42 protein-coding genes and 2 pseudogenes are annotated in these 56,558 nt (G+C 27.6%); 30 read left to right on the forward strand and 14 right to left on the reverse strand.

Annotated features, from left to right (window positions below):
• Window positions 1–45: 45 nt before the first annotated feature.
• From ACY1IQ_RS17665 to ACY1IQ_RS17685, 5 genes and pseudogenes are all read left to right on the forward strand, one after another.
• Window positions 46–600: pseudogene (locus ACY1IQ_RS17665) on the forward strand (valine--tRNA ligase); the annotation flags it as partial.
• 409 nt (window positions 601–1,009) lie between these two features.
• A complete protein-coding gene (locus tag ACY1IQ_RS17670; RefSeq protein ID WP_461615219.1) occupies window positions 1,010–1,285 on the forward strand; it encodes a CD3324 family protein in 276 nt (91 codons plus the stop codon).
• Between the two features lie 629 nt (window positions 1,286–1,914).
• A complete protein-coding gene (gene rpmB / locus ACY1IQ_RS17675; RefSeq protein ID WP_454054899.1) occupies window positions 1,915–2,121 on the forward strand; it encodes a 50S ribosomal protein L28 in 207 nt (68 codons plus the stop codon).
• Between the two features lie 771 nt (window positions 2,122–2,892).
• Window positions 2,893–3,633: a zinc ribbon domain-containing protein gene (locus ACY1IQ_RS17680; RefSeq protein ID WP_461615220.1), complete on the forward strand. Its 741-nt coding sequence runs from the start codon at window positions 2,893–2,895 to the stop codon at window positions 3,631–3,633.
• Complete coding sequence (locus ACY1IQ_RS17685; RefSeq protein ID WP_461615221.1) at window positions 3,608–3,790, forward strand: hypothetical protein; 183 nt, start codon at window positions 3,608–3,610, stop codon at window positions 3,788–3,790. Before ACY1IQ_RS17680 ends, ACY1IQ_RS17685 begins: the two co-directional genes overlap by 26 nt.
• A gap of 681 nt (window positions 3,791–4,471) precedes the next feature.
• On the opposite strand, the gene ACY1IQ_RS17690 is transcribed toward ACY1IQ_RS17685, so the two are convergent.
• Both ACY1IQ_RS17690 and ACY1IQ_RS17695 read right to left on the reverse strand, forming a co-directional pair.
• Window positions 4,472–5,161 carry a DUF4956 domain-containing protein gene (locus ACY1IQ_RS17690; RefSeq protein ID WP_461615222.1) on the reverse strand — a complete coding sequence of 230 codons (690 nt, stop codon included), beginning with the start codon at window positions 5,159–5,161 and terminating at the stop codon, window positions 4,472–4,474.
• Entirely contained in the window at window positions 5,155–5,907 is a 753-nt protein-coding gene (locus ACY1IQ_RS17695; protein WP_461615223.1) for a VTC domain-containing protein, read from the reverse strand. Before ACY1IQ_RS17695 ends, ACY1IQ_RS17690 begins: the two co-directional genes overlap by 7 nt.
• 716 nt (window positions 5,908–6,623) lie before the next feature.
• On the opposite strand from ACY1IQ_RS17695, the gene ACY1IQ_RS17700 reads away from it, so the two are divergent.
• The 8 genes from ACY1IQ_RS17700 to ACY1IQ_RS17735 all read left to right on the forward strand — a co-directional run bounded on the left by ACY1IQ_RS17700 (window position 6,624) and on the right by ACY1IQ_RS17735 (window position 15,661).
• Window positions 6,624–9,560 (forward strand): insulinase family protein, encoded by a 2,937-nt coding sequence (locus ACY1IQ_RS17700; RefSeq protein WP_461615224.1) that lies wholly within the window; start codon window positions 6,624–6,626, stop codon window positions 9,558–9,560.
• Between the two features lie 416 nt (window positions 9,561–9,976).
• Window positions 9,977–10,336 (forward strand): ArsR/SmtB family transcription factor, encoded by a 360-nt coding sequence (locus ACY1IQ_RS17705; RefSeq protein WP_039633072.1) that lies wholly within the window; start codon window positions 9,977–9,979, stop codon window positions 10,334–10,336.
• Window positions 10,337–10,568: 232 nt separating this feature from the next.
• Window positions 10,569–10,877, forward strand: coding sequence for an ArsR/SmtB family transcription factor (locus ACY1IQ_RS17710; RefSeq protein ID WP_052268093.1), 309 nt, complete (start codon window positions 10,569–10,571; stop codon window positions 10,875–10,877).
• Between the two features lie 2 nt (window positions 10,878–10,879).
• Window positions 10,880–11,101, forward strand: coding sequence for a cation transporter (locus ACY1IQ_RS17715; protein WP_291565540.1), 222 nt, complete (start codon window positions 10,880–10,882; stop codon window positions 11,099–11,101).
• A gap of 188 nt (window positions 11,102–11,289) precedes the next feature.
• Window positions 11,290–11,511, forward strand: a complete 222-nt coding sequence (locus ACY1IQ_RS17720) for a cation transporter (RefSeq protein WP_461615225.1) — start codon at window positions 11,290–11,292, stop codon at window positions 11,509–11,511.
• Window positions 11,512–11,527: 16 nt separating this feature from the next.
• Window positions 11,528–13,372, forward strand: a complete 1,845-nt coding sequence (locus tag ACY1IQ_RS17725; RefSeq protein ID WP_461615226.1) for a heavy metal translocating P-type ATPase — start codon at window positions 11,528–11,530, stop codon at window positions 13,370–13,372.
• Window positions 13,373–13,486: 114 nt separating this feature from the next.
• Window positions 13,487–13,927 (forward strand): Fur family transcriptional regulator, encoded by a 441-nt coding sequence (locus ACY1IQ_RS17730; RefSeq protein WP_461615227.1) that lies wholly within the window; start codon window positions 13,487–13,489, stop codon window positions 13,925–13,927.
• 336 nt (window positions 13,928–14,263) lie between these two features.
• Window positions 14,264–15,661 carry an MATE family efflux transporter gene (locus tag ACY1IQ_RS17735; RefSeq protein ID WP_461615228.1) on the forward strand — a complete coding sequence of 466 codons (1,398 nt, stop codon included), beginning with the start codon at window positions 14,264–14,266 and terminating at the stop codon, window positions 15,659–15,661.
• 681 nt (window positions 15,662–16,342) lie between these two features.
• Here the strand turns inward: ACY1IQ_RS17735 and ACY1IQ_RS17740 are convergent.
• Window positions 16,343–17,716: an MATE family efflux transporter gene (locus tag ACY1IQ_RS17740; protein ID WP_461615229.1), complete on the reverse strand. Its 1,374-nt coding sequence runs from the start codon at window positions 17,714–17,716 to the stop codon at window positions 16,343–16,345.
• 437 nt (window positions 17,717–18,153) lie between these two features.
• Between ACY1IQ_RS17740 and ACY1IQ_RS17745 the strand changes: the two genes are divergently transcribed.
• Window positions 18,154–19,185 carry an ArsR/SmtB family transcription factor gene (locus ACY1IQ_RS17745; RefSeq protein ID WP_461615230.1) on the forward strand — a complete coding sequence of 344 codons (1,032 nt, stop codon included), beginning with the start codon at window positions 18,154–18,156 and terminating at the stop codon, window positions 19,183–19,185.
• A gap of 150 nt (window positions 19,186–19,335) precedes the next feature.
• On the opposite strand, the gene ACY1IQ_RS17750 is transcribed toward ACY1IQ_RS17745, so the two are convergent.
• On the reverse strand, window positions 19,336–20,115 hold the full coding sequence (locus ACY1IQ_RS17750; RefSeq protein WP_461615231.1) for an alpha/beta fold hydrolase: 780 nt from the start codon (window positions 20,113–20,115) through the stop codon (window positions 19,336–19,338).
• 494 nt (window positions 20,116–20,609) lie between these two features.
• Here ACY1IQ_RS17750 and ACY1IQ_RS17755 point away from each other — a divergent pair, with 494 nt between their 5' ends.
• The 5 genes from ACY1IQ_RS17755 to ACY1IQ_RS17775 all read left to right on the forward strand — a co-directional run bounded on the left by ACY1IQ_RS17755 (window position 20,610) and on the right by ACY1IQ_RS17775 (window position 33,559).
• Entirely contained in the window at window positions 20,610–22,289 is a 1,680-nt protein-coding gene (locus tag ACY1IQ_RS17755) for an ABC transporter ATP-binding protein (RefSeq protein ID WP_461615232.1), read from the forward strand.
• A 308-nt stretch (window positions 22,290–22,597) separates the two neighbouring features.
• Window positions 22,598–24,964 (forward strand): DNA phosphorothioation-dependent restriction protein DptF, encoded by a 2,367-nt coding sequence (gene dptF, locus ACY1IQ_RS17760; protein WP_461615233.1) that lies wholly within the window; start codon window positions 22,598–22,600, stop codon window positions 24,962–24,964.
• A gap of 3 nt (window positions 24,965–24,967) precedes the next feature.
• Window positions 24,968–26,353: a DNA phosphorothioation-dependent restriction protein DptG gene (gene dptG, locus ACY1IQ_RS17765; RefSeq protein ID WP_461615234.1), complete on the forward strand. Its 1,386-nt coding sequence runs from the start codon at window positions 24,968–24,970 to the stop codon at window positions 26,351–26,353.
• Window positions 26,334–31,625 (forward strand): DNA phosphorothioation-dependent restriction protein DptH, encoded by a 5,292-nt coding sequence (gene dptH / locus ACY1IQ_RS17770; RefSeq protein ID WP_461615235.1) that lies wholly within the window; start codon window positions 26,334–26,336, stop codon window positions 31,623–31,625. Before dptG ends, dptH begins: the two co-directional genes overlap by 20 nt.
• 134 nt (window positions 31,626–31,759) lie before the next feature.
• On the forward strand, window positions 31,760–33,559 hold the full coding sequence (locus ACY1IQ_RS17775; protein WP_461615236.1) for an AIPR family protein: 1,800 nt from the start codon (window positions 31,760–31,762) through the stop codon (window positions 33,557–33,559).
• Between the two features lie 69 nt (window positions 33,560–33,628).
• On the opposite strand, the gene ACY1IQ_RS17780 is transcribed toward ACY1IQ_RS17775, so the two are convergent.
• Genes ACY1IQ_RS17780 through dndB form a run of 5 tightly spaced genes read right to left on the reverse strand, consistent with a single transcriptional unit; the run spans window position 33,629 to window position 40,049 of the window.
• Window positions 33,629–34,810 carry a cysteine desulfurase family protein gene (locus ACY1IQ_RS17780; protein WP_461615237.1) on the reverse strand — a complete coding sequence of 394 codons (1,182 nt, stop codon included), beginning with the start codon at window positions 34,808–34,810 and terminating at the stop codon, window positions 33,629–33,631.
• Window positions 34,807–35,196, reverse strand: coding sequence for a DndE family protein (locus ACY1IQ_RS17785; RefSeq protein ID WP_461615238.1), 390 nt, complete (start codon window positions 35,194–35,196; stop codon window positions 34,807–34,809). Before ACY1IQ_RS17785 ends, ACY1IQ_RS17780 begins: the two co-directional genes overlap by 4 nt.
• Before the next feature lie 2 nt (window positions 35,197–35,198).
• The gene (gene dndD, locus ACY1IQ_RS17790; RefSeq protein ID WP_461615239.1) at window positions 35,199–37,358 is read right to left on the reverse strand and encodes a DNA sulfur modification protein DndD; all 2,160 of its coding nucleotides are present in this window, start codon (window positions 37,356–37,358) and stop codon (window positions 35,199–35,201) included.
• Window position 37,359: 1 nt separating this feature from the next.
• On the reverse strand, window positions 37,360–38,961 hold the full coding sequence (gene dndC, locus ACY1IQ_RS17795; RefSeq protein ID WP_461615240.1) for a DNA phosphorothioation system sulfurtransferase DndC: 1,602 nt from the start codon (window positions 38,959–38,961) through the stop codon (window positions 37,360–37,362).
• A gap of 2 nt (window positions 38,962–38,963) precedes the next feature.
• Window positions 38,964–40,049, reverse strand: coding sequence for a DNA sulfur modification protein DndB (gene dndB, locus ACY1IQ_RS17800; protein ID WP_461615241.1), 1,086 nt, complete (start codon window positions 40,047–40,049; stop codon window positions 38,964–38,966).
• A gap of 221 nt (window positions 40,050–40,270) precedes the next feature.
• Here dndB and ACY1IQ_RS17805 point away from each other — a divergent pair.
• Window positions 40,271–40,375 (forward strand): annotated as a pseudogene (locus ACY1IQ_RS17805) (hypothetical protein); the annotation flags it as partial.
• 190 nt (window positions 40,376–40,565) lie between these two features.
• On the opposite strand, the gene ACY1IQ_RS17810 reads toward ACY1IQ_RS17805, so the two are convergent.
• On the reverse strand, window positions 40,566–40,880 hold the full coding sequence (locus ACY1IQ_RS17810) for a phosphoribosyl-ATP pyrophosphohydrolase (RefSeq protein WP_461615242.1): 315 nt from the start codon (window positions 40,878–40,880) through the stop codon (window positions 40,566–40,568).
• 396 nt (window positions 40,881–41,276) lie between these two features.
• Between ACY1IQ_RS17810 and rbr the strand changes: the two genes are divergently transcribed.
• Both rbr and tnpA read left to right on the forward strand, forming a co-directional pair.
• Window positions 41,277–41,816: a rubrerythrin gene (gene rbr, locus ACY1IQ_RS17815; protein WP_039633107.1), complete on the forward strand. Its 540-nt coding sequence runs from the start codon at window positions 41,277–41,279 to the stop codon at window positions 41,814–41,816.
• A 205-nt stretch (window positions 41,817–42,021) separates the two neighbouring features.
• Window positions 42,022–42,492 (forward strand): IS200/IS605 family transposase, encoded by a 471-nt coding sequence (gene tnpA, locus ACY1IQ_RS17820; RefSeq protein WP_461612632.1) that lies wholly within the window; start codon window positions 42,022–42,024, stop codon window positions 42,490–42,492.
• Between the two features lie 134 nt (window positions 42,493–42,626).
• Here the strand turns inward: tnpA and ACY1IQ_RS17825 are convergent, their stop codons facing one another.
• Window positions 42,627–44,039, reverse strand: coding sequence for a glutamate synthase-related protein (locus tag ACY1IQ_RS17825; RefSeq protein WP_461615243.1), 1,413 nt, complete (start codon window positions 44,037–44,039; stop codon window positions 42,627–42,629).
• A 348-nt stretch (window positions 44,040–44,387) separates the two neighbouring features.
• On the opposite strand from ACY1IQ_RS17825, the gene ACY1IQ_RS17830 reads away from it, so the two are divergent.
• The 5 genes from ACY1IQ_RS17830 to ACY1IQ_RS17850 all read left to right on the forward strand — a co-directional run bounded on the left by ACY1IQ_RS17830 (window position 44,388) and on the right by ACY1IQ_RS17850 (window position 49,635).
• Window positions 44,388–45,089, forward strand: coding sequence for a flavodoxin family protein (locus tag ACY1IQ_RS17830; protein ID WP_461615244.1), 702 nt, complete (start codon window positions 44,388–44,390; stop codon window positions 45,087–45,089).
• A gap of 266 nt (window positions 45,090–45,355) precedes the next feature.
• Window positions 45,356–45,844: an HXXEE domain-containing protein gene (locus tag ACY1IQ_RS17835; RefSeq protein WP_461615245.1), complete on the forward strand. Its 489-nt coding sequence runs from the start codon at window positions 45,356–45,358 to the stop codon at window positions 45,842–45,844.
• Between the two features lie 152 nt (window positions 45,845–45,996).
• A complete protein-coding gene (locus tag ACY1IQ_RS17840) occupies window positions 45,997–46,677 on the forward strand; it encodes a pseudouridine synthase (RefSeq protein WP_461615246.1) in 681 nt (226 codons plus the stop codon).
• 261 nt (window positions 46,678–46,938) lie between these two features.
• A complete protein-coding gene (locus ACY1IQ_RS17845; protein WP_461615247.1) occupies window positions 46,939–47,616 on the forward strand; it encodes a DUF1361 domain-containing protein in 678 nt (225 codons plus the stop codon).
• Between the two features lie 54 nt (window positions 47,617–47,670).
• Window positions 47,671–49,635, forward strand: coding sequence for a GTP-binding protein (locus tag ACY1IQ_RS17850; protein ID WP_461615248.1), 1,965 nt, complete (start codon window positions 47,671–47,673; stop codon window positions 49,633–49,635).
• A 306-nt stretch (window positions 49,636–49,941) separates the two neighbouring features.
• Here the strand turns inward: ACY1IQ_RS17850 and ACY1IQ_RS17855 are convergent, their stop codons facing one another.
• Together ACY1IQ_RS17855 and ACY1IQ_RS17860 are read right to left on the reverse strand one after the other, a co-directional pair.
• Window positions 49,942–50,889 carry a TDT family transporter gene (locus tag ACY1IQ_RS17855; protein WP_461615249.1) on the reverse strand — a complete coding sequence of 316 codons (948 nt, stop codon included), beginning with the start codon at window positions 50,887–50,889 and terminating at the stop codon, window positions 49,942–49,944.
• 14 nt (window positions 50,890–50,903) lie between these two features.
• Window positions 50,904–51,377 (reverse strand): C-GCAxxG-C-C family (seleno)protein, encoded by a 474-nt coding sequence (locus tag ACY1IQ_RS17860; protein WP_039633126.1) that lies wholly within the window; start codon window positions 51,375–51,377, stop codon window positions 50,904–50,906.
• 566 nt (window positions 51,378–51,943) lie between these two features.
• Between ACY1IQ_RS17860 and ACY1IQ_RS17865 the strand changes: the two genes are divergently transcribed.
• From ACY1IQ_RS17865 to ACY1IQ_RS17875, 3 genes are all read left to right on the forward strand, one after another.
• Window positions 51,944–52,153 carry a helix-turn-helix transcriptional regulator gene (locus tag ACY1IQ_RS17865; protein ID WP_461615250.1) on the forward strand — a complete coding sequence of 70 codons (210 nt, stop codon included), beginning with the start codon at window positions 51,944–51,946 and terminating at the stop codon, window positions 52,151–52,153.
• A gap of 26 nt (window positions 52,154–52,179) precedes the next feature.
• Window positions 52,180–52,632 (forward strand): peptide deformylase, encoded by a 453-nt coding sequence (def, locus tag ACY1IQ_RS17870; protein WP_461615251.1) that lies wholly within the window; start codon window positions 52,180–52,182, stop codon window positions 52,630–52,632.
• Window positions 52,633–53,638: 1,006 nt separating this feature from the next.
• Window positions 53,639–54,640: an Ig-like domain-containing protein gene (locus ACY1IQ_RS17875; RefSeq protein WP_461615252.1), complete on the forward strand. Its 1,002-nt coding sequence runs from the start codon at window positions 53,639–53,641 to the stop codon at window positions 54,638–54,640.
• 391 nt (window positions 54,641–55,031) lie between these two features.
• Here ACY1IQ_RS17875 and ACY1IQ_RS17880 read toward each other — a convergent pair whose 3' ends face one another.
• Complete coding sequence (locus ACY1IQ_RS17880; protein ID WP_461615253.1) at window positions 55,032–56,468, reverse strand: carbon starvation CstA family protein; 1,437 nt, start codon at window positions 56,466–56,468, stop codon at window positions 55,032–55,034.
• Between the last annotated feature and the right edge of the window lie 90 nt (window positions 56,469–56,558).

Raw genomic sequence — 56,558 nt, forward strand, 5'->3', positions numbered from 1 at the left:
ATTATAAAAAAGGAGAATTTTTCTCCAGTAGTGTTTTAGAAAAAATTCTTTTATTTAGATGGAGAATATGAGTCAAGTACAATATCTAAGTGACCAGAATATAGTGAAGAAAACTTATTTAAAGATGCAGAAGAAAAAATGACCTATGTTATAGAAGCCATTAAGACTGTTAGAAATATAAAGGCTGAAATGAAGGTTCCATCTTCAAGAAAAGCTAAATTAATGATACTTGCTGCAAGCGAAGCTAAAGAAGCCTCTGAAAAAGGAATAATGCATTTTAAAAAATTAATTTCTGCTAGTGAGGTTGAATTCTTAGTTTCTAAAGAACAAATCTCAGAAAATGTTGTATCCGCAGTTACTAAAGGAGCTGAAATATTTCTTCCTCTATTGGATTTAATAGATATAGAAAAGGAATTAGAAAGATTAAATAAGGAAAGAGAAAAGCTAGAAAGTGAAATTGATAGAGTAGAAAAGAAGCTTTCTAATAAAAAATTCGTTGCAAAAGCACCACAGGCTATAGTTGATGATGAAAAAGCTAAAGGTGAAAAATATAAAGAAATGCTTAAAGCTATAGTTGAGAGAATTGAAGGTTTAAAATAAATAGTAGTAATTTATATTTAAGTGAAGTAGTAAACGCAGCAACTTTAGTAATAGATATAAAAACTATAAAAGTGAAACTAATAGATATGTTCCAGCATAAGGCACATGCGGAATGTTATGTGTTGCTAAAAAAGCTAAAAAATAAATGGATGATTTTTGAATCTTTAAAAGATCTTTGGGGCTCAGCTAATTCTAAATATTCATATAATTGGAACTATATTATAATTTGTGGTAAACTATTTGAAAGGTATTTATAAGAAATTAAGGAGAGGGGGGAAATAACTTTATGACTACACCTGCATTTAATGCGTAGCAGAGGCTATTGCATTAATATTAATAAATAATAGTAAAATATAAAATAGCCTTTGCTCAATCCTAAAATGAATTTATATTTAGGAGGAGCATATTAATGAGCTATGTTAAAGCAACAGAAGTGTTGCCAAAGGAAGTATTAGATTTAATTCAAGAATACGTTGAAGGTAAATATATTTATATTCCCAAAAAGGAATGTAATAGAAAGCCTTGGGGAGAGACTACTAAGAGCAAAAAGGAAACCTATAATAGAAATTTGCAGATTTATAAGAAATATAAAGAGGGGGTACCTGTAAAAGCTCTTTCTGAAATGTATTATTTATCTCCCAAAAGTATACAAAGAATTATTTTAAAAATAAAAAGAGAAATCTAATAATAAAATGCACCATAAGCAAAATGCTTAATGGCGCATTTTTATTTCAGAAAAATGTTGTAGGTTGATAGGGGGATTTACCTAGTGATATCATTTAAATAGAATTTTCAAGGAAGGATAGTATCAATGGTAAGACAAGTGAAGTATAAATAATTAGTAAAAACAATTTAGTATATAGTTAGGGGATTATAATCCCAATAAATATAATTAAAAAGATTTTATTATTAGTATAGCAATTGAATCTGGAGTAAATTTATATAGTTAATTTAAATATTAGAATATATAGATATAATTTTTGAGATAAGAAACATTAAGAAATAATTTTTATGTTTAGAACTTTTATAAATTTAGCTATTAAAAGAAATGTATATGTTTTGTCATGTTCTTTTAATTTGCATATTTTTGTATTTGATATGTTATTAGATAGCATACTTGACGTATGTTTTTTTCATGTAATAGATAGGTTTTTGTATATATATTTTGCATATATAGTATATCAATAATCCTATTGAGGTTGTAAATAAAATCTAATTTCATTATAGCCTTTTTATTTTTTATAAGGGGTGAGTTTATGCCAATGTATTTTTAATAAGCAAAAGAATAAAAAATAATAAAAGGGAGTTTTTATAATGGCAAAATGTTATGTATGTGAAAAATCGACAGTTTACGGGAAGCAAATTGGTAAGTCCCGTTCTCATGTAAGTGGAAGATCAAATAGATCTTTTAAGCCAAACTTAAAAAAAGTTAAAATATTAGAGGATGGTACACCAAAAACAATATATATTTGTACAAGATGCTTACGTTCTAATATTGTAACAAGAAATATAAAACAATAGAAATTACTTTGCTTTCTAAAGTATATATGAAGTTATATGCCAGTGTGATTTATGATATTCATTACACTGGTTTTTGAAATAATTCTAGTTAGAGAAATTTAAAATAATAGGTATATTAGTAGTTGAAATTATTTTAAATGAGGAAGATTTAATGGTTCATTTGCTAAAACACAAAATTTCAGGAATAAGAAGCATTAAAGAATCATCAATTATAAGTTTTACTGAAAACGATGGACTTTGGAGTGAATGAGAGAAAATATATAATAATTTATAAGATGAGGATAGAATAAATACTACCTTGTCTTTTTTTATGTTTATAAAGATGAAATGCTTAAGTGTAAAAAATACTATAGGATGAATATTTGAATTATTATTTAATGTGTAAGAAGAAGACTATGGGTGAAAAATCTTTTTATAAAGAAATGTAGAATGATTAAAAAAGTACAGATGATTATGCTTTCCAAGATATTAAATATTGGAGTAACTTACTGAATATGAAGATATGAAAGTTATTATATATATTGATCTGGCAATTAAAGCTGGCGCTAAATGATTATTCGTTAATAACTGTTTTAAGAAAATATAAAAAAACAGGTCAGATATATTATAGATTAAACTTATATAATGCGCTTCAAAATAATTTATTCAAGACGCTAAGAGTTTAAGATTTTATGATAGAGAATTATTGTTTTAAACAACTTAAGAAAATTATTGAATTTATAGATATATATACTATAATTTAATTATGGCTGATGAAAGGGGAGATTGGGAATGACATGTCCAAAATGTGGGACAAAAATTCAAGAGGAAAGTTTGTTTTGTAACAAATGTGGTTCAAGATTACATGAAAAGATTAATGAGGTGACGAAAGACAATGATATGAGGCAGGATATTTATGAGGAAAGTGAAGGTAATAAAAAACAAGATAATATAAATATAAAAAATAATAAAATTGCTAAAAATAAAATCATTTTAATTGCTCTTATATTAATTTTAATAGTAGGAGGCTTTGTTGGATATAAATACTATGATAAGAATAAAAAAGCAGAAGAAGCAAAAAAATATCATGAAAAATATGAATTAACTTTTGCAAAAACAACCCTTGATATTTTAACTGAAACATATACTTCACAACTTATGTGTAGCCAAATTTCAGACACATGGAGAAATGCTATTGATTCGTCATATAAAGATTTTAATACAGAAATAGCAAAGCAACAAAAACAGTGGGAAGATAAAGGTGTGTTTAAAGAAAGAGAAACTGCAAAGAATAACATTGAAAAAAATATGAAGGAATTACGTAATCCACCTGAAGATTATGAAGAAGCTTATAAATTATTTGTAGATTTATATAGTATATATGGACAAATTTATAGCCAAGCTACATCACCACAAGGCTCACTAATGACATATAACCAAGATGTAAATCAAAAATCAAGTGAATTTAATCAAATTTATGATAAGATAAAGATTTTAGAGCCTGACATTGAAGCAAAAGCAAAGAAAAAATAACATTACAATAAAGGAAAAAGATATACCACATGGTTTACATGGATTGCCGTTATATAGCTGTTTCTCTGTTCCAAGTTTTGAAAAGAAAAATACTGGGCATTTTATCCTTGAGGGTATTAATACAGAGAGATGTGACAGCAAGGAGTATAACTTTTAATAGAAACTAGTATAAATAAGTATGGTTTTGTACGAAAAAGTGTTAATGAAAATGAAGAAAGAATTTTTATAAAGGCAAAAGCACTTATAGATGAAATTAATATTACGGAAGTTCAAAATTTAGAATTGTGGATATTTCTCAGCATTAATCTTCCACCCCTGGGGTGCAGTATGATATGGTGCTGTATCTGCAACATTAACTAATATTTAAATTATATTGCTTATCTCCATAATCTTAGTGTAAAATCACTAAGATTATTCCGAACTATACTGCACCTCAGGGGAACCCTTACGGGCTTCGCTACTGTTCCCCTGAGGTGGTAAGTCTGGTGAACACTGTTCGCCTCTACAATAAAACACTAGCAATTGTATTGCTAGTTAAAAAATCCATTAAAGAAATTATTTTGATCAAAAATAATTTCCACCTTAATTGTGCATTGTGCATTTTGCATTGTGAATTGAAATACTCAAGGATATAGCTATATTTAGCTATATATTAATTTTTAAGGTAGTTTATCTATAATTATATTTGCCGTGCTTGATTTGTTATAGTTCAACATCTAAATTTTGTGCAAACTAAATATAATCCTTATTTTATCCCATAAAAATTGAAATGAAATTAAATTAAGAGAATAAAAAATTCCTCAGATATATTCAGGAAGAATATATCTAAGGGAATTTTTTATCCATATATTTTTTCTTCAAAGCCACTAAAAGTAAGAGTTATATTTAAATTTCCATTTCTACATCTTAGCTCATCTAAAAATTTCTTTTGATTTACATTTGGTTTCAAATAAATCATATAATTTAACTCAAACAATGCTCCAAAATCTCTAGTCTTTACTTTTTGAATATCATAAGAAGTAGTATATTTATCTAATACTTCTTCAAAAACACGCTCATAATTTAAATCTTCTGGAACTGTAATTTTAAGTTGCATAGCACTACCTTTAGGTGCTGCAAAGTTTGTTACAGAAAGTATAATCATTAAAAGACATAAGATAGTTGTAAATATTACACCATAACCTATATAGCCCATACCACAAGTGAGTCCAACTGCTAAAGTAAAGAATACATATGAAATATCTTTTGGGTCTCCAGGAGCACTTCTGAAACGAATTATTGAGAATGCACCAGCTAAACTAAAGGCTCTAGCTACGTTATTACCAACAAGAAGTATTATAATTGATATTATAACCGGCAGCATAATTAATGTAGTTGTAAAGGCAGAATTATATCCACTTTTTTTATTAGTTTTCATATAAGTAATACTAATTGCTAATCCAAGTATGATTGAAGATGCAATAATAATTAATGTATTGATGAGAGTAAAAGATTCTCCAGTAGTTGATGAAATTAAGGTATCTAGCATATTTTTGCTCTCCTTTCGACACCATTATTTTTATTTTCTAGGCAATAATTCATATATTCATTGCCATATTTTGAAAAGTGTGTGTTATATATTTTTAGCTCTGAAAGAATCTTAGTAAACCATAATGGTATGGAACCTAAAAATTTAACCTCCATTAAATAACGATTTTTACCTAAAATATCTGTTCCAAAACATCCATATTCTAGAGATAGAAAATCACGTCTTGTAGTAATTTTAGAGTCAAAGGTTATTCTAAAATCCCTATCTTCTTTTCCAAATAAAGCATTTCTTGTATATCCAATATAAACTGATGGATAAACTGTATTTTTGTTTAGATAATACTCTATTTCATCTAGAACTTGTTTATTTACATAATCATTTGAAATAGGCCTTTCACCAAATTCTAAAAAATTATAAGCTTCTTTTAATGTAAGAACAATTCTTCTTTTGTTTATTATTCCATTTATTTTCTTCTTTAGTTCAAGAAAGACTTTGCTGTCTGGGTTAGTAGGATTACTGTAAGTTCTTAATCTTAACTTTTCTTTGTAATAAGGATTAGATATAGAGTGTCTAATTACATCATTGTTTTTTGTATCGTAATATATATTATAAATATCATAGACTTTTCCAGATTTACAATACTCATCTTGAATCATATACTTATCTAGTTTTAAAAGTAATTCATCATATTGTTTTTGATTTAATATGAACTTTTTTTCAAAACGCTTAAATGCTTTAATAGCCATATGTTTCCCTCCTGTTTTTATAATTTTATTTCTTTGTATGATCAAATTATAAAAAAATAAGCTTAAAAAAATCTTAAACTTTATATATAATTAAAAAACTTTAAATGAATTCGAAAGTTCATGAGAACTATTAATTATAAATAAATTAACAGACAATGGATAAAAGATATTAATATTTTAGAGAAGAATTTATTCTTCTATTTTAAAATTAAAAAATTAGGTAAAAAGTACATAAATTCCAAATTGTATTTACATATATATAAAATAATGGTAAAATAAGCTTGTTAAAAATAATTTAAAAGGAGGTCGTTTGTAAATGAAAAACTTAAGAAGTATAAGTAATTTTGAATTTAATAATGTTTGGAACGACCTTGATGATAATTTTTAAAAATGTTATTTTGATGTTTTAAGTCATGGAGTTCTCTATACTCTATGACTTTTTATATTCTATATTATAGAAGTAGAAGGTCGTGGATAACTTGGTTTTTAGCCAAGAAATATCTATGACTTTTTTATTTTAGGCAAATAGAAGAAAATAATGGATTGAAAATGAGTATATATTTTGTCTCGGACAGGTCGACAAGTACTGCTGAGTGGTTATATCAATAGGTTTTAGTGACAGAGATAAGACAAAATAGACGATTCATACTGATTTATTGTTTCCTTGAATATGTCTTAATATATAAATTTTTATTAACTATGGGGGGACGATTGATATGCAATTTAAAATTAATGAAATGCATCATGGTTTTAAGTTATTAGAAGAAGATAAGATTGATGAAATTCAATCAGTAGCTAGAGTATTTGAACATGTTAAAACTGGGGCAAGACTTTTACATTTAGAAAATGAAGATGATAATAAATTATTTTCTATTGGATTTAGGACAACTCCTACAGATAGTACAGGAGTAGCGCATATTTTAGAGCATTCTGTACTTTGTGGTTCAAGAAAATTCAAAACTAAGGATCCTTTTGGTGACATGGCTAAGAGCTCTTTAAATACTTTCTTAAATGCTATGACTTATACAGATAAAACTATTTATCCTGTTTCAAGCAGAAATCATAAGGATTTTATGAATTTAATGGATGTATATTTAGATGCAGTTTTACATCCTAGAATATATGAAAATCATGAGATATTACGTCAAGAAGGATGGAGATATGAAGTTGATACAAAAACAAATAAGTTATCTTACAAAGGTGTAGTATATAGTGAGATGCAAGGGGCACTGTCTTCTCCGGAACAAGTGATTTGTAGCGATATATACAGTTCACTATTTCCAAATACTACTTATGCTTTTGTTTCAGGTGGAGACCCAGAAGAAATACCTAATCTTACTCAAGAGGACTTTGAAAAGTTCCACAGTAAGTTTTATCATCCATCTAATAGTTATATTTTCTTATATGGAGATCAAAATTTAGAAGAATGTTTAAAATTTATAAATGATGAGTATCTTAATGATTTTGATAGGATAGAAATACCTTCTCATATAGAAAATGTAGAAGCTTTTAAAGCTATGGTAGAAAAGACATCACAGTATTCTATCAGTGAAGATGAAGAGGAAAAAAATAAAGCTTTCTTAGCTCTAAGTTTTGCATTTGAGGAAACAAGCAATGCTATGACATATTTAACTAATGAAATACTTTATAATATGCTCATAGAATCTTCTGCATCTCCTATAAAAGAAGCACTACTTAAAGCAGGAATAGGAGAATGTATAATTACCATTGATGAAATGAATATGGACCCAACAAAACAGATGTTATTTCCGATAGTTGTGAAAAATGCTGATAGCAGCATGAAAGATAAATTTAAAGAGATTGTTTTAAGCACTCTTAAAGATCTTGTGGAAAATGGTATTGATGAAAATCAGTTACAAGCAGCTATAAATACAGTTGAATTTAATCTTCGTGAAGCTGATCCATGGAGAATTGCTAATAAGGGAATTCAATATAATGAAAAGGTACTAAATAGCTGGATATATGACGGAAATCCGCTTGCTCATTTAAAATATGAAAAGAGCCTTAATGATATAAAAGAAGCTATAAAAGATAGATATTTTGAGAATTTCATCGAAAAGAATATGGTGAAAAATTCTCATTGTTCACTAGTAGTTTTAAATCCTAAAAAAGGATTAGAAAATGAAAAAAATAAAGCTTTAGAAGAAAAGCTAGAAAAGTATGGAGTTTCTTTATCGGAAGAAGATTTACAAAAGCTTATAGATAGAAATAAAAAATTACAAGAAGCTCAAGTTAAAGTTGATACCGAAGAAGAAAAGAAAACTATTCCTAAACTGCCTATGGAAGAGATAGATAAAAAAGCAGAACAAATTCCTCAGGAAGTTATAAAAGAGCGAGGAATAACTATACTAAAACACCATATTAACACAAATAAAATAGCATATATAAATTTATTATTTGATGGAAAAATTATTGAAGAAGAATATATTCCTTATTTAGGGCTTTTAGGAGATATTTTAGGGGAACTTGATACGGAAAGAAAAACCTATTCTGAGCTTATTACAGAAATTTATAAAAATACAGGTGGAATAACTTTTAAAAATGAGATTTATACTGAGAAAAATAACGATAGAGTATATCATCCTAAATTTACTATTAAGTCAAAGGTAATTTCAGATAATATCCCTAAGTTATTAGAGTTAATCAATGAAATAATAACTACTACTAAATTTGATGATATGAATAGAATTAAACAAGTTATTCAAGAGATAAAATCAAAACTTCAAATGAGGATTATAAATGCAGGTCACGAAATTGCAATGAATAAAGCATTTTCTAAATTCTCCTATGCTCAAGAATATAAAAATAGGATTAATGGTGCTTCATATTATGAGTTTATATGCAATTTAGAAAAGAATTTTGAAGATAATAGTGATGAAATTAAAAGTAACCTTATAAAGGTATATGAAACTATATTTAATAAAAATAATTTAATTGTTTCAATAGTTGGAGAAGAAACTGAAAGCCAAAAATTACTTTCAAGTATAAATATAATTTTAGACAACATTAAAGACTCTATATGTGAAGTTCCTAAATTTGAATACAAACAAGCAAAAGATGTGGAAGGATTAATAACTGCTAGCAATGTACAATATGTGGTTAAGGGATTCAACTTTGCAAAGCTTGATTATAGGTATTCAGGAAAGATGAAAGTTCTTCAAAACATATTGGAGAGTGAGTACTTATATCCTAGAGTTCGTCTTCAAGGTGGAGCTTATGGCTGTTACATTGATATGAGCAATGATGGCAATTTAGCCTTTTTCTCCTATCGTGATCCAAACCTTGCAAGAACAATAGATGTATATAATGAAACTTACAAGTTCTTGGAAGACGTAGACTTTTCAAAGGAAGATATGGAGAATTTCATAATTGGAACAGTAGGTAGAGTATATAAACCATTGACTCCTGATAAAAAAGGTGAAAAAGCAGTTGGAGACTATATTTGCAATATAACCTATGAAGATATTCAAAGAGAAAGAGATGAAATTTTAAATACAACTATTGAAGATATAAAATCCTATGCAAAAATGATTAAATCTGGAATGGATGAGCATTACTGCTGTGTAGTAGGTAATGAAGGAAAAATTAAAGAAAACGAAGCTATTTTCAATAAGATAAGTAAGTTGTTATAGGATTTGAGTTAATTAGAACTGATACCTAAATCTAATATCAAATTCTAAAAAATACTATAAAATCATTAATAATAAATATAAAAGGGTTGTTGCACAATTAATCAATTAAGCTAGTTGTGTAACAATCCATTTTTTATTTTATACTTATCCATTAAAGTATCCCAATAGTCGTAGAACTTATACTGACATAAGGATGTATATATTGGTTAACATAAAATTGCATAATAAAAGGAATACTTGATATAATAAAAGATATCTTTGGGATAAATATTATCAATTGTAAATTATAGTTAAGAATTATGGTTAGTAACTTATCTAAAGTTTAATTCCGTCTACAAATAAGCTATTTAATTGACAATATGGAATCACTTCACCATAATATTAATTATAATTAACTTTAGCAGGAGGATTTATTAATGAGTGATATGATAAAGGCACATGATTGCAATGTAATTCATGTTGATATACTTAATAAAGTTAAGAAGAATATGCCAAATGAATATGCAATGCGTAATTTAACTGAGTTTTTTAAGATAATGGGTGATGGCACTAGAATTCAGATATTATGTGCTTTAATACAGAATGAAATGTGTGTATGTGATTTAGCAGTATTAATAAATGTTACAAAGTCAGCAATATCACATCAACTAAGATCTCTGAAGGAAGCTCATTTAGTAAAATCAAGAAGAAGTGGCAAAAATGTATTTTATTCTCTTGATGATGAACATGTAAAAGATATTTTAGAAAAAGCATTAGATCACATTATAGAAAAATAGAAAACAATTAAGAAAAATATAAAGATATAGAAGGCTGTTACAGAACAAATATCTTGTATAAGTGTTGATATTAAAGGAAAGTTTAAATCACCACTTATACAAGATATAACTGTAACAGTTTTTTTATTTAATAAATTATAAAATTATGCTTGACAGTTGAGTGATTGCTCAACTATAATAAAGACATAAGTTGAGCGCTCATTCAACTGTTGATGAAAGGATTATTATACTAATGGTAAACAAAAGAGATGATAAGCACTTAAATCAGCATCTTTTAAACAACTTATCAGAATTATTTTGGGTTTTAAGTGATGCAACAAGAATCAGAATTTTATATGCACTAAGTGAAAAAGAAATGTGTGTTTGTGAGCTAGCAAGGCTACTTAATAATAAACAATCTTCAATATCTCATAAATTACGCATACTTAGAAATTCAAAATTAGTAGGTTTTAAGAGAAATGGGAAAAGAAATATATACTTTTTAAATAATCCATACGCAATAGAAATTATTAATAAAGCAATAGAATTTAGGAGGAATTAATTATGAAAAAGAAATTTAGATTACAAGGATTAGATTGTGCAAATTGCGGAGCAAAGATAGAAAATGCAATTAAAAAGTTATCAGTAGTAAATGATGCAACAGTAGATTTTATGACAACAAAATTAATTTTAGAAGCAGATGATGACAAAATGGAAGAAGCTATTAATGCATCTAAGGAAGTAATTAAAAAAATGGAACCAGATATTATTGTAAAGAAAATTTAAAGAGAAGTGATATACTATAAAGAATAAAAAGCATACTTCTTGCAGAGTTTTAAGTGGCATTATTCTTTATAGCACATTTTAAAAATTCATAGCTCATAAATTTTAAAGAAAAAAGAAATATATATTTTTAATAATAAATACACAATAGAAATTATTAATAAAGTAATAAAATTTAGGGGGAATTAATTATGCAAAAGAAATTTAGATTACAAGGATTAGATTGTGCAAATTGTGGAGCAAAGATAGAAAATGCAATTAAAAAATTACCAGTAGTAAAGGATGCAACAGTAGATTTCATGACAACAAAGTTAATCTTAGAAGCAGATGATGACAAAATGGAAGAAGCTATTGAGGCATCTAAGGAAGTAATTAAAAAAATGGAACCAGATATTATCGTAAAGAAAATCTAAAGAGGGGGAAAATGCTATGAATAATAAAAATCGTATTACTCGTATAATCTTAGGTGGGGCATTATTCGTTATAGCATTACTTGCAAAATCAGAGTTTCAATTAGCATTATATTTAATCAGTTACATTATTGTTGGTGGAGATGTTGTATTAAAAGCAGTTAAGAATATTTTTAGAGGACAAGTATTTGATGAAAATTTCTTAATGTGCATTGCAACTGTAGGAGCCTTTATTATTGGAGAATATCCAGAAGGTGTAGCAGTAATGTTATTCTATCAAGTTGGTGAAGTATTCCAAAATTATGCTGTTGATCAATCAAGAAAATCAATTGTTAGTTTAATGGATATTAGACCTGATTATGCAAATGTAAAGCGTGGCAGTGAATTAGTAAAGAGGGATCCAGATGAAGTAAAGATAGATGATATAATTGTAATTAAAGCAGGAGAAAGAATCCCTTTAGATGGGGTTGTTATAGATGGAAACTCTATGATTGATACATCAGCATTAACTGGTGAATCAGTTCCAAGAGAGTTATCTGTAGGCTCAGAAGTACTAAGTGGATGTATTAATATTAATGGAGTTTTAACTGTTCGTGTTACAAAAGGATATGAAGAATCCACTGTAAGTAAGATATTAGATTTAGTAGAGAATGCAAGTAGTAAAAAGTCAAATTCAGAAAACTTTATAACAAAGTTTGCAAGATACTATACACCAGCAGTTGTTATTGTAGCAGCTATATTAGCAGTATTACCACCTCTTTTAATAGAAGGAGCTACATTTAGCGATTGGGTTTCAAGAGCATTAACATTCCTTGTTATATCATGTCCTTGTGCATTAGTTATATCTGTACCATTAAGTTTCTTTGGAGGAATAGGAGCTGCTTCTAAAAGTGGTGTTTTAGTAAAGGGAAGTAACTATTTAGAAGCATTAGCTGAAACAGAAATGGTTGTGTTTGATAAAACTGGAACATTAACAAAAGGTGTATTTAAAGTGCAAGAGATAAATGCAAAAGGCATTTCCAAAGAAAAATTACTTGAGTTAACTGCCTATGCAGAAAATTATTCAAACCATCCAATTTCAATATCTTTAAAACAAGCTTACAATAAGAAAATTGATGAATCAGAAATAGCAGATGTTGAAGAAATCTCTGGACATGGAGTTCGAGCAGTTGTAAAAGGCAAGACAGTATATGCTGGTAATACAAAATTAATGAAAAAGATAAAGATTCCTTACTATAAAGGAGAGATAGTAGGAACAGTAGTACACGTAGCAGTAGATGATAAGTATGCAGGATATATTGTAATTGCAGATGAAGTGAAACCAGATGCGGCAAAAGCAATTCGAGAATTAAAAGAAGCTGATATAAGGCAAACTGTTATGTTAACAGGTGATGCTAATAGTGTTGGTATGAAAGTAGCTAAAGAACTAGCACTTGATAAAGCATATACAGAATTACTTCCAGCAGGAAAAGTTGAAAAAGTAGAAGAATTATTAAGACAAAAATCAGAAAAAGGAAAACTAGCTTTCGTTGGAGATGGAATTAACGATGCACCAGTTTTAGCTAGAGCGGATATTGGTATTGCTATGGGTGGTCTTGGATCAGATGCAGCAATAGAAGTAGCAGATATAGTTATTATGACTGATGAACCATCAAAAATAGCAACAGCAATGAAAATATCAAAGCGTACATTAAGAATTGTAAAACAAAATATTGTATTTGCGCTATCAGTAAAAGCTATAGTTCTTCTTATGGGAGCAGCAGGTATTGCAACAATGTGGGAAGCAGTATTTGCAGATGTAGGAGTATCTGTAATTGCAATCTTAAATGCAACTAGAGTGCTAAATATAAAGAAACTTAAATAGTATTATATGCTATAAAGAAATGAGAGGGGAATTTGAATAACCTCTCATTTTCTTTATAGTTATTGTAAAAAGTTCTGTATTTTCATTCACTTTAAATGGAAAGAAGGGATATAAGTGATTGATACAATAGATTATTACCTTGATATTCTAAAGAAAAATAGTGAGAATTTAACTGTACAGAGAATGAAGTTACTAGAAATTTTTTTAGAACATCCCAAAGGTCATTTTAGTCCAAAAGAATTAGAAGACATCTTAAAATCTAAAAATGAACTAACAAGTTTTTCAACAATATATCGTAATTTAAAAATCTTTAAAAGATTTGATTTTATTAAAAGTATTGCACTAGATAATGGTATTAAAAAATATGAATTAAATAAAATTCCAGTACATAATATTAAGTTATATGTACATTTAATATGTAAAGACTGTAGAGAAATTATAGATTATATTCCAGAGATAGATATAGAAGAGATATTAAAAAGAGAAGATTATAAAGCTTTTAAGGTGAGAAGTATTGATATTAACATATATGGTATATGTGAGAAATGTAGGTAGTTAGATATAATGTGATTGTAAAAAAAAGTTTGTGTAAAGTGAATTAAATGTACTCATCCTTGTAAGTAATTAATATAATAAATTATTGCAGGAATGAGTATTTTTATGACGAATATTATAAAAATAGCTTTTAAAAAGCAATTCTAGGCGATTGGAGAGGATTAATGAACAAGTTTATAAAATATATTAAGATTTAGAAGTATTTTTCAAATTGATAAAGAATTACATCTAATATACACTAATTTTAATTTATATTAGAAATAATTATGTAAATGTCAGAATATTAAGTAAAATATAATTACTATTATATTTTAGACTTATTTAGGGGGTAGAGATATGGGGAGAATTTCAGAGCTATTTGCTCCAAAAGATATGACTGAGGGTACACCTTGGAAACGAATTGTTGAATTTGCAATACCTATGTTAATAGGTAATATAGCTCAGCAATTTTATAATACTGCAGATTCTATTATTGTAGGTAGATATGTAGGTGACAATGCACTTGCTGCTGTTGGTAGTGCAGCTCCAATATTAAATCTTCTACTTGTACTTTTTGTTGGAATTGCAACAGGTGCAGGTATTATGGTTGCTCAATATTTTGGTGCAAAAGAGCGTGAGCATTTATCACACACTATTGGTGTTTGTATAACACTTACTGCTATTGCATCAGTAATAATAATGATTATTGGTCCTATTGTAACGCGTCCATTACTTTCTTTTCTTAATACACCAGATTCTATAATAGATTGGTGTGCAGAATATCTTATTATTTATTATGTTGGTATTGCAGGATTTGCTTATTATAATATATTAGCAGGAGTTCTTCGTGGACTTGGTGATTCTTTATCAGCGCTTGTTTTTTTACTTATTGCTACAGTTTTAAATGTAGGACTTGATCTTTGGTTCGTTGCAGGACTGGGACTAGGCGTTCCAGGTGTTGCTCTTGCTACTGTTATTGCCCAAGGAATATCAGCAGTTCTTTGTGTTATTAAATTAGCAAGAATGAAAAACACTTTTGATTTTAGCCTTAAAATGTTAAAACCAAAAAAGGAGTATTCTAGTAAGCTTATAAAACTCGGACTACCATCTGGCCTCACACAGGGAATATTTTCTATTGCAATGATAGCTGTCCAATCTCTAACTAATAGCTTTGGAGAAATGGTTATTGCATGTAATGTAATTGTTATGCGTGTAGATGCTTTTGCTATGATGCCTAACTTTACCTTTGGTAATGCCATGACAACTTATTCTGGACAAAATATTGGTGCGAGAAAAATGGATAGAGTTGAAAAAGGAACTAAAGATGGTACCATAATTGCTGTTAGTGTTTCTACTGTGATAACAATATTAATATTAATTTTTGGTAAATACCTTATGGGGATATTTACAGATACTAAAGAACTAGTTGATTTGAGTATGCATATGATGAAAATCCTTGCAGTAGGTTACATTGCAATGGCAGTAACACAGAGTTTATTAGGAGTAATGAGAGGTGCTGGAGATACAATGACGCCTATGTGGATTTCAATAATTACTACAGTAGTTCTACGTGTACCAGTTGCATATGGCATTGCTTATTTAACCCGTAGTGCAGCTTATCCTACAGGTAGACCAGAATCTACTTTTATTTCATTGCTTGTTTCCTGGACAATGGGAGCTATTATAACCGTAATTTTCTTTAAGAGAGGTAAATGGAAGAATAAAGGATTTGCTGGACATGATTTAACAATTTAATTCAATTCACAGGTACATTGATTCTAAAGAGAAAGTTAAGGTTTAAAATTAGTTTTGATCAAAACTAATTTCTTTAATAGATTTTTTACTAGCAATGCAATTGCTAGCTTTTTCACCTCTGGGGAACAGTTTAATCAATGGAGAATTAAAAATGGACAATGCACAATTACGGATATTTCTCAGCAACTGCTGAGAAATTTAAAATTGATTAACTGTAGTGGCGAACAGTGTTCGCCATAAGATCTAAGTCGATTCCCATTATCAGATATTGGATAGATAGCTAATATTTTAAAAATATGGGGACGGTTCATTACAAATTATAAAATGAAAATTATTAAAAAGAATGAATCGTTTCTTAATTCAATTCACAATTCATAATTTTGGATATTTCTCAGCAACTGCTTATAAATTTAGAATTGATAAATTGTAGGGGAGAACAGTGTTCTCCAGAAAACCCAAATTGGACTCTATTACCATATGTTGGTCAGGAAATTGATATTTCAATAAATACTATTTTAAAATATTATCTTAATACTAAAATTGATAGATATATTATTATGGTAAAGCATATTCGGAGAATCAAGTAGAAAAATTTAATAATATTAAATATATAAAAAATGGCGAACAATGTTCGCCGCTACAAAAATTAATCTCAAATTGTCTACTTAAATGAAAGATTTCTCATAAATTCATACAATCACTTTTCTCTTCTTTTAGAGATGGCCAAACTGTAAATAGCATTGTTACGTAACAAGCTGTTCCGCCTAAGAAGTTTGAAATTGGTTCTGCTAAAAATACTCCTGTAGTCCCCAAGTTGAACATTCTTGGTAAAATTAAAGTAAGAGGAACTACAATAATTATTTTACGAAGCAGTGAAAAGAATACTGCTTGTTTAGATTTACCTAAGGCAACATAGGTAGATTGTCCTGCAAATTGTAATGACATAGCAAAGAAACCAAAGAAATAAATATTCATTGAAGGAATACCCTTTTGAATTAGTTCAGGTTCGCTATTGAATATTCGTATAAAAAACTCTGGAAACATTCTTAAAGTGAGCCAAATTAAAGTTGTATATACAATACAAACTATAGACATAAATTTAATTCCACTTCGTACTCTTTTATATTCTTTTGCACCATAATTGAATCCTAAGACAGGTTGAGATCCATTAGTAATACCACTTACTGGCATCATAATAATTTCACGAATTGAATTAATCACTGTCATAATACCTACATATAAGTCTCCACCGTAAGATTGTAAAGTAATATTACAAATAATTTGAACGGTACTATTAGTAAGTGCCATAATAAAGGTAGATAATCCAAGAGAAACAATTCTTTTCAATATGGATAAATCTATTTTAAAGTTTTTAAATTTAAGCTTTAATATTGTATTTTTTCCTGTTAAAAATTTTAATACCCAAAGTGATGATAAAAATTGTGATATTATGGTAGCAAAGGCTGCACCCTTAACTCCCATGTTAAATACAAAGATAAAAATAGGATCTAAGACAATATTTACAATAGCACCTAAAAGAATAGTCATCATACCCATTCTGCCAAAGCCTTGAGAGTTAATAAAGCTATTCATTCCAAGACTAATCATAACAAAAATAGTTCCTAGTAGATAAATACTAATATAGTCATTAGCATAGGAAAATGTAGCATCACTAGCACCAAAAAGAAAAAGCAGCGGTTTTTTAAAAATTAATCCTAATAGTGTAAGCGATATACCAGAGATAATCAAAAGAGCAAAGGAATTACCCATAATTTTTTCAGCTTCTTCATTGTCTCCTCTACCTCGCGCAATAGAACAAAGTGGTGCTCCACCCATACCAAAGAGATTCGCAAATGCCATTATAATTGTAATAATGGGAAATGTAACTCCAATACCAGTAAGAGCCAAAGTTGATGCATTTGGAAGTCTACCAATATACATACGATCAACTATGTTATAAAGTATATTGATCAATTGAGCTAAAGTCATTGGTAATGCTAAGCTTAGTATGCTTTTTGGCACACTTCCTTTAGTAAAATCATTTTTTCGTTTCATTACCTACCTCCTAAAGATATATTGTAGAGGTATAAACTACATTTTTAACTTAGGCATACTTAAATAAATAATGAAACACTATAAGGACTAGTGTTTTTTATATGACTTATACCTTTATAACTATACAAGTTTTGAACTCTAAGTATTAAGTATTGGAAGCAACTTCGCAAACTATATAATTAGTTAGAAACTAAAAATCCATTTCTAATTTTCAATACCCAATTCTTAATTTTCAATTAACAGGTTAATAAGTTAAGATTTAAGCATGCATACATATGTAGTAAAAAATAACCCCAAAGTTTATTATACACCATAAATAATGGAAAAAGGGCTTATTACACAGGTCAATGTTATAAATATTACAGATAGATATATTAAATTAACTTTTGTGATATAATATGGATATTCTAGTAAACTAATTTATGGGAGTGATTAATATGGGAATTAAAATACTTGATAAATTAAATCCCATTTGTGAAATATTTGGATTGATTTATATGAGCCAGAACTACGATGAAGTTACTAATCTATTAATAAAAGATCTTAATAATAATGGAATTAATGGAGAACTATTTATAAAGAAAAATCTTAAGATTATTGATAAATATATAGAGACGTTTAATAAACATAAGGTTGTTAATGAAAGTGAAGTATTCTTTTTTGATGAAGATGATACAGATATTTTCTTGTTAATTGCATTTACTCTAATTAATAATGAAGATTTAATAAATTCCATAGATAATATGAAAAATGAAGAGTTTAAAGCTATAATTTTAGATGTTTATAATGAGCAATTTGAACAAGATAGAACTATAGATTCTATTAGTACATTAAATAATATAATAGAATTTATAAAAGAATTAGACCTTAAAGAAAATACTAAATGGAAGTTAATGATTATTTTAAATGATCCTAAGAAGTATTATAAATCACTAATTAAAACAATAGAAGATAATAGAAATGCTTATAATGAAGCTTATAAAGCTGTTGAGAAGCCATTATCTAAATTAATAAGTAATTATATTAAATATGTTAATTCAGATAAATGTGAGGTATTAAATAATATTATAAAAAATGATAATAGTAAAATTAATATAATTCCTACATTAGCATTTGGAACTTCATTATTTGAATTTAAAAATACATATTTTGTAGGAGTATTATTTGAGCTTACATACAATGAGTGCATTAATTCTATGGGAAACAAAGGAGAGCTTGTTTTAAAATTAAAAGCCTTAAGTGACAAAAGTAAATTAGAAATAATAGCTCTTTTAAAAGCTGGACCTAAATATAGCTTAGAGATAGCTGAAGCTTTAAATCTTACTCCAGCTACAGTTTCATACCATATGGGATCATTATTAGAGCGTAGTATGGTTGTTGTTGAAAAAAAGCAAGGTAAGGTATACTACAATTTAAATAAAATTGGATTAAAAAATTTTATAGATGAACTTAATAGTACATTATTATAGGAAAGTCTCTCAGTATAACTGGGAGATTTTTTTATTTTGGCTATGTTAAATAGTATTGTTGATTTTCACTTAAAACAAAAGGATTCACAATTATGAAGTCCTTTTGTTTTTTGGTTTGATTAAAACTCACATCAATAATAACGACAAATATCAATTTATCACTTTACACTCTTTTGGTAAATTATTTTCATGTATCCATGCTTCTATCATATGATTAAAGAAGTCGGGCATTGCTAAAGAAACCCCATGTCCAATTTTAGATATAATCACGCCTATACAATTTGAATTAGCTTCTACAATATCTTTTGCAGAATTTTTCATAATAGCTTTTTCTTTTTTACCCACAGTAACTAATATCTTTCCGTTTGCTTTTTTAAAATCTTTAGGTATTTCAAAGGACATATTTTCTTCTAGTACTCTAACAAGAGTGTCCAGTTTTATTTGGCAACTTTCTTCATAATATTTCTCAAAATAGTCTTCACTTACATACAATGTTTTTGCCTGTAGTTTGGAAAACCACCTATTTTTAATTAATGGAAAGGATAATTTAATAGTAGGTTTTATTAATTTTTGGGTGAATAGAGTTGGTCTGACCAAAGCACTATTTATTATTGCAAAATCAATTAAATCTGGTTTCATACTTAGTATTTGAATAATTACTTGAGAACCTAATGAAAAACCAATTAGAATTACTTTCTTTCCTCTTCCTTTTTCTTCGATTAATTTAATTAATTCTTCTGCACTACCTTTTATAGAAAAATTAATTTCATAATTGTTTAACCCATGTTCAGGTAAGATTGGAACAATGCAATGATAATGAGTGAAGTATTGAATTTGCTTATCCCACATCCAATCACTTACTCCGCCACCATGTAAAAATAGCATCAAGGAAGCATTCTTATCACCGTATTCTTGATAATGTAAAGCCAAATGTTTCACCTCACTTTTTTATAAATTTTATCTTTTTAGTGTTAGTAATATATTCTTCGGTAAGATTTTCAATGTCAGTTAATAATAGATTTGATAAAATTCATATATTTTGATGAGTAAAAATTTCATTAATTGAAAGTAAACAACTTTCAATAATCATTTTTCCTAACTGACAATAACGAAAGTAAATTGATAAAATTTTTAAAAACAATGTAGGTCTACTAAATTTAATTTATTAATTTCTGTAGTGATTCTCTTAATGACATATAAATATCTCTAAACAAATATTCTTTATTTTATTATAGAATATTTATTTGTTTTATCAAATATTAACAGAGTTCATTAATATAGCTTTTATTTTAAGTAATTTAGATGATTATAAAATTTATTTGACAAGTATCTAATTTAATAATATGATAATAACATGAATTATATAATCATCTAATTAATTAGATGATTATATAATTGAATTTATTTAAATTAGGAGAAGTGCTATGAGAGAATGTATTAAGAAAAATAAGCTATTATTAGTATTAACGGTTATATTCAGCGTAATATCATCAGTAGCTTTGGTAGGATTATCATTATTTATCCAAACTACTATAGATTATGTTACTGCTGGAAATATGGAAGGTTTTAAAAGGATATTAATATATTCAGTAGGATATGGTATTCTTATAGGATTACTATATTTTATATATGATATTTTAAGTAAAATGTTTATTAGAAATTTATTAAAAATGCTAAGAAACAAGGCGTTCTTTGGGATACTTAGAAGAAACTATAAGGATTTCAACTCTAAAAATACAGCGGATTATATTTCAGTATTAACAAATGATATGAAGTTAATAGAAGAGAATTACATTGTTCCGTTGCTTTTAATTTTTCAATATGGTGTTATGTTTATTGTAACAGTTATTCTCTTACTATATTTAAGTCCATTGGTTACATTAGGAATATTCATAAGTATGCTATTAATTTTTATAGTACCAAGTCTTTTTGGAAAAGCTTTAGAAAAGAAACAATTGGAACTTTCAAATAGACTATCATTCTTTACTTCTAAACTTAAGGATATATTTTCTGGATATGATGTTATTAGGTCATATAATTTAAAAGATAGTATAGGTAAAGAATTTGAAGAAGAAAATAATAATTTAGCTAATGCAAAATTTGCAGCTGATAAAATATTTGTAATAAATGAATCTCTATCTCAAACATTAGGCATGGGAACACAATTTGTAGCTATATTTTTATCATCATATTTAGTTATAAAGGGTAACTTAACCATGGGAATGCTTATTGCTATTGTTCAGCTTTCAGGTACTTTTGTACAACCTGTAATAATGATAATGAGCAATCTTCCTAAGCTTAATAGTGTTAAACCTATAATTAAAAGAATCGATGAATTTTCTGCCTATAAAGATAATGATTTTATAGGTAAAGATAAACCACATTTTAATAATAATTTAGAGGTATCAAACCTGTCTTTTAGCTATGGTAATGGAAGATCTATTATTAATGATATAAGTCTAAAGATAGATAAAAACAAGAAATATGCAATAGTAGGGGGAAGTGGATGCGGTAAGTCTACTTTAATAAAACTAATGCTTGGATATTATTCTGATTTTAGCGGAAATATAAAATTTGATGGAAATAGTATCAAGAATTTAAATATAGAACAATTAAACAAAATGATTTCTATTATACATCAAAATGTTTATATGTTCGATAAAACTATAAAAGATAATATCTGCTTATATAAAGAATTCTCAGAAGAACAGATAAATAAAGTTTTAAATTTAAGTGGTGCAAATAAATTTATAGAAGAAACATCCAATGGATTAAATTATCTAGTTGGTGAAAATGGCAGTAATCTTTCAGGCGGACAAAGACAAAGAATTGCAATCGCCAGAGCTCTAATTCAACAAACACCAATACTTGTATTAGATGAAGGTACATCAGCTATAGATATGCAAACAGCTTATGATATAGAAAGTAAGCTTTTAAATATAAAAGATCTAACATTAATCACAATTACTCATAAAATGAGTGAAGAATTATTAAGCTTATATGACGAGATAATATATATGGAAAATGGACAAATAGTTGAAAGTGGAAACCTTCAAGAATTATTACAAAAGAAAGAGAAGTTTTTTAATTTCTATACAGTATAAGATAAATGTGAACAGTAAAATAAAAATTCATCATAGAAATATGGTGAATTTTTTATTTTATACATATGATGCTTGAGTCATCTGATACAGGGCATAGCTACAGTTTCAGTAAATTTATTTTTGCTTTTCCTAGAAGAAGCTTTTAAAAGTATGTTAAACAAGGATGTTCATTCTAAAACATGCTAATATATGAAGTATTATCTATTTATGGTAGAATAATAGTAATAATCTGAATTAAAAGAATAAAAAGATTGACTAGTTAAGTAGATATTAAAAACAGTTTATGTGGTAGGAAGGGAGAGTTATAATTGGAAAAAGATGTTTTCAATTATTTAGATAAAGATTATAGATATTTAAATAATTATATAAGAGATATTAATAAAACATTATTTACGTCTCCACATAGTTCGATTATTAAAGGGAGAACTTTTATTGAAAATTTAACTCAAGAAATATCCAAGCTAGAGGGATATGGGTTATTAAATATGATGACGCAAGCTGAGAGATTAAGAAAGCTAGAAGAAGAGGAAGTATTAGGAGGAGAAATAGATAAACTATTTCATACAGTTAGAATATTAGGCAATAAAGCTGCACATACAAATTTAGAAGATGATTTGGAGATAGCTTTAAATATACATAAAAACATTTACAAAATAACTTGTTGGTTTGTTGGAACTTATATTGATTATGAATTTGAAGCTATTCCATATAAAAGTCCAATGCCGTTAGAAAATAAAGCTTCAGATATTAATACAGAAAAGATGTCAAAGCTAATGACACAAATGGAAGATTTAATAGCAAAGACTCAAGTAGTAGATAAAAAATACGAAGCAGTGACAGCCGATTCTGACATGGACGGAAAATTAGAATCAGAAGATATTTTTGAAGATCTTATAATTGAAAGTATTATTGATAATAAAGAACTAGATAAGAAATGTTTAGTACAAGAGTTATCTAGGTTAAAAGAATCTTCAAAAGAAGCAGTTGAAGGATTAGGTGAATTTACACCATTTAAAAGATATATGCATATTGAAAGAGAAGCACAAAAAGAATTACAAAACTTAATATTTAAAGCAAATGAATCTAACAAAGCTCAGCTAATTTTAGTTTGTGGTAGTGTTGGAGATGGTAAATCGCATATTATATCTTATTTTAACAATAACTATCCAGATATTATGAAGAACTTTACTCTTCATAATGATGCTACAGAAAGCTTAGAGCCAAATAAGACGTCTATGGATACATTAAATGAAGTTTTAGATAACTTTAGTGATGAAAACATAGAAAAAAGTAATGAAAAATTCATACTTGCTATTAACCTTGGAACGTTAAATAATTTTATAGATTCAAAGTATGGTGAAAGATTTTCTATTCTAAAAAAATATGTTCAGGATAAAAAAATTCTAGAGACTACTATTGAAGATAGTAGCTTTGATGAAAATAACTCATTTCAATTTGTAAATTTTAGTGATTATCACATATTTACCTTAAAAGACGGAGAGGTTTGTTCTAGTTACATAGAATCTTTAATAACTAAAATTATAGATTCATCAGAGTACAATATTTTTCATAAATCATATAAAAAATATTGCACTGATTGCAGCAATTGCGCATGTTGTCCTATTAAGGCTAATTATGAATTGCTAAGTAATGAAAGGGTACAAAAATCAATAGTAGATTTATTAGTTCAATGTATAATCAAGAAAAAAATAATAATTTCTACAAGAGCATTATTGAATTTTATGTATGAGTTAATAGTTCCTAGATCATATATTGATGTTAATTCTCCTATATTTAAAAAGGACATTTATAAAATTAACAATTTAGAGTATGTAAGATCTCTTATGCCAAATATAATTTTTAATAGCAAAGAATTGTCATTTATCTTTGATGCATTAAACAGCGTAGATCCTTTAAATGTTAGGAATCAAGATATAGATGATTTTATAATACAATTTAATAATTCTAAAGATATATTGTCTTATTTTAAAAATTACATTGATTATCCCAATGGATATATTGATAAAATTAATAAAATAGACTTTGAAGAAACAGAGGACAAAAATATACGATTTGAATTATTAAAATTATTTATAAGAAGTTATTATATTTGTGGTAAAGGAGAAATATTTTCACTAAAAGATTGTGTTTATGAGAATTATATGAAAGGTTTGTATTTCTGGAATAAAGGAGATAAACAAAGACTTAAAAGTTTATATGATAATGTTAAAAATGGAATTATTAAATGGAACGGAGAAGCAGAAAAAGATCAAATCAATATTTTTATGGGAAAAAATCAAATCAAATATAAGATAAGTGAGGATTTACAATTAAAGGTGGACACGAGTAATTTACCTAAGAATGATGAAATAGATATTAAAAAGTTTATTACAACTTTAAAATTAAAATATAAAAGTGAAAAATTCGAAAAAGCTTATGAAATAGATATAGATTTTTCATTATACAAGTTATTAATGCAAGTAGTTAATGGATATAGACCTAATAAAAAGGATAAGAATCAATTTATTAAATTTGTGGAATTTATTAATAAACTTGAGGAGATAGGTTCTCAAAATGAAAAACTTATATTTACTGAAAAAAATAGAGATTTTAATAAAAGATATAAATTAGAATATGATACTGAATTTGAATTTTATAGATTTGTGGAGATATAAAATATGAATGAAGAAAAACAATACAAAATAGATTTTGAAAAAGTTAGAAATACATTTAAATTTAAAGATAATGGATTAACTCATAGTCAAGGAAATCAATTTAAGTTACTACCATATGCAGCTAATGAAAAAACATTAGTCTCAAATTTTAATGGTGTTGTAGGTGCATTTTCAAGGTGCATATGTGATAAAGATTTAAAGAATGAATTTAATTTTAATGAATTTATTGAAAATATTGTAGAAGAAATAGGCGAATTTGAAGGAGTAACTAGTAAAGAAGTATTTAGGGATATAGTTAAGACAATGTTTATAAATAGTGAAAATTTAGTAGATTTTGATATAAAAACTATTAATTATATAGCATCAACAAATTCAGATGAAAAAATTGCTAAGTTCTTATATTCAATATTTTTTGATGATGAGTTAAAGAATTTGGTAATAGAACATTATAGTAGAGATGTAGAAAATATATTGTATAAATTAGTCTTAAATGCTTTACCAGAATTGAAGAATAAAACAGTTATAAATGAGAACTATAAATGTTATTTACCTTTTGTAAAGGATTTATTTATTAAAGATTTTAAATTTCTTATAAAAAATGAAGAATTATATAAGAATTTTTTAAAGAGATTTCTTGAGTATTACTATATGTTTTATGTATCTCAATTAGCAGTGAAGTTATCTAATTTTGAAAAAGCAGATTTAAGTTCTCCTGAAGCTATATATTATACTTTGAGTTGGGAAAGCACATCTAAAAATAGAACAGCCTATAGATTTGGATGGGATCTACTTAAAAATAGTGTAAATTCATTATTTTCTCATGCCATTACTTTAGAATTTTTAAATCATCATGGGTTAAATGAACAGCTAGGTTATGTAGAGTTGTGTAATCTATTTAACTTAATGGATGAAGAAGAAATATCGGAGCAAATTGAGCTGCTTTATCAAGAGTATACAAGTCGTATAACTGATAAGGACTGGAATGAATTTAAAGAAAAGAATAGAGATAGTGGAAATAAAGCATTCAATAAAGTATATAAATTATTTGAAGCAATAGAATATCAGTTTAATAAATCAAGTAGAAGTAGAGCCAATGAAGCTTACAAGAACTGGTATATAAAATTTGTATATGAAAACTTTTCTAAGAAAAGGGGATCACTTGGATATAATTTAAATTTAACTGAAGAAGATATAATTTTAATTACTAAGATATGTATTAATGATAATAAAAAACTAAAGTTAAGTATATTATTTAATGAATTTGAAAAAAGAGGAATATTTTTTGATAGAGATTCGAAAATTAAAATAGTACAATTATATGAAAAATTAAATTTATTAGAAAAGAAATCAGATAGTGGGGATGCGCAATATGTTAGATCAGTTTTATAGCTATTTGTCAGATAAAATAGTAGAATTTTTTAGTGCTAATGCTCTAACTCCAGGAGCAAAGTATAATATTCAATTTGAAAAACAAGAACAAGTACAAGCATTGTATGACGAATTGAGAAATAATATATCTTGTGATAATTATATTTATAAAGATAGTAAAGGAGAAGTTAAATATAACTCATATCTTTTAAATTTTCATGGAGTAAAGCTTATAGTATCAGCAACTATCAATAATGTTCAACCAGATTTTTTAACTAGACTTAGGAATATGGTTGGAGTAGAACCAGGATATGAAGATAAAGCTATACTCTTTATTCATGATACTAATCTTGATAGTATTATCGGTGGAACGGAATCATTTACTAAGGATGGAATGCCTTTTCACATAAATTCAATTGAGAGAGATATAAGGGTAAAATTGGAAATTTCGGAATTTAGTGAAGTTGATAGGGCTATTATAGAACTAGATTTAGAAAGAAAGAAAAAAGATCTTTTAGGAGAAAATGTGTCAGTTTTTGAATATAGAGATTTGTTAGAAATAATTAATGAAACTTGCATTGAAAAAAATCAATACAAAAATTTTGGATTATTTTATGATAGTGAATTAAAAAACCTTGAAGGAAAAGAGTTAAAAAATAGACTTGCTATAAATGCAATTTATTATAGTAGGGTAGATGAGATACATAATTATGGTAATCCAGAATTGCAATTAGAAAGATATTTTGATGAAAAAGGAATAGATAAACTAAAGGGTGAAGATTGGAAATCTGTAGATTATAAAGAGGTAAGTAAATCTGTAGAAGAAAAGAAAAAAATAAAGCCTTTAGAATATAAATCATCTAATCAAGAATGGGATAGAGAAGAGGGGACATCTAAAGTTAAGTCAAGAATTAGAAATATCATAGTTTTTAATGAGGATAATAGAGAAACTATAGAATTAGAATTTAATTTTGATGATTATTTAAAAAGTGAGTTTTTAGATAAAAAATCAATGAAAGGATCAGTAGGTGTAAGTATATCAGGAAAAAAAATAAAGGCAACAATACATAAATCAGAAGCAGATACTGATTTCTATAAGATAGTTTACAAAAATGATAAAAATATAAAGTTTGAATTTAAAATCGTAATGTTAAGTTGTAATGAGAAATACCTGGAAAGTATAAAAACAAGATATTCAATCATTATGAAAGGAAAAAATAAATATATTTCAGTAAATACAAATGATTCTAATATAGTATTTAATGAATACGCCGAAAACTTATCTAAATATGAACTTGAATATAATAATGACATAATTGATATTAATGAAAATGAAAAATTGATATTAAAAATTAGTGAGAATTTTGAGTATGAGAATGATAGTGATCTTGCTAGATTTAATTTAAAAATAAATCAATGTATAATTCCTATAGGGATAGTTGGAACCAGTGAAAAAGTTGTTCCAATTGAAGGATTAAAAGTTTGGAAACTAAAAAGAGAGAAGCAATGTGATTTTGTATTAACAGGAGAGAATAAATTACAGCATGGAACAAAAGAATATTTTACTAGGGATGAATTTAGAAGAAATCTTCAATTAGAAAAGCAGATAATAGAAAGTGAAGGAATATACTTTATTGAATCTGTAGATGGATTAGAATCTATAAATTTAGAATTAAATACTGAATTAAGAGAAGCTTATACTGAAATTATAAGATATTTTAGTATTTCGAATAAATTGCCAAGCTTAGCATACTTAAATGATGAACTTAGAATTTTATATAGAAATTTTATAAAAAAATATATAGAAGCATTAGAAGACATAGAAGAAAGTTCTTGCCTTACAAAAGAACAAAAGAACTTATTTAAAATTGGAGTTATAAAGAGAGAGGTTGAGGATAGAGAATTAATGCTTACTTCACTTCACCCTTTAAATATTGCATATCAACTTCATATGGTTGAGAAAGTTAAAAATGAAAGCATAGATGACGAGATTATTAAAAAATTTACGTCCACATACTTATTACCATATATAGTAGATGAGAATAGTAAACTTTACATCCCAATGGAACAATATAATTCTCCGGAATGGAAGTATTATGTAGATGAATCTCTTCCAAGATATAAAAGCTCAAGAGATTTCGTATCAAAATTAGTTCATGAGAAGATAGAAGAATTTGTAGGGCACTTTAAATATATGTTCAGTATGGGAAATAAAGCACCTATACGAATAAATTTAATAAATACAGGTGATAGCAAAGAAATTCTTCAAGGTATATTTAAGTATTATATCAAGCAATTAAGATTAAATAAAACTAAAGAGGTTTTACCGATTGATTTATTTATATATTCAAATAAAAACATTACAAATGCTTTTGAAGAGGTGGCGTTTAGTGATGATATTAGTAATTTAAAAGCAAGCTATGGATTAGATTTGAACATAGATAGTATGTCTGAAGAAGATGTGTTAGATATGTATAGAGATAAAGTTCATTTCTATTCAAAAAAAATTGAAGATGGAATAGAATATGCTCATATTACATTTTTAGAAATGAATAATGACACAAAAATTATAACATCAACTATGGATAATATTCCATCAGGAATAATATTAAATGGATTAATTTCTGGTATACCATCAGTATTTTTAGGAGATTCATATAGAACTGGATTTGGCACTAAATATACGAATACAGATAATGATTTAATTAAGGTAGCAATAAATTTGAATGCTTTAAATGCTGCTATTGGAGGAGAACCTTATAATATTAACCAATGTAAAGCATTATCAATGCCAAGCAAAAGCAAAACCGTATTAGACAATATTTATGAGGCTAGTCATTGGGTAACGTTTATAGATCCTAAAGTCGACTTAAACTTTTTTAAAAATGATCCAGAAGCAAAAGATTTATTGATTATACATTATAGTGATCAATATACTACAGCAGGTGGATATGATGCAATAACTGTTACAAGAAAATCAAAACCTTATCAAAGAGTTATTAAAGAATTCTTAACTGAAAAAGGAATTGAAAGTGAATATGATTATTCACCAATGATAATTAATATGTTTAATGCTGTTAATGGGGACTGGCTATTAAGATTATTATCAAGTAAATCGCATTTCCCTAAAGAAAAAATAAGTATTTTATCAGCAATAAAATTAGCACTTGCTAAATTTAAAAAAGATAATATTATATGGGTTCCAATATCTTTAGAAGAAGTTCTAAGGGTATCTGGTGGATCGGGGCTTAAACAAAATGAAGGATTTTTTTCAGCGAAAAATCTAGGATTTGATAAGAATGGTGTTACTAGTGACGATATCCTTTTAGTTGGTATAGAAAATGTAGAGGATAAAATATTTGTTCATTACTATCCAATAGAGGTTAAAATAGGAGAAAATAATTCTTCATACATACAAAAAGGTGTAGAACAAGTAAAATCAACTAAAAAGATATTTAGTGAAACTTTATTGCCGAGTGAAAATGGAACTATTAATAGTAGTCAAAAGGTATATCGTAATTTTTTAATGCAATTAGTAATAACAAGTGCAGAAAAGCTTAATCTTTATAATGTATGTGATGAAGAAAATTGGAAAAGTATAATTGATTCTGATTTAAGGAGAAAATTACTTAATGAGGAATATGAAATAAGTAATTCTATGGAAGAATCTATTGGACAAGCAGCTGTTATATCTTTTAAAAGAAGAAATATTTTTAATAATGTCAGTCTAGAAGATGGTGTTATGATTATTGAAATGTCCGAAGAAGACGGATTTAGTTTTATAACTAAGAGCATAAGAGAAATACGTGAATTATTAGAAAATGAAGGTATAGTAAAAGAAGGTGAAGATGAGGTAAGCTTACCTAAAATAAAAGACATAAGATATGGCGTAAATTTACCTAAAATAGAAGATATGAAAAGTAATGCAGAGAATATAGATTTATTTAAAATAGAAGATACAAAAAATGATGAAGATAAAAGAGAATTAAGTACAGAAGTTGAAGATAGAGTTTTAGGAGCAAAATCATCAATAGAATATTCAAAAATGCAAATACCAAAAGTGAAAACTTATCAAGATCAAATTGATGAAATACTAAAAACATATAAGTCTCAATCTAAAGAGATAGCTGCATCTATAGAAAAAGATCGAAATATGCAAATTCTATTTGGCGTAAATCAAAAAAATAATAGAGAGATTTATTGGTGCCCTAATGATACTAATAAATTGCTTCATACTAACACAGGGATAATTGGAACAATGGGGACTGGCAAGACTCAGTTTACAAAATCAATGATAACTCAAATTCATAGAGAGGCTAAATACAATGTGGATGGAAGGAATGTTGGAATATTAATCTTTGACTATAAAGGTGACTATAATAAATCAAAAGAAGATTTTATGAATGCTACCAATGCTAACGTATTTGAACTATATCGCCTACCTTTTAATCCATTATCGATTGTTAAAGCAGCTAACTCGAAGCCAATGCTTCCGTTGCATACAGCTAATGGGTTAAAAGAAACATTAGCTAAAGCTTTTGGCCTTGGAATAAAACAAGAAACTTTATTAAGAGACCTGATAATGGAGGCTTATGAGAGAAAAGGAATAATTAAAAATGATCCTAATACCTGGAGCAATCCAGCACCAACTTTTAAGGATGTATACGATATATATGTAAGTAAAGAAGACCTAAAAGAAGATAGTTTATATGCTGCATTTAGCAATTTAATAGATTTTGAAATTTTTGAACCAAATTCATCAGAAACTAAGAGCCTTTTTGATTTAATAGATGGAGTAACTGTAATAGATTTATCGGGATACGATCCAGGAATACAAAATTTAGTTGTAGCAATAACATTAGATCTATTCTATTCTCAAATGCAAGCATACGGTCATAGCAAAATAGATGGAAGTCTAAGACAATTAAATAAAATAGTATTAGTTGATGAGGCAGATAACTTCTTAAGTAAGAATTTTGCTTCATTAAAGAAAATACTAAAAGAAGGTAGAGAGTTTGGCGTAGGAACTGTACTTTCAACTCAATTACTTAGTCATTTTTCCACAGGTGAAAATGACTATTCAAATTATATTTTAACTTGGGTAATCCATAAAGTAGATGATCTTAGTAGTAAAGCTGTTAAATATATTTTTAATACTCAAAGTAAACAAGAAGAAGAAATGCTATCTAATAAGATAAAGAGCTTAGCTAAACATTATAGTTTAGTTAAGATGGGGGATATTGATAGGGCTATTTATATGAAGGATAGAGCATTCTGGCAGTTGATAGATTGATAATAATACGCATGTACTTAAATCTAAGATTAAGTACATGTGTGCTATTAAAAGTTTATATAGAAAAATAGCACCATTAATGCTAAAATATGTATTGGGTATACTATAGAATATTATGAAAGAGAGAAGAAAAGGTGAAGTACGAGTTATTAAATAATATTTTAGAAAAAATATGTGATTCAGCACCAAATAGCTATAAATCATATAAAGATGATTCTAAAGAGGGAAAAAATGCTGCAAAATCTAAGGCGTTTATGCATTTATATTTAAAAGTTAAGTTTGGTATAAATGAATTTGAAAAAAGACATGAATTAATTACTGACGGTTCTGGGGATGGTGGGCTTGATGCATATTACATTGATTATGATAATAAATTAATCTATATGATTCAATCAAAATTTAGAACAAATGAAAAAAATTTTGAGGAAAAAGAAATAACCTTGGAAGAAATTGTGAAAATGGAGAATAAACGAATAATTCATGGAGAATTAACAGATAGCTTTGGAAATGAATTTAATGAAAAAGTTAAAACATTTCAAAGAGAATTAAGGAGTATTAAAGATATTGCAAGATATGATTATAAGGTAATAATATTAAGTAATTTAAAGAAGTATTCTGAGAGTCAAATAGGGAATATGATCGGAGGACTACCATATGAAGTATTTGATTTTAATAAAACTTATAATGAGTTAGTTTATCCTATTTGTACAAGTACATATTATAATGAGAATAACATAGAAATCTCAATAAATTTGAGCCAAGAGAATATAAATCGTTTATCAGAAAAATTCCAAACATCATTTGGTCAGTGTAATGTAACTATTATATTTGTACCTGTAGTTGAAATAGGGCAAGTAATGCAAAAATATAAGAACTCTATATTAAAATATAATCCAAGGAATTATTTATCTTTATCAAAAAATAAAGTTAATCAAAAGATTAGAGATTCAGTAGTAAATAATGAAGATGAAGATTTTGCAATATTGAATAATGGAATAACAATATTATGTGATGATCTACATACTTCAGATAGTACAGGTAGAAAGAATAATGCACAAATTATTATAACTAATCCTCAATTTATAAATGGAGGACAAACTGCATATACGTTAAGTAAGATCATAGAAACAAAAGGTGTAGATGAGTTATATAAAAATAAGAAAGTTATGTTAAAAATAATTACTGTAAATTGTGATAATGAAGAAGAAAGTAGCAAATATAGTAAATTCATAGAAGAAATATCAGATGCGACTAATATGCAAAGTAAAGTGGAGGAAGCAGATAGAAGATCTAATGAATGGATTCAAATAGAGATACAAAAGCATATATATGAAAAATATTCTTTATTTTATGAAAGAAAAAAAGGCGAGTTTGAAACTGCCATTGCAGATGGGTATTTAAGTAAGGATCTTATAATAGATAGAAGTGATTTTTTAAGATCAGCCCTTTCATATAAGGGAGATGCAGCTAAAGCAAGAGCAAGTTCAGGAGATAAGCTATTTGAGAAATCAACATTTAATAATATATTATCATCTGTAAATGAGTTTGATGAGTTAATGATAGCATATTATGTATATAAATACTTAGTTGAACTTGAAAAAGAAAATAAAAAATCAGGAGATAATCAATTCGGTGAGGCACTTAGATATGGAAAATATGCAGTAGTTAAAACTGTAAGTATGTATATAAAAGAAATGAAAAGTATAGAGTCTTATAAGATGAATAAAAATAAAATACAGCAATTAACTGATTATATACTAAAAGAGTGGTATAATTTTGAAAAAAATGTTGTTAATAAAGAAGCAAACATGAAGTTCTTTTCTTTAGATAAAAGAGAATATTTAAGTTATTATAAGAGCCCAAATGTTAATAATGATATAGATGAATATTTTAAAGTATCAGATGTTATTAAAGAGATTGCTACATCATCATAATAATTATTATTGAATAGATTAATAAAGAATAGAGTCTATTAATAAAATAAATCTATAGAGAAATTTTCTCTATAGATTTATTTTATTTAATACATTTAATTTACTTAGAGTTAATCGAATGAAATTATTACTTCTATTTTTAAGACCAATTCCAGTAATAACATAAGAAGGTTCCCCAATGCCACACGCAGAACCAGAGGAAATAGCTACTTTATCAGCTAAATCTTTAATCATCATATCATTAACAATATCAGGAATTAACATCCCAATAACTCCAGGGATATGGTTATCTGGATCTCCTAGGAATTCAACTCCAGGATATTTTTCAGTAAGCATTTTTTTAGTTTCAATTTCTAATTTTGAGATTTTTTTAATATATTCATTCATATCTCTTTTAGCAATTTCACAGGCTTTACCGAAGCCTACTATATTATGAACGGCGGAGGTTCCAGCTCTATATCCTTTTTCTTGTAGACCACCATGTATTAATGATGTCATTTTGTAGTCAGACAAGCTAGTTTGTCTAATAAATGCAGCGCCAATGCCTTTTGGACCATATATTTTATGTGCTGATACAGAAAGAAAGTCTATAGGAATTTTTTTAACATCTATATCAATTTTTCCTAATACTTGAGTAGCGTCAGAGTGAAAAAGTATTTCTTTTTCCTTAGCAATAGCACATAAGTTTTCTATATCATTCAATGATCCAATTTCATTATTACCCCATATGAAAGATGCAAGTATAGTATTTTTCTTTATTGCATCCCTAAAGGTATTTTGTTGGACTTGAGCATATTCATTTACAGGAAGAAAAGACACTTCATATCCACGGTCTACCTTTTTTTTAGCACTTTTTTTCTTTAAAAATTGACTTGCTATTGATTTTTCTGATTTATTCCAAAATACATCACCATTTAAAAATTTGCATGTTTGAAGCACTGATTTATGTTCTACAGTAGAAGTAATTATATGATTACCTTTTTCCTCATAGTATTTTTTATAGTCAGCTACACCTTTAATGATAAAATTATTGCTTTCAGAAGCACCACCAGTGAATATTATTTCTTTTGATTCTGCATTTATTAAATTAGCAACTTGTTCTCTAGCTTTTTCTACAGCTTTCTCAGCATTTACAGCTAATGTATAATATCTGCTAGAGGGATTACCGTATTCTTCCTTTAGATAAGGCAACATCGCTTCTAATACTTCAGGATCAATTGGAGTAGTTGAACTATTATCTAAATATATCATATATTAGCATCTCCCTTTTGCAGTAAGTTAGTTAAGAATTTTTCTAAGTTACCACCTGCATATTTATATTTATTATATAGAAGTTCAGCTCCTCTATCCATATGTAACTTCATAAAGTATGGATAGTATTCATCATCATTTATATGTCTTCCAAGCTTTGTCTCTATAAGTGCTTTATATATTATATCAAACTCACCAGTAACAGTTGTTCTTTGAAGTTCAAGTCCATTTGTATCTGTATTTTCATATTCTTCAATAGAAGTGGATTCGTTTAATGACATTGAAACAGCTATCTTACTTAAAGCAAATGGTTTAAGATTAGAGCTTTTTCCTATTTCTTCAAATATTTCTTTTGTTCTCTTTGATGTCTTTAATCTAAATCCCATATTTACACCTCAAAATATCCATTTTTAACTTCAGTTTTTCTTGATTTTGTATTATATAATAGTAAGTATTCATTACATACATAAGGTTTGAGAACCTCATATAATTCAGCATCAATTTCTTTATTAGTTGAAAGAATAATTACTTGTTTACTTATATTTGGTAAATAAGTAGTAGTTAGTGAATTCCTATGACTTTTGTCTATACGACCATAAGGTGTATCAATTATAAATGGTATTTCAACACCAGAACTTTTAATTATAGCCCAAATTAAAGAAAGAATATAAATTTGCTTCTCTCCGTTTGAAAAATCATTTATATTTATTTTTGTGCTTAAATTGATTGAATTAAAAACATCATTAGTTAATTTCTCTTCAAGTTCTCTATTATTTGTTACTTTGTAATACTTATATAAATCATCTAAAAATTTAGGGCCATATTTTTTAGCTAATCCATTAAATCCGATATTCTTTATTATATTTAATATATCAGTAGTATAATATTCTTTATTTATGTAAAGTGTAGAGTTAAAGTTATCATCAATAACAATACTATTTATATAGTTATCTTTTCTAATTATTAAAGTAAATATTTTAATAAATTCTTCTTGTATCAACCTTATTTTATCTATAGTTATATCTTTAAGCAGCTCCTCTAAATATGAAATAAGACTAGCAGACATATTTAAGACATTAGAATTTTGAAGTAGAGAAGTATACTCATTTTTAGCTCTAGTAAGATGATACTCTTTATTTTTTAAATCTTCATATTTTCTCTCAATAGTAGATTTTGTAATGGTTAAATTGTTTTGGATTTCATTTATTTCTTCATTTATATAATGCATTGATTCTAAGTAACCATTTAATATATCTTCTGAAATAGTTGAGTTTAATTTCTCTCTTAAAGCTTTCAGCTTCGAGGTTATTTCTGAAATTCTAATAAATTTATTATTAATCTCTATCTTATATAAATTCTCTTTTGATAACACATTATTAATAGTAAAATTTATTGAATTTTTTTGTTCCGGTGACAGCTGTAAAATGCTTAATACATTTTCCAACTCTTTTGTATCAAACATATTTGAAAGTATTGTAGTTGCCACTTCATCATAAATATTATCTGATTCATCATGATTTAGGTGATATTTAGATAGTGACTGCTTTATAATTGTACCTGACAGCTTATCTTTAATACTGTTATAAGAATTTAGAGATTCTTCTTTACATATTTGTTTCTGAGTACATTTCAAAATATCAACTACTAATAAAAATGGTAGAGTATCATTGCAAAAATCTTTAATAGATTGATATATATCAGTACGTTCATTTTCAAGTTTAGCTATTTCAGAATTTAAAGTGGCTTTTTCATATTCTAAAAGTCCACCGCTATTTTTAAAATCTTCTTCTAATTTAGTTCTTTTAATTAATAAATTATCAAGATAATCTTCATTTGAACTAAGATCTTTTTCTAATTCTTTAATTTCTGTATTTATATTATTGATATCAGAAGAAAGGCTATCAAAGTTTATTTGTGCTTCTTCTAACCTTTCATTTGATTTTGATTGTGCTCTTTGGTAAGTTAATAGTTGCTTTTTTAACACTTCAAAAGTATCATAGTTAAATAGTTCAAGAATAGATTCTTTTAAATGAACATTTGCATTCTTACCTGTAAAAAAATTACTTAATTCTTCACCGTCAAAGAAGAAAAAATCAAATAGCGATGGAGGAATTACAGATTTTAAATATTTATCAAAATGTACTTTATCTTCGTCACTTAATTCTTTATCATGCAAATATACTTTAAATTTTTCATTCAATTTTTGATTAGAATAAGTCCAGGAACGTTTCAAACAATATTCTTTTATTTCAGTACCTTCTTTGAAAGAAAGATTTAACTCAAGTGAGCACTCTATTTCTTTATTCTTAAAAGCATTGTCATTTATATTATTTTTAATCTTAGTTAAGTAATTATGATTTTGCCCTAAGTATCCATAAGTAGTAGGACCATAAATACATAATTTTATCGCCTCAAACAAAGTTGATTTACCAGCACCATTTTCACCGCCAATTAAAATGATATTTTTATTATCTGTAGGAGAAAATGAGAAGGTAATTTCATCTTCGTATGATCTAAAGTTTTTAAGGGTAATACTATTAATTATCATCTTATATCTCCTCAATAATTGATTTATGCAAATGTCTTTGATTAAGGATTTTAGTAATTGATCTATCTAATATAGTTTTATTTGTAAAGTGCTTATATTTATTTGTTTCAATTAAAAGCTTATTAACTAAATCTTGATCAATTTTATGCTTATCGCATAACGTTGTTATTTTACTTAAAGTGTCATTATCAAAAATAGGCTTTTTATAATCATCCCAAGGGAGTTTCTCACCGGTAACATCATAGTATAAATCAACTAATGTTCTACGAGTTAAATCTTCTTCCTCATCCCATATTTTATCAATAGCTTTAAGCTCTTCCTTAGTTATAAGTTCAATTTCATATTCCTCATTCATAAGCTTTTGAGTTTCTAAAAGCTTTTCTAATATTAATTTTCTAGCTTTAAAATTAAATGGACCATACCCAACTACATTTACAAATTCACCTTTATCATCAGATTGTATTTTTGATGACTCTATTTGTAAACTATCAGTCAGTGGCAAAAGTTCTAGATAAACCTTGTCCTTATCGCTAGAGTTAAATATCTTACCTTCTTGTTTTAAAGTCTTAGAATTTTTAAAATCTATATAATATTGACCATTTTCATCATCAAATATATGATCGTCATTTAAAGTATAATTTTCTAATAAAGGAAGTTTTTCTAAGTATAATTTCTTGTAATAATGATTTCCATCTCGTCTATACTGCATTCTATGTTCATGTTTATTACGAATGTTTAAAATCCATGTTCTGAAATCTAATAAAGGTTGTAGCCAATCTTCACCGTTTTCAATAAATCCAGTTAAAGATTTATCCTCAGTAACTACTGTACAAATCCAACATCCAAATCTTGAATTGCCGCAAGAAGGAGTTTCTTTATCATTAGTCACAGTAAATGGGCATTCGCCACCATCTGCTCCCATATATAATTTAAATAAGTCATTATTATTTGTATTCCAAGGGGTATTCCCATTATTGCTAAGTAATATACTCCAAACATCATCTGTAGTTAAATCTACAATTGGATTATATACATAAGTGTTTTGAAGAGATCCATGGGGAGTTAAAAGATAACCTTCTATTTCTCTATTTCTAATTCTTATGCCTCTTGCTATACTTTCAGATTTTCTAACTCCAAGAAGTACAACAACCTCACCATTTTCTTTTACCTTATTTTCAATAAATTTATTTGATGGCTTAATTTTAAGACGTTCAGTGCACCATCTAAATCTTATAGATGTAGGTGTAGGTAAGCCTTTACCAATTATATTAGTCCAATATGTATTGTTGTAATCAGGATGCATTATGTGAGTATACAATGGAAGCCCTTGGGTTTTAGCACCATCATTTATTAATTTAGAATTTAGCTTTAAGTATCCAAGAATTATAGGATTTTCTATTAGTGTATCTGATGAAACAACATAAATATCCTTATGTCTTTCCTCAGGAGATAAATTTTGTAACATCATAAATGCTAACTGAACTACAGTGGTACTATCTTTACCACCACTATACCCTATAACCCAAGGTCTTTTATCATTTTTATAGACCATCTTCATTTCTTCAAGAATATAATTTATTTTATCCTGTAATTTTGTACTCATAATCAACTTCCTCTTTTGTAGCTATTTTCCAATTTTAACTCTTCTTTTGTTAATGGAATTTTTAACTTAGTTTTTACTAGATTACTAGTTAATCTTACATATGTTGCACTCTTAACAATGCGCCCAGTTGGACCTATAACTCTATTTTCCCAGTCTTCTAAATTAGTTCTGTGCCAATCTATGTTTTTAACATTTGAAAGAATCTTTTTCCAATTAGATGTATTATTTATATATAAGTAGTTTCCAACCAAACCTAGAGCTTCTAGAACTACACCATTAGAACTTATATAATCGGTTCTAAAAAGATGAGGATTAGTATCTTTATTAAATACGAACTGCCATTCCTTCATGTTTGCACATAATATATTCCAAAAATCCTTAACAAAGTCAGCAATTTTAGGATCATTAATGTTTAATTTACTTACTAATTTTTTATTGGTTTCATTGATACTACTCAAGGTAAATAACTTAGGTGAAAATTTAGGTAGAGAAGGATTCTCTTTATCTGTATAATGTTTTAAATAATTATTTTCTTCAAGTAGTGATTTTGTAATCATAGCTATTGGATTTCTTGAATCATACAAAATTCCAATGGATTTAGATACATTAACTGCATGTTTATTTAAGTCTGCGAATATTTGTTGACTTCTATTGAGACCTTCATCAATAAATAAAACAACGGAAATTGTTTCATTACCTAAATCAGGAGAAACTTTTAATGCCTCCTCAATAGCAGCTCTTCTATGTTGACCATCATTAATAAGCAATCGACTGTCCATAGAAACTTTAAGATTCCCTATCTTTTCATCAAAGCTCTTATTTAAAGGTGAAAATTCAAACTCACCATCGATTGAGGCAGTAACTGATGAAAAGACATAGTCTTTTGGATTGTTTACGATATATGATGCAATCTCAGGAATTCTAGCTTTATTAAGAATTCTTTGAGATCTATGTTCAGGTGGCAAATCATCATCACTAAATATAAATAATTTAGATAAAATCGACAGAGGACACATTATAACAAAAAAGTCCCTAGCTGCCTGTTTTCCCTTGATCGCAGGGAAGGTGTAAAAGAAATTATTCTTCATAGAATACCTCCTACGTACGTATAAATGCTTTACTACATTATATTACTTATATATAATGTAGTAAAGCATTTATACAAAAAATAGAGCTAGAAATACTATTATAGAAGCAGGTTTAACTTGGTATTATAAGAATTGCATTATCTTTAAAACTCACACTATTGTAGCAGAATGATGTATTTGTTATAATCATTTTGCTTTAAAAGCAAAAAAAAGCAGGGTATTTTCGAATAGCGGAGATATTTGAAGAAACTGTTAGAAATGAGAAAGAACATAAAGCAAGATATCTTGAACTTCTTAAGAATTTAGAAGGATGTTATAGATTATAGAACTAGTAGGTTTTATAAAGAGAGATTAGAAAAAAGTAAGAAAGCTAGAGTATAGAATATAGTTTAAAATATAAGTAAAAATAATCAATGTAGATAAAAATATTATTCAAAAATATGATTATACTATAAAAACACATATATCTAACTCCTATAGTTTAAGAAAAGATATCATGTGCTTTATTGTTAATTATTAATCCTCATAAACTCTCTCAAGAACAATTCCTTCTTTAAATCCGCCTCTCTCAAGCTTCTTTTCCTCTCTTTTCTTTAAAAGATCTTCTTCAGAATATTCTAAAGCAGAGGAAAGTCTAAATATAACTTCCATTAAATCTGCAAGTTCTTCTAAATTTTTATCTTGAGAAAATTCTGAGGCTTCTTCTTGTAATTTTGCCTCAAGTAGTGAAACAAGTTCTTCAGCACTAGCATAATGTATATCAAACTTTTTACCTGCATTTTCTATTATTTCAGGTATGTTATCTCTTACGAGTTTATTATAAACTTTCATTTGAATACCTCCTAAAAATTAGTATGGCTTAATTATAAGTGGTATTTTATGAGAGGGTAAGAAATAAATAATTGAAATTAAACTAGGTTGATTTATGCTAATATTATAGATATAAAAAATTTAACTTTTTGTGTTTAAGGCATTGTTTATAGATCTATATCATTTTTATGAAATCTTTTTTATTTCTTCATTGTATATAGATCATTTTCTATACTACTAATCTAATAATCTAAATTTCTCAGCCTTTGCTGAGAAATATCCATAATTGTGAACTGTGAATTAAATTCCTTTTAACCCTCACACTGTTGTAGCAAAAGCATATATTTGTTATAATCTACGTAAAGGAAAACTTTGCTATACAAATGTATTTTAAAGATGGTAGGAGGTATTACACTTATGAGTAACTTAAAAGGAACAAAAACAGAGAAAAATTTGATGGAAGCATTTGCAGGGGAGTCACAAGCAAGAAATAAATATACTTATTATGCTTCAAAAGCAAAAAAAGAAGGATATGTTCAAATAGCAGAAATATTTGAAGAAACTGCTAGAAATGAGAAAGAGCATGCTAAGATATGGTACAAGCTATTACATGATGGCATTGGAGATACAGCTGCAAACTTAAAAGATGCTGCTGCTGGAGAAAATTACGAATGGACAGATATGTATGCTAAATTTGCAAAAGAAGCTAAAGAAGAAGGCTTCGATAAAATAGCATTTCTTTTCGAAGAAGTTGGTAAAATAGAAAAAGAGCATGAAGCAAGATATCTTGCACTTCTTAAAAATTTAGAAGAAGGAAAAGTATTTAAAAAAGAAGAAAAAGCTATATGGAAATGTTCAAACTGTGGATTCATCTATGAAGGAGAAGAAGCTCCACAAATGTGTCCTGTATGTGCTCATCCACAAGCTTATTTTGCTATGGAAGCTAAAAATTATTAATTAAATATATATTAGAATTAAAACCCTATGAAAATCTATATAATTAATGATTTTCATAGGGTTTATTTTTGTATAAAAGAATACCACAGGTTATACCTGTGGTTCTAAAAAGCTTTTAGCTATGAGTATAAAAAAAGATCCTCCTTTAGTAAAATAAGTATTAGGTTTGCCGACCAATACTTGAAATACAAAGGAGGAGTTCATAATGAACAATAACAGTTTAGCACATAGCAAATGGAATTGTAAATATCACATAGTGTTTGCACCTAAGTATAGAAGACAAATAATATATGGAAAGATAAAAGTTGATATTGGAGTAATATTGAGAAAGTTATGTGAACATAAGGGTGTAGAAATAATAGAAGCAAATGCATGCAAGGACCATATACACATGTTAGTTAGTGTTCCACCTAAATTAAGCATAGCTCAGTTTATGGGATACTTAAAAGGAAAAAGTTCTCTTATGATTTTTGATAGACATGCTAATCTAAAATATAAGTATGGAAATAGACAATTTTGGTGCAAGGGATATTATGTTGATACAGTTGGGCGTAATAAAAAAGTAATTGAAGAATATATAAAAAATCAAATACAAGAAGATATAGCATATGAGCAATTGAGTTTAAAAGAATATATTGACCCGTTTACGGGTGAGCCAGTAAAGAAGAGCAGATAAAATAAACCCCTTTAGGGGTAGTTAGTAAAAATTTGCGGTTGGCAAACCGTTCGGCGTGCGAGCAGAACAGCTAGTAATATGCCCTTATAGGGCTAAAGCAAACCACCCGTTTTACGGGTGGTCCTGATTTATTATTAAACATGAGGAATATTTGTATACTTTGATATTTCTGAGTTAGCTGTACATAGATCTTCTACGCTTAAATCATGAATATCACTATGACCAGATATTCTAGCAAATGTTTTTAATTCTTCTAAGCTTGCATTTAAGAAATTAGCTACACGTTTAGCACTTTTCTCTATTTTAAATCTACTTCTTAAATTCTCATCTTGAGTTGCACATCCTACTGGACATTTTCCACCATTACAAATACGATATTGTTGACAAGCAGCTGCCATCATAGCAGAACTACCAATTGCTACAGCATCAGCTCCCATTGCAATTGCTTTTGCAAAATCTGAGGAAACTCTAAGTCCTCCTGTAATTACTAAATCAATATCAAGATTATGCTTGTCTATATATTTTTTAGCTCTATATAACGCAAAAATAGTTGGTACTGAAGTTGCATCTCTAAGTAATTTAGGACTAGCTCCTGTTGCTCCTCCACGTCCATCAATTGTTACAAAATCTGGTTTTGCATAAGCTATGAATTCCATATCTCTTTCAATATGGCCTGCTGCAATCTTTATTCCAATTGGTCTTCCATCAGATAACTCTCTTAAATCATCTACTAATTTTTTTAAGTCTTTTTTTGAGTTAATTTCTTCAAAGCGAGAAGGACTTATTATATCTTCTCCCATAGGCTTATTTCTGATTTTAGCAATTTCTTCTGTTACTTTTTCCCCAGGAAGATGTCCACCCATTCCTGGCTTAGTTCCTTGTCCAATTTTTATCTCTATAGCATCTGCTCTTTTTAAGTTTTCTGCTGTAACGCTGTATTTATTAGGCACGTATTCAAATATGTATTTATAAGAAGCATCTATTTCTTCAGGTAAAATACCACCTTCGCCACTACACATAGCAGTTTTATTTTCTGCTGAACCTTTTGCTAATGCTATCTTTAGTTCTTTAGATAATGCACCAAAAGACATATGTGTAATATAAATAGGACTTTCAATTACCATAGGTTTCTTTGCTTTTTTACCTATAATAGTTTGTGTATTTACAAAGTCATGTTCATTTAAAGGAAATGGATTTAATTGTGCCCCTAAGATTAAAATATCATCCCAAGAAATAATAGGTAATTGTGTTCTCATAGGAGATATAACTGATTTCCCCGTTTTAGCCATCTCATGTATAATAGCCATATGTGTTTCTATATCATCACTATTTCTTGTATATTCCCCTAAATAATCTAATGAGTCCATCTTGTTTTCACTTTCAATAGATGTGTTCGCTTCAGATTTATCATTATTAATTTGTTCAAACATACTCTTTGGAGCAGTACATAAAGGACATGCCCAGCTTTCATCTAATTCTGCAAATAATTTTTCATTATTTGATTCATCATAGATATAACCACAAATACTACATTTATACATTTTCATATCATACCCCTTCTTTCGTTATAATTAAATTACATCATCACATTATTATAACATAATTTAACTGCAAATCTGATAAGGACAACAGCAGTGTAGTAAGATTCGTGAAAATAAACCTTATTGTAGTTTTTATATGTAATTAAGAATATTTAGTTATTAGAATATATATTAATTTATTAAGATAGTAGTTTCAATTTTATAATTCTAATATAAAGTAAATCTTAAAAGGAATACTTTTTATAATGAAGAATAACAAGGAAGAGGAAAGAAAATATTTTGACTTGCTAAGTAGATTTTAAATAATATTTATATTGAAAAATAGTGAGAAAAGAAAATAAGGGGGATAATATCATGAAAGTAACTGTCATTTATGGAACAATGCATAAAGGGAGTACATATCATTGTGTTCAGGAACTTTTAAAAAATTTTGCAGATGTACAAGTAACAGAATTTTTCTTACCAAAGGATATGCCGCATTTTTGCAATAGCTGCTTTTCTTGCTTTTTAAAAGGCGAAAATACTTGCCCACATTACACGGCAGTTAATAATATTAAACAATCTATGCTTAAAGCAAATTTAATTATTTTGGCATCACCAGTGTACGTATGTGATGTTAGTGGTCAAATGAAAGCTTTGCTAGATCACTTTGGCTATATATGGATGTCTCATAGGCCTGAGCCTTTAATGTTCAATAAAATAGGATTGGTTTTATCAACAGCAGCAGGTGCTGGAACCTCATATACTAATAAAATTATGAAAAAATCTCTTAATTTTTGGGGATTAAAAAGAGTTTTCTCATATAAGAAAAATGTTGGAGCTATGAGCTGGGAAGAGGTAAATAGTAAAACTAAAGATCAAATTATAAAGGAAATTAGAAATCTTGCTGACAAAATTTCTAAAACTGTGGCAAAATCAAATACTTTGAAGCCTAGATTGTTCACAAAAATTATATTTACTGCTATGAAAGGTATGCAGAAAAAGAGTAGTTGGAATGAGACTGACAAGAATTATTGGAAAGAACAAGGCTGGCTTGAAGGAAAAAAGCCGTGGTAGTGTATTAAATATTGATATAAAATTTTTAATAATTGCTCATTTCCCATTAGCTAATTGTAGCGGTGGACAGTGTTCGTCATAAAATCTAAATCGATTTCCACTATCAAATATTAAACAGATAGTTAATATTTCAATAAATAATGTTTTGGAATATTATGATAGTGATTAAAATAAATAGATAATAAAAAACTTATGAAAAGTAATATGAATTAGATATAAAAAATATTTAATTTACAAAAATATGGGTCAAAGGAGTATAAAATATAATGAATACACCAAGTATATATTTACTTTTTCTTTTTTCAATAACATTGCATAATATAGAAGAAGCACTTTGGATACCACGGTGGTCAAGATATACAGAAAAATTTGGCAAGCAAGTCAGTGGTGATGAATTTCATTTTGCTGTATTGATAATTACAATATTAGCATATTTAGCAACAGGCTTATTTATATTTTTTCCTAAAAATTTAATATTAAAATATTTTTTCTTTGGCTTTATAGGATCAATGATGTTTAATATTATTTTTCCTCATTTAATTTTAACTATTATATTAAAGAAGTATTCTCCAGGATTAATTACAGGAGTTCTTCTTATAATGCCCTTCAATAGTTTAATTATAGTTTCCTCACTGAATAACAGTATTATTAATTTAAATGAAGTAATTATATCTACCATTGTAGTTGGTATATTATTATTAATTTTAATACCTATTTTAGAGAAAATAGGCGGAAAACTAATTGATTACAAATAAATTAATAAACTAATTAAATGATAGTATTATTTTATTGCGAACTAAATGAATATAAGATATCTTTATAAAAGTGTTATAAAAAAATTGATATGAGCTAAAGAAAAAGTTAGAGTTCATATAATAAGCAAAAGTGAAAGGATAAGGATTTTAAAATGAGAATAAATAAACTTCTTAGCAATTATGGTATTTGCTCAAGGAGAGAAGCTAATAGACTTATTGAAGAAAATAGAATAATAGTAAATGGTCAACTTTGTAAGCCAGGTCAGTGGGTGGAAGAGGAGGATATTATCCTCATTGATAATGAGCCTATTCAAGTGAAAGATAAAGTATATATTGTCTTAAATAAACCAGTAGGAATAACCTGCACCGCAGCAAAAGAAGTGAAGGATAATATAATTGATTTTATGAATTATAAAGAATATATTTTTCCTGTGGGTAGATTGGATAAAGCGTCTCAAGGACTGATATTAATGACAAATGATGGAGAGCTTGCAAATAAAATTTTAGAATCAGAAAATGAACATGAGAAGGAATACATAGTAACTGTTGATAAAGCTTTTGATGATTTTTTTATAAAAGGAATGTCTGAAGGGGTTGAAATTTGTGGAGTTAAAACAAGACCCTGCAAAGTGAGTAGAATTACAGAAGATACTTTCCGCATCATTCTCACACAAGGTCTTAATAAACAAATTCGCAGAATGACCAAAACTTTTGGATATACAGTTGTACGCCTAGAACGTATTCGAATTATTAATATAAAAATTGATGGAATAGATACTGGTAAGTGGCGTAACCTTACAGAAGAAGAGGTAATGGAATTAAAGAAGATGTAGCTTTTATGCTTAAAAAAGTATAGGGCTTATAGGATAAAAATTCATCATAGAAATATGGTGAATTTTTTTATATGTGAAAATCTAGTTTAAGATTTTTAATATTTAATATAACAGTGATTAGAGAATAGTATTATACAGTTTTCAAATAAAATGTTAATATAATAATAAATGGGAAAAATTGATTTTGTAACTATTTAGCTAAAACAATGAAAATAAATAAAAAACTAAAATTTTTAAATAAAAGTAATTAGGAGAATATCGATGGAAATATTAAAGAATTTTAAGACAAAGAATAGAGAGAAGTTCAATATATATGCCTTTAGAGTATTATTTTGGGGATATATACTAATAAGTCTTTTATTTATTGATAGATTTAATTTTATGATTTTAAATTTATCACTAGCATACATACCATTTGAACTTTCAGTGATAATTAGTAACATGAAATATAAAGAAAAAAAGAGCAATAGATTAATATATTGGGTAGTATTTTTATTATGGCTGTTCTTTTATCCTAACGCTCCATATTTGATTACTGATTTTTTTCATTTAGCAACATTAGATTACATTGATCCTATGAGAGATTATATATTTACATCAGATCCTTATGTATGGAAACATTTTTGTTATCTTTCTACAGGCATCATATTTGGTATAGGTATGGGATTATTATCTTTAAAACTTGTATATAAATCTATTAGAGATATAACTAAAAAAATAAGCAGCAATATGTTTATTGTAGCAGTAGCTATTTTATCAAGTTATGCTATTTATATTGGGAGATTTCTAAGATTGCATACACTTGACTTAATTATTTATCCTTTCGATACCATAAAACAAGTGGTTTCTGTATTTTCATCGGAATTTTTTTATTTTATGTTGTATATTACTATAGTTCAGTTAATAATCTATGCTGTATGGAAACTTATAAGAGATTAAATAATAATAGATTAATAGAAGTAAAACTATAGATTTTTAGACAGGAGTTTTTTTATGAATAAGACTATTGGAATATTAGCTCATGTAGATGCAGGGAAAACTACATTTTCAGAGCAAATACTTTATCATACTCACAGTATAAAAGAAAGAGGAAGAGTAGACCATAAAAATGCTTTTTTAGATAACCATGATATAGAAAGAGAAAGAGGTATAACTATATTTTCAGATGAGGGAAGCTTTACTTATAAAGATGATAATTATTTTTTAGTTGATACTCCTGGTCATATAGATTTTTCCTGCGAGATGGAAAGAGCCATAGGAATTATGGACTATGCAGTTATAGTAATAAGTGCAGTGGAGGGAGTACAAGGACATACAGAAACAGTTTGGCAGCTTCTTAGAAAATATAAAGTACCTACTTTCTTTTTTATCAATAAAGTTGATAGACAAGGGGCAAACATTGAGAGAGTAGTAAAGGAGATAAAAGAAAAACTATCAATGGAGACATGTTTTATTGATGAACTCTTAGCTGATAGAGATATGAAAGAAGATCTTATTGAATTTATTGCTGAAAGAGATGAAAAGCTTTTTAATATATATTTAGAAGAGGGGTATAATCATAATTTATGGTTAAATACTATGAGTGATTTGATAAAACGAAGTGAAATATTTACTTGTTTTAGTGGTTCTGCACTTTTAGATATTGGAATAGAAGACTTTATAGAAAATCTACATACTCTCACTTATACAGAATATGAAAGTGAAGAAAAATTTAGTGGTATTGTATATAAAATACGTCACGATGAAAAAGGTGCGAGAATTACTTATATCAAAGCTTTAAAAGGAAATTTAAAGGTAAGAGATGAAGTATGTTATGAAAATGAGGACTATAAAATTAGTGAAAAGGTTAGTCAAATAAGAAAGTATAATGGAAATAAATTCAAGTCGATAGAAGAGGTACATGCAGGGGAGATTTTTGCAGTAACTGGATTAACAAAGGCTAAAGTTGGAGAAGGTCTTGGAGAGCTAAAAACAAAGACAAGCTATAAGATATTACCAACATTAAAGTCTAAGGTAATATTTTCTGAAAAATTAAATGTAAAGGAATTATTACAATGTTTTAGGATGTTAGAGGAAGAAGACCCATCTTTAAATGTTGTATGGCATGAAAAACTAAAAGAGATACATATTCATATTATGGGAACTATTCAGTTAGAAATTTTAAAAAAGAATGTAGAAGATAGATTTAAAATGGAAATAGATTTTGGCCCATGTGAAATTCTCTATAAGGAAACTATAAGTAATAAAGTTATAGGTTGTGGACATTTTGAGCCGCTAGGACACTATGCAGAAGTACATCTTAAGCTAGAACCAGGAGAGAGGAATAGTAGTATAGTTTTTGAAAATTTATGTCATGTGGATGATTTATCATTAGGACATCAAAATCTTGTTTCATCTCATATATTTGAAAGAGACCATAATGGAGTACTTACAGGATCACCAATAACTGACTTAAAAATCACATTGTTAATAGGAAGGGCTCATAACAAGCATACCAGTGGAGGAGATTTTAGAGAAGCTACATACAGAGCTTTAAGACAGGGGCTAGAAAAAGCAGAAAACATACTTTTAGAACCTTATTATAATTTTAAGTTTGAGATTAATTTAGATGAGGTAGGAAAAGTTATATCAGACATACAAAGATTACATGGTACTTTTAGCGGACCAGAAAGCCATAATGAAAGAGCTGTAATAAAAGGGAGAGGGCCAGTATCCACCTTTATGGATTATCCTTTAGAATTTGTAGCTTTAACTAAAGGAAAAGGTAGCTATAGCTTTATTTTTGAGGGGTATGATATATGCCATAATACTGAAGAAGTAGTTAAGAAAATAGCATACAACAAAGATAGGGATAGTGACTATACCTCTAACTCTATATTTTGTTCTAAAGGACAAGGTTATGTGATGGAAGGTCATGAAGCGGAAGAACATATGCACTGTGAAATTAGAAATATATAGATATATTTAATTCACAATTCACAGTTCACAATTCACAATTGTGCATATTTCTCAGCAGAAGCTGAGAAATTTAAAATTGATTCTCTTTGAAGTTACACAGTAACTTCTTATAAAAAACTACTAATAACACTGCTAATAAAAAATAGTTAAAGAAATTAATTCGTAAGAATTAATTTCAACCTTAATTGTCAATTTTCCATTCTCAATTCTCCATTGATTAAGCTGTTCCCCAGAGGTGAAGAAAGCTGTCAATTATATTACTAGATAAAAAAAGTACCCAAAAATATTATTTTTGGGTACTTAGTTTTATTTTGAAATAGTTGCATTAGTTTGGACTGATTTTTTCTGCGTTAAGAATCCTATGTATTTTATTAATACATAAAATACAATTAATACAGCTACTATTTCTTGAAACTTTATAATATATTTTAGAAAATCTATTCCTTTTTCTGCTTTTATAAGAAATACATTAGTACCTTTTAATGCTACCGCGCTAATTACCATTGGGAAAGTAAAGGCAGCAAAGCTTGGGTAAAATTTTAGTTTTAAAAGTTTTGGAAGATTTACTAATACTACTAGATATAATATGAATGATAGCACAGCTAAAACTCCAACAATAAGCATATTTTTATCACTAAAAGAATTTAAATATGCTGCTAGGCAAAGGCTAGCAGGAGCAGCAAAAATTGCTATAGTAGGAAGTGCTGGTTCAGGAATCTCTTTAATAAATACTGTTCTATAAATTAAAATAGGCAGTAAAATAATAAAAGATATAAAGGCAAACCAGAAGAAAAACTGTCCTATATTAGCTAATTTAAATGCTGGAGCGGTTATTCCAGCTGCACCTATTCCGACGTATACAACAAAGGTACTTGGAAATAATTTTTTAATGTTAAAACTGAGTACAAATTTCATTGTATAGAATAATATAAGTCCAATATGAATTAAAACACCAATAATCCATATAGCCCGTCCAACATTAAAAGACATATCTTTAATATATACAGATAATAGCATAATACCCATAGAATAAGTAGGTATTACACTGGCAATTACAGGATTATTCAAATCTTCTATTACAGCTTTACTATAAAATAAAATTTTAAGAGTTATTAATAACAAAATTACTGCAGATAATACTCCAAGAAGATTTTTATATATAGGTCCATAGGAAGCTAAAAGATTTCCTAACGCTGCTAAAGATAACATGACTCCAGCTAGAGGTAATGGAATTTTCTTTATAAATTGAGCCATAGAATTATCCCACCTTATTCATCTATATTTTCAATATTTAATTCTCTAACTATAATTTCAGCAGCTTTTTCTGCCATTTCGCCTGTGAATTTTATACATTGAGCTTTATGTTCACCAGATGCCATGTCCATTCCTTTTGTATGAACACTACAGCATAAACATTTATGTTTTTGTCTAAAAGAATCTTGAAGTTCATAAGCTAATTCCAATGCTTTTACACTTCTAGGATCTTGAGGATTGCTTCCTTTAGTTCTTCCAAAGAAATATCCAAGGCATAATACAGCTCCATTAACTGCTCCGCAAGTACATTTTGATTTACCAATACCTACTGGAAAACCTGATGCCATAGCAATCATTTCATCTGGCATATCAATTTGAAAATTGTTTTTGATAGAAGCTACTATTGCTTCTGAGCAGTAGAATTCTCCTTTAAAAAAATGCTCTTCAGCGTCTGATTTTACTTTTTTAATACTTATTTTATCTACCATAAAAATTAACCCCTTTTGTTTAAATTTATTCTAAACTCACACAAATTATAGCATGGGCATTATATGCAGTCTAATTGGGTTTTCCAATAGAAAAATTTTATGTATTGTTTATACAAATACATGAGAGTATATATTAAATCTAAAATTAATATATATATATATAATAATTGATATTTTTTAGTCTTATAATTGAAACTATTGAATTCACAATTCACAATGCAAAATGCACGATTAAGGTGGAAATTAATTATTATGAATTAATTTCTTTAAATAGATTTTTGTAGCGGCGAACATTGTTCGCCATTTTTTATATGTTCAATATTTGGTAATGGAAATGGATTTGGGGTTTATGGAGAACGCTGTTCTCCGCTACAGTTAATCAATTCTAAATTTTTACTGAGAAATATCCGTAATTCCTATCCTTCATTCTTAATTTTTAATTTATGATGAAAAATTTCTTTTATGGAAATTAAAATTATATATATTATGTAAGGTTTACTTGACAGGGAAATTATATAGATATATAGTTGTCGTGTAAGGTTAACATTACATAGGAGAAGTGAAAAATGAAAAATCGAGTAAGAGAATTTAGAGAAGCTCTTGGGATTACTCAGGAGCAATTAGGAAAACTTGTAGGTGTGTCAAGACAAGCTATTAATGCAATTGAAACAGAAAAATTTGAGCCATCTATTTGGCTAGCTTATGATATTGCAAAATTGTACAATAGCTCTATTGAGGAGATATTCCTTTTTGAACAAAGTGAAAGAAAATCATAAAACATAAAATAAAGGAGGTTAGAGAAATGGCTTTGAGAAATATTAGACAGTTAGGAGACGACATCTTAAGAAAAAAGTGTAAAGAAGTTGAAGTAGTAGATGATAGAGTAAGACAAATACTTAATGATATGGCTGATACTATGTATAATACAGAAAATGGCGGTGGGCTAGCTGCCTGTCAAGTTGGAATTCTTAAGAAACTTGTAGTAATTGACATGGGGAAAGGTCTTATAAAGCTAGTCAATCCTAAAATAATTAAGGAGGAAGGCTCTCAAAAAGTTATTGAGGGATGCTTAAGTATTCCTAATAAATGGGGATATGTTTTAAGACCATATAAGGTAACTGTAAAAGCATTAAATGAAAATGGTGAAGAAATTACAATAACAGGTACAAGAGATTTAGCAAAATGTTTATGCCATGAAATTGATCATTTAGATGGTATATTGTTTGTTGATAAGGTTATTGAATATATAAAGTAACATATTTTTAACTTTGAGATGATATCTATATTATAGATAAACTACCTTAAAATTTAATGTATATCTCTATGGTATTTTAATTTACAATTCACAATGTAAAATTCATAATTGTGGTGGAAATTATTTTTGATCAGAATAATTTTTTTAATAGATTTTTAACTAGCAATGCAGTTGCTAGTTGTGTGGCGAACACTGTTCGTTGCCACGATTAGGAAATTAATTATAAAAAATTACTGCGTAACTTTAAAGAAAATCAATTCTAAATTTCTCAGTTTTTACTGAGAAATATCCATAATTGTGCATCGTGAATTCTCAATTGTATAAGAGTTCTCTGAGGTTCAGTATAGCTCAGAACAAGAACCAGTGAGATTATACTAAATTTATGGAGATGTGCGATGGTATTAAAATATTGGTTAATGTTGCAGATACTGTGCCATATCATACTGCACCCCAGGGTTATATCAATGCACAATTCACAATTGGCAATTAAGGAGGAAATTATTTTTCAGCAAAATAATTTCTTTTAATGAATTTTTTTGACTAGCAATTTTATATTGCTAGTTTTTTTAGATATATAATAATTAAATAATATATGGTGAAGACTGTTCGCCGCTGCAGCTAATCAATTCTAAATTTCTCAGTGGCAACTGAGAAATATCCACAATTGTGAATTGTGCATTGTGAATTCTCAATTGTATAAGGGTTCCCCAGGGGTTGAAGTTTATCAATGGAGAATTTAAACAATTTATAATTCACAATTGTAGGGGATTAGGATTATATATGAAGTGAGATATTAAAAGAGCATAATGAATATATATAATGGACAATTAATTAATGTAAGAACAAAAATTCCTTCTGTTGGCAACAACTTGGCAACAAATCTGTAAAAGTTGGTAAAAACATAGTGATAATATTTAAAGCATAGGAGATAAAATAACAGGCCAAAGTCATACTGAACTGATATTTTTAAATATGACTAAATATATATAGCAAGGAGGGAGTATTTATGCAAAAGAATACTATAAAAAAATTATTGTCATTATTTTTATTATTAACTGCTACATTATCTATGATAGCATGTGAACCAAAAGAAAAAGAGGTAGTAATAGCCCCTGATGTTAGTGTACAGGCTAAAGCAGAAGAAAATAAAGTAAAACAAAGTATGGAACTTGGAAATAAGTATCTGAATGAAGGTGATTATGAAAAAGCTATAAAAGCTTATGAAGAATCAATTTCTGCGGAGATAAATAATAAAGACACTTATCTTAAGATAAAAGATAAGTATATTGAGAAAAACAGATTTGATGATGCTTATTATATAATAAAATTGGCTATAAAAAATAATGTGGATATTGATAATATGAAAAATATTCTAGAGGACATAAAAGAAAACTTTGAGGCAATTAATCTTGAAGATTCAGTTAAGCAAAATAATGGCTATGAATTACCTAAAGATATAATGATAAATATAAACGGTAAAGATGTAAATGGAATTATTAAGTGGGATAATAATGATGTTGATACAAGTACACCAGGTAGTTTTTACTATCAAGGTACTATTGAACAATATGGAAGAGTTGTTAATTTGGAATTAAATATAAATCCTATAGTTATAGAAAAGAAAATAGGATGGGTTAAAGAGGTAAATGATAACTATATATCGTTAGATGAAGTAGAATTTTATATGTATGATGAGGCATTAAATGAAGCAATAAAGGACAATAGTAAGAAGGTAATTCGTGATGATGATACTGGAAAGTTATACGTTTCGGATAGTTATTATATAAGAAATAATAGTGATGAAATAACAACTTATACCATTGATGAAAATACAGTTTTTGAGATATGCAAATATTTGCTTAGAGATGTATCTAATGCTTCGGAAGTAGAGCCTGTATCTTATGAAACTCTAAAGAAAGCAGTTGATGATCATGAAAGAGGGCTATTATGTTGGATATATACTGAAGATGATAAAATAACAAAAATAGAACAGCAATATATTCCATAAAATTTAATAAGTTTAGAAATTATGTTCTAAAATAAAAGTTTAAGAAGTTTAAGTGTTATGTTGCAAATAAAGGTATAAAATGGTTTGTTCTACAAATTGTTTTATACTTTTATTTTATTATAAATATAGATAAGCCACATAAAAAGTTAATGTATAACCAATAATTCAATGCACAATGTACAATTCACAGTTCACAATTAAGGAGGAAATTATTTTTAGGAAAAATAATTTCTTTGAATAGATTTTTTAACTAGCAATACAATTGCTAGTTATGTGACCAACACTGTTCGCCGCTACAGGATCAATTCAAAATCCACAATTGTGCATTGTGAATTTTGAATTGTGCATCGATAAAGCCCCTAAAGTATAAACTATACCTTAGGGGTTTTTTCTACATATTAGAATATTTTTCCATATTATTACTCATTAGTTTCTTTTTTGACACAGTTAAGAATAGAACTAAAGATGCTACGGCTATCACTATTCCTATTGGATAAGCTATTGAGGTAGCTATTTTAAATCCTTCTGGTGCTACAAGTATATAAGTAACCGCAACTGCTGTCATAAATGTTGCTGGTATAGATACAAACCAATGAGACTTTTCATTAAGAACCATGTACATAGCTCCTGCCCATAAAACTACCATAGCTAATGTTTGATTTGCCCAGGCAAAATATCTCCAAATAATATTAAAATCTATTAAAGTTAATCCATAAGCTATTACAAATAACGGCAAACTTAATATCAATCTATTTTTAATAGGTCCTTGCTTATAATTTAAAAAGTCCGCAATAGTAAGTCTCGCACTTCTAAAAGCTGTATCTCCAGAAGTTATTGGACAAGCTATAACTCCAAGTATAGCTAAAACACCTCCTACCTTTCCAAGTAACGAAGTAGATATAATATGAACTACTCCCGCTTGGCCACCTTGTTCAGCTAAAGCTTTTGCTAATCCTTCTGTACCATGGAAAAAGGTCATAGCTGCTGCTGCCCATACTAATGCTACAATACCTTCTGCAATCATAGCTCCAAAAAAGCAAGCTCTACCTTCTTTTTCATTTCCAATACATCTAGCCATCATCGGTGATTGAGTTGCATGGAATCCTGAAATTGCTCCACAAGCAATAGTTACAAACATCATTGGCCATATTGGTAGATTACTTGGATGTAAATTTTGAATTGTTAACTCTGGAATGTTAAAATCTCCAAATACTATTCCTCCACCAACTCCTATAGCCATAACAAGTAAGCATAGACCAAATATAGGATAAATCTTACCTATAAGCTTATCTATTGGTAACACAGTAGCTAATATAAAATATACGAAAATTATATATAACCAAAATGTTTTATCTAATTTATCTGGAGTTAAACTAGCAAGTAAACCTGCTGGTCCTGTTATAAATACTGTACCAACAAGAATAAGAAGCACAACTGAGAATCCTCTCATAAATTGCTTAAATCCACCTCCAAGATATTTTCCAACAACTTCTGGAATACTAGCTCCATCATGTCTAACTGATAACATACCAGATAGATAATCATGTACTGCACCTGCAAAAATACAACCAAATACTATCCATAAAAATGCTGCTGGTCCCCAAAGTGCGCCTGAAATCGCACCAAATATTGGACCAAGCCCAGCAATATTTAAAAATTGAATTAAAAAAATTTTTGCTGGTGGAAGCTTAATAAAATCAACACCATCCTCAAGTCTTACAGCTGGAGTCTGACGACTTTCATCCATTCCAAACATATTCTCAGTAAACTTTCCATAAATAAAATAACCTAAAATAAGAATTACTATTGATGATAGAAATGTAATCATATAATCTCCCCCTATAATAATATAAGTTCTAATTAAAATTTAAGTATGTACAGAAAGTATAGTATATATTTTCAAATTTTCAAACAATTC

The organism is Clostridium sp. Marseille-QA1073 (assembly GCF_054863625.1).

Excerpts from the sequence above, each read along its gene's own strand:
- ACY1IQ_RS17695 (WP_461615223.1), bottom strand. The coding sequence starts at position 5,907 with ATGGCTATTAAAGCATTTAAGCGTTTTGAAAAAAAGTTCATATTAAAT.
- dndC (WP_461615240.1), bottom strand. The coding sequence starts at position 38,961 with ATGAGTACAAAATTACAGGATAAAATAAATTATATTCTTGAAGAAATG.
- ACY1IQ_RS17700 (WP_461615224.1), top strand. The coding sequence starts at position 6,624 with ATGCAATTTAAAATTAATGAAATGCATCATGGTTTTAAGTTATTAGAA.
- ACY1IQ_RS17740 (WP_461615229.1), bottom strand. The coding sequence starts at position 17,716 with ATGAAACGAAAAAATGATTTTACTAAAGGAAGTGTGCCAAAAAGCATA.
- ACY1IQ_RS17785 (WP_461615238.1), bottom strand. The coding sequence starts at position 35,196 with ATGGGATTTAGATTAAAGACATCAAAGAGAACAAAAGAAATATTTGAA.
- ACY1IQ_RS17865 (WP_461615250.1), top strand. The coding sequence starts at position 51,944 with ATGAAAAATCGAGTAAGAGAATTTAGAGAAGCTCTTGGGATTACTCAG.
- ACY1IQ_RS17845 (WP_461615247.1), top strand. The coding sequence starts at position 46,939 with ATGGAAATATTAAAGAATTTTAAGACAAAGAATAGAGAGAAGTTCAAT.
- ACY1IQ_RS17875 (WP_461615252.1), top strand. The coding sequence starts at position 53,639 with ATGCAAAAGAATACTATAAAAAAATTATTGTCATTATTTTTATTATTA.
- dptG (WP_461615234.1), top strand. The coding sequence starts at position 24,968 with ATGAATGAAGAAAAACAATACAAAATAGATTTTGAAAAAGTTAGAAAT.
- ACY1IQ_RS17840 (WP_461615246.1), top strand. The coding sequence starts at position 45,997 with ATGAGAATAAATAAACTTCTTAGCAATTATGGTATTTGCTCAAGGAGA.
- ACY1IQ_RS17720 (WP_461615225.1), top strand. The coding sequence starts at position 11,290 with ATGCAAAAGAAATTTAGATTACAAGGATTAGATTGTGCAAATTGTGGA.
- ACY1IQ_RS17855 (WP_461615249.1), bottom strand. The coding sequence starts at position 50,889 with ATGGCTCAATTTATAAAGAAAATTCCATTACCTCTAGCTGGAGTCATG.
- ACY1IQ_RS17825 (WP_461615243.1), bottom strand. The coding sequence starts at position 44,039 with ATGAAAATGTATAAATGTAGTATTTGTGGTTATATCTATGATGAATCA.
- dndD (WP_461615239.1), bottom strand. The coding sequence starts at position 37,358 with ATGATAATTAATAGTATTACCCTTAAAAACTTTAGATCATACGAAGAT.
- ACY1IQ_RS17780 (WP_461615237.1), bottom strand. The coding sequence starts at position 34,810 with ATGATATATTTAGATAATAGTTCAACTACTCCAATTGATCCTGAAGTA.
- ACY1IQ_RS17735 (WP_461615228.1), top strand. The coding sequence starts at position 14,264 with ATGGGGAGAATTTCAGAGCTATTTGCTCCAAAAGATATGACTGAGGGT.
- ACY1IQ_RS17755 (WP_461615232.1), top strand. The coding sequence starts at position 20,610 with ATGAGAGAATGTATTAAGAAAAATAAGCTATTATTAGTATTAACGGTT.
- ACY1IQ_RS17705 (WP_039633072.1), top strand. The coding sequence starts at position 9,977 with ATGAGTGATATGATAAAGGCACATGATTGCAATGTAATTCATGTTGAT.
- rbr (WP_039633107.1), top strand. The coding sequence starts at position 41,277 with ATGAGTAACTTAAAAGGAACAAAAACAGAGAAAAATTTGATGGAAGCA.
- ACY1IQ_RS17690 (WP_461615222.1), bottom strand. The coding sequence starts at position 5,161 with ATGCTAGATACCTTAATTTCATCAACTACTGGAGAATCTTTTACTCTC.
- dndB (WP_461615241.1), bottom strand. The coding sequence starts at position 40,049 with ATGAAGAATAATTTCTTTTACACCTTCCCTGCGATCAAGGGAAAACAG.
- ACY1IQ_RS17850 (WP_461615248.1), top strand. The coding sequence starts at position 47,671 with ATGAATAAGACTATTGGAATATTAGCTCATGTAGATGCAGGGAAAACT.
- ACY1IQ_RS17860 (WP_039633126.1), bottom strand. The coding sequence starts at position 51,377 with ATGGTAGATAAAATAAGTATTAAAAAAGTAAAATCAGACGCTGAAGAG.
- ACY1IQ_RS17715 (WP_291565540.1), top strand. The coding sequence starts at position 10,880 with ATGAAAAAGAAATTTAGATTACAAGGATTAGATTGTGCAAATTGCGGA.
- def (WP_461615251.1), top strand. The coding sequence starts at position 52,180 with ATGGCTTTGAGAAATATTAGACAGTTAGGAGACGACATCTTAAGAAAA.
- tnpA (WP_461612632.1), top strand. The coding sequence starts at position 42,022 with ATGAACAATAACAGTTTAGCACATAGCAAATGGAATTGTAAATATCAC.
- ACY1IQ_RS17830 (WP_461615244.1), top strand. The coding sequence starts at position 44,388 with ATGAAAGTAACTGTCATTTATGGAACAATGCATAAAGGGAGTACATAT.
- ACY1IQ_RS17745 (WP_461615230.1), top strand. The coding sequence starts at position 18,154 with ATGGGAATTAAAATACTTGATAAATTAAATCCCATTTGTGAAATATTT.
- rpmB (WP_454054899.1), top strand. The coding sequence starts at position 1,915 with ATGGCAAAATGTTATGTATGTGAAAAATCGACAGTTTACGGGAAGCAA.
- ACY1IQ_RS17725 (WP_461615226.1), top strand. The coding sequence starts at position 11,528 with ATGAATAATAAAAATCGTATTACTCGTATAATCTTAGGTGGGGCATTA.
- dptH (WP_461615235.1), top strand. The coding sequence starts at position 26,334 with ATGTTAGATCAGTTTTATAGCTATTTGTCAGATAAAATAGTAGAATTT.
- ACY1IQ_RS17710 (WP_052268093.1), top strand. The coding sequence starts at position 10,569 with ATGGTAAACAAAAGAGATGATAAGCACTTAAATCAGCATCTTTTAAAC.
- ACY1IQ_RS17680 (WP_461615220.1), top strand. The coding sequence starts at position 2,893 with ATGACATGTCCAAAATGTGGGACAAAAATTCAAGAGGAAAGTTTGTTT.
- ACY1IQ_RS17810 (WP_461615242.1), bottom strand. The coding sequence starts at position 40,880 with ATGAAAGTTTATAATAAACTCGTAAGAGATAACATACCTGAAATAATA.
- ACY1IQ_RS17835 (WP_461615245.1), top strand. The coding sequence starts at position 45,356 with ATGAATACACCAAGTATATATTTACTTTTTCTTTTTTCAATAACATTG.
- ACY1IQ_RS17880 (WP_461615253.1), bottom strand. The coding sequence starts at position 56,468 with ATGATTACATTTCTATCATCAATAGTAATTCTTATTTTAGGTTATTTT.
- ACY1IQ_RS17670 (WP_461615219.1), top strand. The coding sequence starts at position 1,010 with ATGAGCTATGTTAAAGCAACAGAAGTGTTGCCAAAGGAAGTATTAGAT.